The sequence below is a fragment of the Alcanivorax sp. 24 genome (assembly GCF_004360225.1).
GTDB lineage: Bacteria > Pseudomonadota > Gammaproteobacteria > Pseudomonadales > Alcanivoracaceae > Alloalcanivorax > Alloalcanivorax xiamenensis.
Window position 1 is genome coordinate 1 of sequence record NZ_SNUA01000023.1, and the last position, 50,893, is coordinate 50,893.

Here is a 50,893-nt window from a genome sequence, read left to right on the forward strand (position 1 = left end):
GACAGTCCGCCAGAATCACATAACTACCATACAGACCGTCCCCCAGGAGGATATCGCCGGCATTGAAGCCAGGCAGCAACGAACGGAACAGGGTGTGTTCGCTGGCGCCTTTACCCGCGTAAGGCCCTGTAATCCCCCCGAAAAGTAATCGAGGTTTTGAGTAGAGACTTTTACACTGATCGCATTGAGGAGCGACGTATGAAGAAGTCTCGATTTTCCGACAGTCAGATAGTGGCGATTCTGAAGCAGCACGAAGCTGGGGTTCCGGTGGCGGAGTTGTCCCGTGAACACAACGTGAGTACGGCGCTGATCTATCAGTGGCGGTCGAAGTTTGGCGGCATGGACGCGTCGCTGATGAAACGGCTGAAGGAGTTGGAGGCCGAGAACGCCCGTCTGAAGAAGATGTATGCGGAAGAACGGCTCAAAGCCGAGCTGCGCCAGGAGGCCCTGGAGGGAAAGCTGTAAGGCCGTCTCAACGCCGGGAGATGGCCATGAAGGGCGTGGCCAAGCACGGGATCAGTATCCGGCTGGCCTGTGTGGTGTACGGCATTAGCGAAACCTGCTACCGCTACCAGGCGAAGCTCGACGGCGAGAACGCCCTGATTGCGGAGTGGCTGCTCAAGCTCACGCAGGCCCACAAGCGCTGGGGATTCGGGTTATGTTTCCTGTATTTACGTAACGTGAGAGGCTATGCCTGGAACCACAAGCGGGTGTATCGGATCTACCGGGAGCTGGAGCTTAACCTACGGATCAAGCCCCGGCGGCGAATCAAGCGGGGTTATCCCGGCGAATTGACGGTGCCGACGGCGCCGAATCAGGTCTGGTCGATGGATTTCATGGGCGACCAGCTGGTCAGCGGCAAGTCGTTGAGAACATTCAATGTGCTCGACGACTACAATCGCGAAGGGCTCGGTATTGAAGTTGACCTGTCACTGCCTGCACAACGAGTGATACGTGCGCTTGACCAGATCATCGAATGGCGAGGGAAGCCCGCCGCCCTGCGCTGTGATAACGGCCCGGAATATATCTCGCAGGCGCTGGTGGAGTGGGCGAACAGGAGGCGAATTACGCTGATCTATATTCAGCCAGGGAAACCGACTCAGAATGCCTACATTGAGCGGTTCAACCGGACCGCACGGCATGAATGGCTGGATCTGCATGAGTTCACCAGCGTTGCTCATGCTCAGCTGTTAGCGACCCAGTGGCTCTGGCATTACAATAACGAACGACCGAACTCGGCTATTGGTGGCGTGCCGCCAGCCCAACTGTTACAGGCAGGTTGACCCTCTACTCATCCGGTCGATTAAAAATGGGGGGATTACAGCTCCTTCTGCGATCAGTGTAAAAGTCTCTACTCAAAACTTCGATTACTTTTCGGGGGGATTACATTGCGTTTTACCTTTTCGGAAAATCAGGTCCAGATAAACAAAACGCAAGGTCCGGCCCTTAAAGCCCACGGCGTGATAACCTTGGCGGGTTTCCTTCCCTCTGGGTGGCAATGCTCTGGAAATCCAGTCGGTTGCCGTCTTGGGGCGGAGGCTTGCTGTTGGCGCTTCTGGGAGCGGGAATCCCACTTACCGTAACGTGAAAGGTTGGGTCCATGGACGATGAAATCTAAAGCATCTTCGGGGAAACGATCATCCGTTGCCCGCGTGAACCGATTCCTGCCTGCCTTGCTGGTCGTGGTGGCGTTTTTCGTCGGGTTGGCCATTCTCGCTTCTGAGTCTGAACGGCGATGGTTCGTCGGTTTCTACGCGCTGATGAGCGTGCTGAGCTTTTCACTTTATGGCTTGGATAGGCGGGCTTCGGTGCGTGGTGGTTGGCGCACGCCCGAGGCGCGGCTGCATCTGGTCGAGCTGCTGGGGGGCTGGCCCGGTGCTTTGCTGGCGCAGTGGGTGTTCCGCCACAAGACCCGCAAGACGTCGTTCCAGGTGGTGTTCTACCTGGTGGTGGCGGCCAATCTGGGGGCGCTGGGGTGGTTGCTCTTTGTGAATGGCGGGCCGGGTTGGCCGCTGCTTTCCGGGCTGGGGGAAGGCCTCCGGGACGGCCTTTAGCGAGGGGCGTGTTGCGTTGTCAGGTCCGGCCCCGGGCCGTGCGGCCAAGGCGTGCCGGTGGGGTTGGTGACATAGTCCGGGCTTGGCTGATGAACTGAGGGCGCTATGACGGCGAGCACATTGGCATTGTGGAGTTGCGGGCTGTTCTTTCTGGTCGGCCTGCTGACCGGGGTGTGGAAGTACGTTCAGATCAGGGGCAGTGACAAGGCCCGGGCGCATTACTATGTGGACATCGCCCACCGGGCGAGCCTGATGTACGCCTTCGCTTGTCTGGTGCTGGAGCGCTTCGCGGTGCTCAGTGTCTGGCCGGAGTGGGTGAACGTGCTGGCGGTGTTGGCGTCGGTGCTGTTTTTCGCTTTGGCGGTGGGCAGTTATATTCTGCACGGCGCGCTCAAGGACACGCGTAACCAGCTGCAGAAGCCGCACGCCTTCGGCGCCGGGTCCTTGCCGGCGTGGTTGATAAGCGGTTTCATGTGGGTGTTGGTGATCGCCGAGATCGGCGGTTTCCTGGTGCTGTTCGTGGGCTTCGCCGCCGCGCCTTGAGCCCGCCGGTTCGCTGCGGCTCTAGCTCTCGTGCTGGCCGACGTGGGCGCCCATGCTTGCCATTGGGAGGAAGTCTGTGAAGATCGCGCCTATAGACCCAGGGTTACCCGAGGTTGCGACATTGCTGGAGCAATCTGACCGGTATATGGCTGCGTTATACCCAGCGGAGAGCAATCATCTGGAGAGCGTAACGGATCTGAGCCAGCCAAACGTTACCTTGTTTGGGTGCTTTGTCGATGGCGCCCTGGCGGGCTGTAGCGCGGTGAAGTTGCTTGAAGATGAAGAGATGCGTTATGGAGAAATCAAGCGGCTTTTTGTCGCATCGGCCTATCGGCGGCGTGGAATTTCGAATGCTTTGATGGAGAAGGTCGAGCAATATCTTGTTGAGCGTGGTGTCCAAGCAGCCAGGCTTGAGGTGGGCATAAACCAGCCAGAGGCTCTATCGCTTTATCGAAATCGTGGATATGTTAAACGTACTCCGTTTGGCCGCTACGGCCATGACCCACTAAGCGCATTTATGGAGAAAACGCTTCTGCCTGGCCCAGTCACAAGATAGCAGCTTTGAGACAGCTCTTGTCTTCCGCCCATCTCAGAAGAGTATGTCGAGAAGTAAAGGTATGAATTATAACTCGATATGCCTTTTTGAAAATCATTACTGGCGACTTCGGGGTATATGGAGTGAAGTGACCTTGATTTGGGGACTGGAAAAGAAATGGACGAAATTATCATCGCTTGGATGGCTTTCTTGGTCATAGTATCGGTTATTACTGCTGCTAAATTTCTAAGGGATTGGCGCAGAGATGAACCGGAATCGTATCGTCGATGGGGAAGTCCAAATTTATTCTATAACTTCGGCATGTATCTGACAGCAGTTTATGGTTCGGCGCTAGACGGAACGAAGAGCGTTTCCCTTTTGAGGGCGCGACGCAATCTGCGTATAGCGCTTCTGATTCTGTTGGCGTTTTTATTATTCGCATTTTTTGTAACTTAAACCTTCTAGGGAGCAGAGTGAGCTTTCTCGTCATCTGGTGATTAGGGGGGTAGGCCTTGCGTTTTGCCCCTTTAAGGCTAAGGTTGATTGAGTTGGGGAGAAAGCAGGGACTGGTCCGCTTGGCAAAAATCTAATCTAAGCCCCAATAGCTGCGCTGTTTCAGCTACGTGTGACAGGCGTTATCCGCAAAAGGAGAAGGAATGCACAAGGACGAAATAGACCGCCTACGCACAATTGAGTGGAAGGATCTACTGTCCCTCAATCGTCTGGAAATCCTGAACGAGCTGAGTATTTCCCTTCCGTGGCTGGTCGGTTCCTGGGTGGCCGCCTCGTATGAGCAATATCTGATTGCGCTCATCTGTTCGTTCATGTTTTTTCTCACCGGCCTACGGCAGGTCCACAATGCCTATCACTATGCCCTTGGCATTTCGCGTCGCCTGACGGAGTGGGTGATGTTTGGGCTGAGCATCCTTATGCTCGGTTCCATGCACGCGATTCAGATTAATCATCTTCGCCACCATCGCTATTGCATGGAGGAGGAAGATATTGAGGCGATGAGTGCGCGGTTGCCCGGGTGGCAAGCGGTCCTTATCGGTCCGCTTTTCCCGTTGCGTCTGCATCTGAAGGCCATCGAAGTAGGCAGTCGGCGCCAGCGAGGCTGGATACTCGCGGAGCTGGTGGCGAATGTGGCCTGGGTGGGGCTCGTTTTCGGTGCCCTTGAGGTTAAATGGCTGGAGTATCACGTGCTGGCCATGGCCGTAGGGCAGTGTCTTACGGCCTTCTTTGCGGTCTGGACCGTGCATCACGATTGTGAAGCGGAGAAGCTGAAGGCCCGAACCATCCGAGGCAGGCTCAAAGCGCTGCTCACCTACAACATGTTTTTCCATGTTGAGCATCATCTCTTTCCGGCCGTCCCTACTTGCAAGCTCGATATTCTTGCAAGACGTCTGGATACCATGGCGCCGGACTTGGTGGCCAAGAAGGTGTTCTAGGAGCCGATATGTGTCTTCGGGCTGTGCAAGTGGGTTATCAGCCGGCCCCGGGGCTCTGACGAGTTCAAGCGCGGGGGGCACCTGTAATGCTTGTGACAGTTGGCACGTTACACCTGTAAAAAAGATAGCATCTGAGACCGCACGCTCCCTTCTCTTATTCAGATGATCCCGTGACTTCATGCTCCTGACGGCCGACAGCGATGTTGGTGCGTATTTTGCTGGATATCGCTAACAAAAACGTAAGGAGCAGAATAATGAAGGCAGCACGTTTTTATGACCGTGGCGATATCCGCATCGAGGACATACCGGAGCCCGTGGTGGAGCCCGGTACGGTCGGTATCGAGGTGGCATGGTGTGGTATCTGCGGTACGGATTTACATGAGTTCATGGAAGGGCCGATCTTTATTCCTCCCTGTGGCCATCCGCATCCCATCTCCAAGGAGTCAGCCCCTGTTACCATGGGCCATGAGTTTTCTGGTGTGGTGTATGCCGTGGGGGAAGGGGTGAGCGACATCGAAGTCGGTCAGCATGTGGTGGTGGAGCCTTACATCGTGGCGGATGAGGTGCCCACCGGGCCCGGTGATAAGTATCATCTGTCCAAGAATATGAACTTCATCGGCCTGGGTGGCCGTGGTGGTGGCCTGTCCGAGAAAATCGCGGTTAAGCGCCGTTGGGTGCACCCGATCTCCAAGGATATTCCGCTGGACCAGGCTGCCTTGATCGAGCCCCTGTCCGTGGGGCACCACGCATTCACTCGCAGCGGCGCCAAGGCTGGTAATGTGGCGCTGGTCGGCGGCGCCGGGCCTATTGGTTTGCTGCTCTCAGCGATTCTGAAAGCCAAGGGGCTGAGCGTTATCGTCACGGAGCTCAGCAGCGCGCGCAAGAAAAAGGCCTCCGAGTCCGGTGTCGCCGACCATATTCTGGACCCCTCCGAAGTGGATGTGGTCGAGGAAGTGATGAAGATCACCGAGGGCAGAGGCGTGGATGTGGCGTTTGAATGCTCCAGTGTGAACAAAGTCCTGGATACCCTGGTGGCTGCGACTGCTTCCGCCGGCGTAGTGGTGATTGTGTCCATCTGGAGTCATCCGGCCACCGTCAACGTACATAGTGTGGTAATGAAGGAGCTCGACGTGCGTGGGACCATTGCGTACTGCAATGACCACCAGGAAACGATCCGGCTGGTGGAGGAGGGCAGGATCAACCTGGAGCCCTTCATCACCCAGCGTATTCAATTGGATGATCTGGTTTCGAAAGGGTTCGATACCCTGATCCATAACAATGAATCCGCTGTGAAGATCATTGTTCAGCCTCGAATAAGTTGAGCACGCCTGGGTGGGACTGGTCCCACCCGCTACCTGTTCTGGAGTGAAACGGGTTAAACCGGTGGAAAGGAAGGCCAGAACACGGGAACGACCACGGGTGTCCCGTTCAATACGCTTCTGTGCGATCCTGAGTGCCAGGGATGTTGGCGCGGAGGATGCCTATGCGAAGACTCACCGTTGTTTTTCTACTTCTCCCGGTATTGGCGGTGGCCAAGGAAAGCACTTGCTATGGAACCACGTCAAAGGGCAGTCTCGCTGGCGGTGTCAAGCTGCCATTGAGCGGCGGCAATTTTGAGAGTTACAGCGCCATGGCTCACGCAGCGGGACGAACCTATGTCCATTCCGAAGTAAGAGACATCGTGGTATCCGCTTACCAGGACCTGGAAAAGGAACAACCGGAGAAGGTCTACAAGTACGCGGAGACCGGGTTCAAGGAAGGCGGCCGGTTCGAGCCTCATAAGACTCACATGAACGGGTTGTCGGTGGATTTCATGGTTCCGGTGGTGGATTCCGAGGGGCAATCCGTTCATCTTCCGAGCCATCCTCTCAACCGTTTTGGTTATGACATCGAGTTTGATGGCGATAGTGCCTACGAGGGCTTGCGGATCGACTATGAGGCGATGGCCGCTCATATCGTGGCGTTGCACCGGCAAGCGACGTCACGGGGCCACGAGCTGTGGCGGGTTATCTTCGACCCTGAGTTACAGCCGAACCTTTATAAGACCAGGTACGCGGAGTACTTGCGTGGCAACATACAGTTTTCCACCAGGCGGTCCTGGGTGCGTCACGATGAGCATTACCATGTCGACTTTGACCTGCCCTGCAAACAGGTACGTTGAGGCAGACATATGCCAGAATACTCGGATATCTACGTCATCTCCGACAAAAGAGATGAAAAGACAGTGGAAGACTTCCTGAATTGCTTTCTTCCCGACAGAGAAGAAAGTGCTGACGAATATGAAATCCCTCAATTTTCGGAATCCCCTGACGTCGTATATTCGAAGGCCCTGGAGCTGGTGAAGTATTGCGGTGCAAACCAGAGGGCGGAATACGCCGCATACTGGAGAGCGGTAAATCAGGGAAAGCCAGAGCATGCAATGGTGTTCTATCTCAAGGACGGTCACGTGATCTACGGCCTTTCCACGGATGCTGGTGATGAAGCTTTCGCCAATGGACTATTAGCAGAACTGAAGGCGTTCCTTGGGTCAGAGTTCGGCTACATTGGCCATGAAGCATCGCCGAATGCGGCCGATCTGCCGGAATTCATGCGGGAAATGGAGAACCATCAGCGTTGTAATGTCGGGGGCTGATGTTTCCGGTTATCTGCCGCCGGGCTACCTGATCTCGGTCTTAATTGGAAGGAAAGGAACCATGATGGATAACCTGCGTGAAGTCGATGGCGTGCCGATTCGTCCCAAACACAAGGCGACATGCCATTGCGGTTCGGTGGAGCTTGAATTCGATCTCCCCGACGGGCTGGCTGAAGTGCGTAGGTGCGATTGCTCTCTATGTCGGCGAAGGGGGGCGATAGTGGCCTCGGTGCCCCTGTCTGGTATCCGGATAGTGAAAGGCGAGGATGTTCTCAGGCTGTATCAATTCAACACGATGACGGCGAAGCATTATTTTTGTGGTCGTTGCGGGATCTATACGCACCATCAAAGACGCTCCAATCCATCACAGTATGGTTTCAATGTCGCCTGTCTGGAAGGCATTAATCCGTTGAAGATAGAGGGCGTGCCGACGAATGACGGTGTCAATCACCCCGCGGATAGGCAAAGCGCCTGACCCACGCCGGCCACCACTTTGCCCCATTCCGGAAATCGTCTTATCCTGAATCTCGCCTTGCCGCCGCTTCTTTCCTGAGGTGGTGCTACAGTGGCCTCAACCTGATCCATCTGCTCCGCCACGGGGCCCCCGGCTTTACTGCCGGCTGCCCCGTCCGGACATCGGAGACGCACCATGAGCGACACGCTTCCCCCCGCCGACCGTCTGCGCTTCAAGCCGTACAAGGGCCCGGCCGCGGGTTGGGGCGCCCTGCGCGCCGTCACCGACCATTGGTTTGAGAGCAAGCAGCCGTTCAAGAACCTCTATGCCATGGTCAAGACCAACCAAAGCAACGGTTTCGATTGTCCGGGCTGCGCCTGGGGAGAATCCCCCGAAAGCGGCATGATCAAGTTCTGTGAGAACGGCGCCAAGGCGGTTAACTGGGAAGCCACCAGCCGTCGCGTGGATGCCGCCTTTTTCGAGAAGTACAGCGTTACCGAATTGTTGCAACAGGATGACTACTGGCTGGAGTTCCAGGGCCGGATTACCGAGCCGATGGTGTATGACCGGCAAACCGATCACTACAAGCCGATCCGTTGGGACGACGCCTTCGCGTTGATCGCGCGCCATCTCAATGAGCTGGAAAGTCCCCATCAGGCCAGCTTCTATACCTCCGGGCGTGCCAGTAACGAGGCGGCCTATTTGTACCAGTTGTTCGTGCGTACGTTTGGTACCAATAACTTCCCGGATTGCTCGAATATGTGCCACGAGGCCAGCGGTGTGGCCCTGATCGAAAGTATCGGCACCGGCAAGGGCACTGTCACCTTCGCGGATTTCGACAAAGCCGACGCGTTGTTCCTGTTTGGCCAGAACCCGGGCACCAATCATCCGCGCATGCTCGAGCCGATCCGTGATGCGGTGAAACGCGGAGCCCAGGTGGCGGTGTTCAATCCGCTGAAAGAGCGGGGGCTGGAACGGTTCCAGGCGCCTCAGGATCCGTTGGAAATGCTGACTCAGTCCTCATCGCCGCTGAACACCGCTTACTTTCGCCCGGCTCTGGGCGGTGACATGGCGGCGGTGCGCGGCATGGTGAAGTGGTTGCTGCGGTGGGATCGGGAAGCCCTGGCCAGCGGCGGCGAAGCGGTGTTCGATCATGACTTCATCGCCCAACACACCGACGGCATGGAGCAGTACCTGGCGATGGTGGACGCCACCAGCTGGGAACGGATCGAGGCTCAATCAGGGATCAGCCGCGACGTTCTGGAACAGGCCGCGCGCATTCATCGCGACAGTAAAAGGGTGATTATCTGCTGGGCCATGGGCATTACCCAGCATAAGCATTCCGTGGCCACGGTCCAGGAGATCGCCAATCTGCAGTTGTTGCGTGGCCAGTTCGGCGAGGGCGCCGGACTGTGCCCGGTGCGTGGCCATTCCAATGTGCAAGGGGATCGTACCGTGGGCATTGCCGACGAACCGCCGGCGGCCTTGCTCGATGCCCTGGAAGAACGGTTCGGTTTTACACCGCCGCGCGAGCCCGGATACAACGTGATTACCACGCTGCAGGCGATGGTGGCGGGCAAGATCAAGGTGTTTCTGGCGCTGGGCGGCAATTTCGCCCAGGCCACGCCGGATACGGCGCGCACGCATGAGGCCCTGAGGAGCTGCGAACTGACCGTTCAGATCAGTACCAAGCTCAACCGCAGCCATCTGATTTGCGGCCACGAGGCATTGATCCTGCCCTGCCTTGGGCGTACCGACATTGATGAGCAAGCGGACGGCCCGCAGGGCGTCACCGTGGAAGATTCATTCAGCATGGTGCACCTGTCCCATGGACAGCTGCGGCCTTTATCGAAGCAAATGCGGTCCGAGCCGGCGATCATCGCCGGTATCGCCGAAGCCACCCTGGGCAAGACACCGGTGGACTGGAGCGCCCTGGTGGAAAACTACGGCCATATTCGTGATCTGATCCAGGACACCCTTCCCGGTTTTGACGACTTCAACGCGCGGTTGAAGACGCCGGGCGGCTTCTACCTGGGCAATCCCGCCCGCGACCGCCAATGGCACACCGAATCCGGTCGTGCCCAATTGGTCAGCCACGCACTACCGGCCACCCTGGTGGATGCGGAGACGCTGGCTTCTGGCGCCAAACCGGATCTGGTGCTGCAGACGCTACGCTCCCACGATCAGTACAACACCACCATCTACGGCCTGCATGACCGTTACCGGGGCGTGCACGGCGGCCGCAAGGTGGTGTTCGTCAATCGTGCCGACCTCGAACGTTTGGGATTCCAGCATGGCGACAAGGTCGATGTTGTTTCTCTATGGCGTGATGGCGTGGAACGGCGGGTCCGTGATTTCATGCTGCTCGAGTACGATGTCCCCGCCGGCCAGGCCGCCGCCTATTACCCGGAAACCAACCCGCTGGTGCCCATGGACAGCTATGGTGACGGCAGCTTTACACCCACCTCCAAGCTGATCGCCATCCGCCTGGAGAAAAGCAGCGCCCCGAAGCGGATAGCTTGATAGGAGCTGATGACGCGGGAATGTTTATCTTCGCGCCTTCCGTTTCCGCCACCAGATCATCACCCCGGTGACGCTGAGCATGACGATCACCAGGCCGAGGAGGGTTACGGCTATCCGGTAAGGCAGCCCACCCAAAGCGGCGATGTGCAGAGTGGTCAACCAGGAGGTGAGGGTGTCGCCAGAGGCTTCTCCAGTTGGCAGGTAGTGCCCGAGCGGCGCGCCGGTGGTGGCGTCCACGTAGACCCAGGTTTCACCAAAGCGCTGGTTGACGTCACTGCTGGTGCGGGCCATCAGTTTGAGTGTGTTCTTGTCCGGGTGGTAGGCGAAGCGCTCCACCGCCTTGATGGAAAAGCCACGCTCCGCCGCCAGGGTCTCCAATCTTTGCCGGGCGATCAGGAAGCCTTGCTCCCAGCCGATTTGGGGGTGGCGGGAAGGCGTGTCCTGTGTCGGGATGTCCACCAATGGATCTTCCTGGAAAGTCAGAAACAGCCCGGCGGTGGGGCGATAGACCTCCACATGGAGGTTCATGGCCACGCTGCTCCAGGCGAACACCAGCAGCAGAGCCCAGGGCCACAGGCCGCCGGCGCGATGGAGATCGAAGCGGCGTTTATAGGGGCCAGCGCGCCAGCGAATTTTCCACGCCGGGATCCAACGCTTGCAGAAGCGGTGAGGGCGCGGTGGACCGTTACGGCTTTGCCGGGGCGGGAAGGTGAGCCAGGCACCAATGAAGCAGTCCAGGACCCACAGAAGACTGACAATACCGAACGCCCAGGTGCCGATGGTGCCCAATGCCAGGGCGTGATGCAGGCGGTGGATGAATGGCATCAGGTTGGTGGGGCCCGCCGTGATGTCGCCCCACAGCCGTCCCCCCAGTATGTCGCCGCTGTAAGGGTCAACAAATATTTCGTCCATGGGCAGGGCCGCGCCACCGAGCTCTGGGGCAATAAAAAAGCGCATCGGGCCGTGGGCATCCGGCGGCGCCAGCATCATCCAGTTTGCCGCGGCGTCGGGAAAAGCGGCATCGACCTTTTCCCGCAGTATGAATGGCGAGAGCGGCTCACTGTCCGCCGCCGGTGGTTCCACTCGCAGCAGGCCCGGGTTGATCAGCGCATCCAGCGGGTAATACCACACCAGCACAGCGCCGGTCAGGCCGGCGATGATCAGGAAACCCGCCATCACCAGCCCGATGTAGCGGTGCAGTAGCACCAGCCGTTTGCGCATCAGAACAGGTACTTCAGGCGCGCCAGATAAGTGCGGCCCTCTTCACGGATCACGCCGTCGAAGGAGCCGGGGGAGAAGATCTCTTCGTCGGTGACATTGTTGAACAACAGGTCCAGTTGCAAAGCATCGGTGATGGCATAGTAGGCCCCCAGGTCCAGGCGGGTGTAGGCGGGCAGAGAGACGCTGTTGTCCGCGTTGGCGGGGCGTTCGTCCACGTAGGCGACAGTGCCGCCCAGGCTCAGGCCGGTGACGGCGTTGAGGTAGTAGCGGCTTTGCAGGGCGGCGGTGTGCAGGGGCACGTTGACGAAGCGGTTGCCTTCCAGGGTGGCGTCGTCGGTGCGCAGCACTTCGGTGTCGGTGTAGCCGTAGCCGGCGCTCAGGTAGAGGTTGCTGGTGGCGTAGCCGTCCACGGTGAGCTCGGCGCCCTGGGAGCGGGCGCGGCCCTGTGCCACCAGGAAGCCGGCGTTGAGCGGGTCGCTGATGGGCATGTTGTCTTTTTCGATGATGAAGCCGGCTGCGTTGATGTTGAGGCGGCCGGCGTTGACGCGCACGCCCACTTCGTACTGCACGCTTTCTTCCGCGTCCAGGGGTTGGCGGCCAGAGGTGGTGCCTTGCTGTGGCACGAAGGCTTCGTTGCGGCTCACATAGAGTGAGGCGTTGTCGCTGAGGTCATGGACCAGGCCGAACTGAGTGGTCCAGGCGGTTTCACCGAGTTCGGCGCGGGTGATGCTGTTGTTGTCGAGGAAGTCGGTGGTCTTCTGGGACTGTTCCGCGTCGGTGTAGCGCAGGCCGGCGAGCACATGCCATTTTTCCGCCACGGTGATGCGGTCCTGGACGAAGCCAGCCAGGATGCGGTCGGTCTGGGTGAAGCCGCGGTCGCGGGCCAGGGTGCTCAGGTCCATGGGGCCGTAAACGGGTTGGTACAGGTCGATGGGGTCGATCAGGTAAATCTGGGTGGGACGGGTGCTGTCGGATTCCCGGTAGTTGATGCCGGTGATGAAACGGTGTTTGAGCGCGCCGGTGGTGGCTTCTCCGCTGAGGTCCAGGATCACTTCATGGTCGGTTTGCCTGGCGTCGTCGCTGGCGAAGATGATGCGGTTCAGAGTGCGGAAGTCCGCGCCCAGGCCGAAGGGCGCGTATTCGCGCCAGTCGGCGCTGTTGCGGGTATAGGCGTAGCTGAGGCGCGCGTCGATATTATCGGTGAGCGCCCGGGTAAGCCGGGTGTTCAGGTAGATCGAGTCGCGGTCGGTGACGCCGTCTTTCCCGGCGACGTTGAAGTCGTCGCCGTAGTCGCCATTGGGATTGGGCTCGATGGCGCCCTCCGCCGGGGCGCCGCCGGGCAGGGCGGTCCATTCGTTGCGTGAGTAGCTGCCTTCCACCGTCAGGTGGGTGGTGTCGGTGAGGTCCACGGTCACATTGGGTGCCACGAACAGCCGCTCGTACCCCCAATGGTCCATGGAACCGTGGCTGTCCTGGTGCGCCAGGTTGAGGCGGGCACGCACCCGATCATTGAGCGGGCCGGTCACGTCCAGGGTGGTGCGGTGGTAATCGTAGCGTCCGTACTCGGCGCTGACTTCCGCCTGGTAATAGTCCAGCGGCTGCTTGGTCACGACGTTGATGGTGCCGCCCGGTTCCATCTGACCGTACAGTACCGAGGCCGGGCCTTTGAGGACTTCCAGACGCTCCACATTGGCGAGGTCGGTGGGGTGATCGGTTTGCCGGAAGCCCAGGCCGTTGACGGATTGCTCGGCGTTGAAGCCGCGAATCAGAAAATCGTCGGCGAACATGTCGCGGCCGGAGCCGGAGCGGTTGGCGCTGGGGGTGAGACGTACCACGTCGCCCACGGTATCGGCGCCGGCCAGATCGAAGTTTTCCCGGTCGTAGACGTTTACGCTTTGCGGGATGGCCTCGACGGTGTCGTTTCTCAGGCGGCCATAGACGGAGACCGCCTCCAGCGTGTTCTCCTGCCGAGGCAGTCTTTCCAGTTTGTAGCCGTTGGTACCGTGGATCACGGTGACGCCACTGCCGGCGAGCAGAGCACGCAGCGCCTCTTCCGGAGTGTACTCACCGCTGAGCGCGGGAGCCTGTTTGCCTTGAAGCAGTGAGGCGTCGCCGCCGATGGTCAGGCCGGTCTGGCGGGCCAGTTCTATGATGGCCCGATCCAACGGTTGGGCAGGCAGATGGATGGGGACGGGTGGTTGAGCCCGTGCGCTGCCCGGGTGAGTGAGCAGCAAGGGGGCCAGCAAGCCAAGCAGCAGCAGCGCCTTGGGGGATGTCGTTCCGGTCTTCAGGATCATTATTGGCTCCAGCGTTATTTTCGCGGTGTCTCTACTGATGAAGACAAAGCAGGAAGCCAATCGGGCAGTACGAAGTACGATTTTTTATTGTCGCTTCAAGATCACATACCAGGGTGTGAAGCGTTGTACCTTCAGGTTCAGGGCGTCGCTCAGTAGCGCCAGGGCCGCGTCGCTGTCGTCGGCGGGCAGCACGCCGGTAAAGTGGGGAGCACGCTGGCCGGCGGTCAGCGTTTCATCCAGCACCAGCATACCGGCACGGTGGTGACTCAGACGCTCGACCACTTGCGGCAGAGGGGTGTTGTTGAAGACCAGTTGTCCGTCCGCCCAATCCGGCCGATGGGCGGGGGCGGTACTCTGGGCGATCAATCCATCGCGGTTCAGGTCGGCTTGTTGCCCGGAAGCCAGGCGGAGGGGGGCGCCGCCGTTATGGGAGGTCACGGCCACGGTGGATTCCTGCACCGCCACCCGGCTGTAGGTGTCCGCCAGTTTCACCGTGTACTGGGTGCCCAGGGCGGTGGCGCTGATGTCCCGCGTCTCTACCTGGAAAGGCGCATCCTGGCCCTTGGCCACGGTGGCGAGCAGTTCGCCGCGCACCAGTTTCACGGTGCGGGCCCCTTCGGTGTAGTCCAGATCCATGGCGCTGTTGCTGTTAAGCACGATCTGGCTGCCGTCGGGCAGGGGCACGGTGCGGATCTCGCCGGCGGCGGTGCGATAGTCCGCGCCCCAATAAACCCAGGGAAGCTGGGTGCCGGACCAGGCCAGCAGTAGCAGCGAGCCCAGGCCGGTCAATTGACGCCGGCGTTTGCGGCGTCGTTCGAGGGCGGGTTCGGGAGCCTGCCATATTCGCTGGATCTGCTCGAGCACCTGGCGTCGCCGAGGATCCCCCGCCTGCCAGATTTCGCACTCGGCTTGCAGCCGTGCGCGCTCATCGGAGCCGGCCTCCTGCAAGGCCACCACCCATTCGGCGGCTTGCTGGCGGATACGGTTCAAGTCCGACACGGCGGGTCCAGGCTGTCATAGAGCCGGGCGTGGCAATGGGCCAGCGCCCGGGCCAGGTATTGTTTGACGCTGCTTTCGGAGACCGACAGCCGGCGTCCGATCTGCCGGTAACTGAGTCCTTCAAGGCGTGCCATGAGGAAGGCGCGGCGGGGCTTTTCCGGTAACTCGTCGACCAGCAGCTTGACGACACTGACCAGCAGATTCCGGGCCGCCGCGATCTCCGCCGGTCCCCGGATGTCCCGGGTTTCCAGCAAGATGGCGACCTGGCGCAGGGCTTCCTCCTCCACCTGTTTGCGGTGGTGGCGGTTGATCAGCAGGCGGCTGGCAATGACCAGAAGATAAGCACGCGGCTCGCGCAGTGCCTCCAGGGGCTGGTCGCCGAGAATCAGGCGCAGGAAAGTATCATGGCTCAGATCCGCGGCGTCCTGGGGACAGCGCAGGCGACGATGCAGCCAGTGGGTCAGCCAGCCGTGATGCGCCTCATACAAAGCGCTGATCTCGCCTTGGGAGCGAGGAGGCAAGGGCCGTGGGTTAGTGGCTGTCCCGGTCATGAGTTCCGATACTGTGCTTCAGAGTTGAGAGTGATTATCAATTAAAGGCAAAAAGGCTGCAACCGGGCGTGTTTTTGCACCCCCTCGAGCCCGCCAAGACGAACCCCTGCAAAATCAGGATAATGGCGCTCATCCAAGCCCCCGAGCGTCAAACTCCCCAACCCGGATCCCTCCCATGGAAATCAAGGTCAACTTCCTCGACAACCTCCGCCTGGAAGCCAAGTTCGACGACTTCACCGTCGTCACCGATCAGCCGATCCGCTACAAGGGTGACGGTTCGGCACCGAGCCCGTTCGATTACTTCCTGGCGTCGTCGGCACTGTGCGCGGCTTACTTCGTCAAGGTGTACTGCAAGGCGCGAGATATCCCCACCGACAATATCCGATTGTCGCAGAACAACATCGTCGACCCGGAGAACCGCTACAACCAGATCTTCCGTATTCAGGTGGAGCTGCCGGAAGACATTTCCGACAAGGACCGGCAAGGCATTCTGCGCTCCATCGATCGTTGCACGGTGAAGAAGGTGGTACAGACCGGGCCGGAGTTTCAGATAGAGACGGTGGAGAATCTGGACGAGGATGCCCAGGCGTTGTTGATGGCGGGGCTCGATGGTGCGTCGCGCACCTATATCGAGGGCAAGGACCGGCCGCTGGAGGAGACCATCGCCACCATGACCGGGCTCCTCGAAGAGCTGGGCATGAAGATCGAGATCGCTTCCTGGCGGAATATCGTGCCGCATGTTTGGTCTCTGCACATTCGCGATGCGGCGTCGCCGATGTGCTTCACCAACGGCAAGGGCGCCACCAAGGAAAGTGCGTTGTGTTCGGCCCTGGGGGAATTCATCGAACGGCTGAGCTGCAATTTCTTCTACAACGATCAGTTTTTCGGTGAGGAGATTGCCAACAGTGCCTTCGTGCATTACCCGAACGAGCGCTGGTTCCCGCCTGGCCCGGAGGACGAACTGCCCGAAGGCATTCTGGATGAGCGTTGTCTGGCCATTTATGACCCCGAGGGCGAGCTGCGCGGCTCCAATCTGATTGATACCAATTCCGGTAATGTGGAACGGGGCATTTGCTCTCTGCCTTTCGAGCGCCGCTCGGATGGCGAGACGGTCTGGTTTCCCTCCAATCTGATTGAGAATTTGTTTCTCAGTAACGGCATGAGCGCCGGCAATACTCTGCCCGAAGCGCAGGTGCAGTGTCTGTCGGAAATTTTCGAACGGGCGGTAAAAAAACAGATTATCGAGGAGGAGTTGGCTCTGCCGGACGTGCCGCCGGCGGTGTTGGCGAAATATCCGAACCTGGTGGAGGGCGTTGAGGCACTGGAAGCCCAGGGGTTCCCGGTGCTGGTCAAGGACGCTTCCCTGGGCGGCCAATTCCCGGTGGCCTGCGTGGCGTTGATGAACCCGCGCACCGGCGGTGTGTTCGTTTCTTTCGGCGCGCATCCGAGCATGGCGGTGGCCCTGGAGCGCAGTCTGACGGAACTGCTGCAAGGGCGGAGTTTCGAGGGGCTGAACGATTTCCCGCCGCCAACCTTCAACAACCTGGCGGTGACCGAACCCAACAACTATGTGGAACACTTTATCGATTCCAGCGGCGTGGTGTCCTGGCGTTTCTTCAGCGCCAAGGCGGATTATGACTTCCACGAATGGGATTTCTCCGGCACCACGGTGGAAGAAGCGACAAAGCTGTTCGATATCCTGGGGGAGATGGGCAAGGAAGTGTACATGGCGGTCCATGAGGACCTGGGCGCGCCGGTGTGCCGGATTCTGGTCCCCGGTTACTCCGAGGTGTACCCGGTGGACGATCTGATCTGGGACAACACCAACAAAGCCCTGGATTATCGGGAAGATGTCCTCAACCTTCATCGGCTGAGTGACGATCAACTGGCTGACCTGGCCGGGCACTTGGAAGAAAGCCAGATCGACGACTACACCGACATCATTACCCTGATCGGCATCGAGTTCGATGAAAACACCGTCTGGGGGCAACTCACGGTTCTGGAGTTGAAGTTGCTGATCAACCTGGCACTGGGACAGCACGAGGAGGCCCTGGAGCGAGTGGAGGCCTTCCTGCAATACAACGACAATACGGTGGAGCGCAATCTGTTCTACCGAGCAGTTAGTGCCGTGCTGGAGATCACGCTGGACCAGGAGCTGGAATTGGACCACTACCTGGTGAACCTGCGCCGTATGTATGGCGAGGACACCATGAGTACCGTGGTCGGCGCCGTGGAGGGCTCCATCCGCTTCCCGGGATTGACGCCCACCAACATGCAGCTGGAGGGTCTGGACAAGCACCTGCGCTTGATCGAGAGCTACAAAAAACTCCATGCGGCGCGGGCGGCCAGATGGCAGAGCACGCTGTCGAAGGCCACTTGAGTGTTGGGGGGCTAAGGGGAGAATATGCCTTTGGCCCATGAATCGATGCCAGGCTGACGGCATGTCGAACTCCATCGGCGCCATTCGACTAACCTGGACAACAGGTTGTTCGAATCAATGGAGATGACAATGATCAAGCTGTACGGAACACCGCCGACCCGTGCTCTGCGTGTTATCTGGTTGCTCAATGAACTGGGCCTGGAGTACCAGATGCTCCCGGTGGATATTCTGAAGGGTGAGACCCGGGAAGCGGACTTTCTCGCCCTTAACCCCGCCGGCAAAGTCCCTGTTCTGGTGGATGGCGATCTGGTGATCACCGAGTCGTCCGCAATCCAGCTTTACCTCGCCGATAAATACTCCCAGGCCGGTTTTATCCCGGAGGTCGTGGAAGACAGGGCAAAGATGTACCGCTGGATCTTTTTCCTGGCTACCGAAATCGAACAGCCGCTATGGCGCATCGCGCGTCATACCTTCCTGTACCCCAAAGAGAAGCAGCTACCCCAGGATGTGGACTTGGCCAGGCAGGAGTGCCTGGAGATGCTGGCCGTGCTCGAGCAGCATATGAAGACGCATGAGTTCATGGTTGCCGACCGGCTCAGCGTGGCCGACTTTAACACCGCTTACACGCTGGACTGGGCCAACGAAGAGAAGATGCTTAGGGGCTTCCCGGCATTGTCGGCGTATCTGACATCCATGTACTCACGGCCCACGGCTCCTCCGTCCACTTCCGGAGTGGTTAGGGATCCGGCAAGATAAGCTGGTATGGAAATATCAGGTTCGGATGGAGGAAGGGCCCAATAGGGCGAAACAGGAGAGGGCGTTTTAGCAATGGATGGCGGTCTTATAGTGAATGAGGAAGGTATCAAAAGTGCTTTCGCTGCAGACGGTTACACCGTCGTTCCCGGTCTGCTTACCGGACGACATCTGGGGCTGGCGGCGCAGCTATCACGCGGCCTGATCGAGCGGTATCGGGCGGGGGAGCGGCTGGTAACCCGAGACGCGATTAGCGTGGCAGCCGTGACATCACGGCATCCACAGCGCAATCCTGGTGTGAACGCGGCGCGCTGGGAAGCCGAGCCGTTCATTATTGGTGATTTGGTTGCCCGTGATGTGCGGTTCGCTCAAGTCATAGCCTCGCCTTCTCTCTGGAGATGTACCTCCCTTTTACTTGGCTGCTCTTTGCAGGATGTGGTTTTTCATCATTCGAATCTGACACGTAAGCCCGCGGGAATTGGACCTGCCATCGGCTGGCATAGGGATGCAAGTAATACCTATTTTTCCACAACTGACGATAAGACCGTTCGCTTCCTGCTTCCGCTGCAAATTATGTCGGAAGGCAATGGCGGTACGGCTCTGATTCCTGGCTCTCATGAAACCTCTCAGGAATGCTCCTCAACTGATGCGGTCTTCCCGAAGGTGAGCCCTGGAGCTGGTTTGGTACTGCATTCTCAGATACTACATGGGGGCTATCCTAATCGAGGTTCGGAAAATCGGGATGTGATTGTACTTCAGTTCGGAGTCGCTTCTTCCACTTTGGCCTATCAGGAAAATGAGACTTTGTCTTTGTGCCATTATTCGGAGATAAGAAATTTTTGCATCAGAAGATGGAGAAATGATTGCTTTACCGATTACGAGGAAGGATAAGAGTATGATTTTCCCGGCCGGGGGCGTTTGTCTGGCCAAAAGGCGCGTCCGACGCTTCGAGCTTCACTGATGAAACGGCGCACAATGATGGGCCTGGCTTGTTAAGCTGCTTTGAGATGATGTCGAGGGAGCATCGGTATGAAGGCGGTGATGATTTCAGGTTGGGGACGTAACCCTCGCTTGGTGGTCCGGGAGATGCCGGAGCCCGGTGAACCGGGGCCGGATGACGTTCTGGTGCGAGTGCAGGCGGCCTCCGTAAATCCCAAGGACTGGAAGCTCAACTACCACCTCGCCTTGTTGGCGACTCCAGCGCTGAGTCGTCGACTCCCGCCGCTATTTGGCGATGACCTGGCGGGGACGGTGATCGCGACCGGGAGTCATGTGTCCGACTTCGAAGTGGGGGACGCGGTTTATGGCATGGACATGAATCTGCGTACCGCGTCCCTGGCGGAACGAACGCGTATCAGCCAGTTCCGCATCGCCAAGAAGCCAGTCTCCTTGTCGTTTCGTGAGGCGGCGGCGATGCCGCTGGCGGCGCTCACCGCATTGCAAGGGATGCGCAAGGGAGGAATCAAGGCCGGCAGCAAGGTGCTGATCATCGGCGCCTCCGGTGGGGTGGGTACTTTCGCGGTACAGATTGCCAAGGCGCTCGGCGCCCAGGTGGCCGGTGTGTGTAGCGGTAAGAATACGGAACTCGTCCGTAACCTTGGTGCCGATGAGGTGATCGACTATACCCTTGGAGATTACCGTCACGGTAACGGGGCCTTCGATTTGGTCTTTGATGTGGCCGCCAATGAATCCCCTCGCGGTTGTGCTGATCTGATCGCTCCCGGCGGCTGGTTCATTTCCACCGGAGGTCACGCCCGGTCGATGCTGGGGACGCCGATACATCGTATGTTGGGCCGGAATGCGGCGAACATCATGGTAGCTCCCCGGCGCAGGGATCTGGAGACCCTGTCAGCCCTGGTGGATGACGGAAAACTCAGGCCGGTGATCGACAGTGAATTTGATCTTGCCGATATCGAGCAGGCCTACCAGCGTAGTCGCACCGGGCGCTGTCGGGGTAAGGTGGTGGTGGGCGTTGCCGAGGAGGGAGTCGCTCGGAACGCTTGATAAGGAAAGAGCGATGCCGATAAATACAACGAAAAAAGCCATGGACGAAAAAAGCAACTTCTGCCGGGATATTTTTACTGCTCTGGGGTTATCCACCGGCGCAGCGGTTGCCCTGGGACTATCTCGATTCGCATACGGTTTACTGCTGCCGCCGATGCAGGTGGATTTGCAATGGACTTACGTGGAAGCCGGTGCTCTCAATACCGCCAATGGGGCGGGTTATATCGTCGGGGCCCTGGTGGCGGCCTGGCTGGCCCGGCGGTGGGGAACGGCGCGAGCGTTCCTGGCCGGTTTCTCGGTGAGTGTTCTGGTCCTGCTTTTGACGGCAATGACGGCCAGCTTGTCTGCTCTGATCATGTTAAGAACCGTCGGTGGCGTTTCCACGGCGGTTACCTTCATTCTTGGCGCGGGTTTGGTTTCCGCGATCTGTCCGTTGGAAAACCCTCGTCGTCGTGGAGTCCTGGTGGGTGTGTATGTGGCGGGGGTCAGTATCGGCGTTATTCTTGCCGGCGTGGCTTTACCGATCATCCTGCGGGAGGGGGCGCAGCGATGGCCGGAGGGTTGGACCGTGTTGGGCGTGCTCGGCGCCGCCGGCTTGCCCGCCGCCTGGCTGGCTGCCCGCCGGGTGCAGCAACCGGCGGGTGGCACCATGGCATTGCTGAATGCCCGGGAGTGCCGGCGGATCGCGCCGACGTTGATCGGCTACGGTGTTTTCGGGGCGGGTTATGTCGGTTACATGACCTTCATTATGGCGCTGTTGCAAGAACAAGGAGGCAGTAGCGAGCAGATGATCTGGTTCTGGTTCACACTGGGCCAGGTGTCCGCCGTTACCAATCTTCTATGGGGGCGGGTGCTGGGTGCCTTCAATGACGGTCGCGGGCCGGCCCTGGTATTCGCGACGGCCATGCTGGGCACCCTGCCGGTGCTGCTCTATCCGGGGCCGATGGCGATGTTCCTGTCGGCGATCCTGTTCGGCGGCAGTTTCATGGCGGGCCCCACTTCGATCACCATCGTTGCACAGCGTCAGTTGTCGGCCGCGTCCTGGACCGCCGCCATTTCGCTGCTGACGGTAGGGTTCGCGCTTGGCCAGACCATTGGCCCGATCCTGGCCGGTGCCATTTCCGATGTGGCGGGCAGCATTGAAGCCGGCTTTTGGGTGTCTCCGTTACTATTGGCTATTGCCGCCTGTGTGAATCTGTTGCAACGTCCCCCTGTACCGGCGGAGTCTCCGGCGCTTGCCGGTAAGTCCAGTTAGACACCTTTCAGGAGTTGCGAGGATGAAAAGCGCGAGAGTCTTCTGGGACAAGGCGGCGCCTCGTTACGCCCGGAGCCCGGTCAAGGACGAAGAAACCTACCGGAAGAAGCTGTCGATAACCCGGAGCTATCTCCAACGCGATTGGTCGGTGTTGGAGTTTGGCTGTGGTACCGGCAGTACCGCGATCCAACATGCCGCTCATGTGGGCCGGATTCTGGCCACGGATGTTTCTCCCAGAATGCTGGAGATCGCGGAAGGGAAGGTTCGTGAGGCGGGAATTACCAATATCCGCTTTCAGGAGGGCAGCCTGGACAGCCTGAAACTGATACCATCCAGTTTCGATGCGGTGTTGGGGTTGAATATCCTGCATCTGCTGGAGGAAGTGCCAGGTGCCGTCAGCAGGGTTTATGAGGTCCTCAAGCCCGGAGGTGTCTTTGTTTCCAGTACCGCGCTGGTCGCGGAAATGGCGTGGTATTGGCGAGGGACGATTCCCGTGATGCAGCGTCTGGGGTTGGCTCCCCATGTCAGCCCGTTGAGCCAGAAGGGACTGGTGGCACTATTGACCGATGCCGGGTTCTATATCGATCACGAATGGCGGGTGACCAGGGAATCGGTTTTCATTGTCGCCGGGAAGCCGTTGCCGTGAACTACGAAGAATTCAACGCGTTCTGCCGTTCGCTGCCGGCGACCTCCCATGTCGTCCAGTGGGGCGGCTCCCATGTCTGGAAGGTGGGTGGCAAGGTTTTCGCCATTGGCGGGTGGGCAAAGAATGGCAAGCCGGCCTTCACGTTCAAGGCTTCGGATCTTAACTTCCATATTCTGTCCGGGGAGCCGGGGTACCGGCCGGCACCCTATCTGGCCTCCCGCGGGATGAAGTGGATACAGCAGTACGACGCTCCCGATGAGTCGGATGAGGCGCTCCGATACTATATCAAGGAGTCCCACCGGATCGTTGCCTCGGGGCTGACCAGGAAAAAGCAGAGGGAGCTCGGGCTCATCGACTAGGAAAAAGCAGAACCGTTACCGGTTTTGCTGCTCCGACAACCGCTCTTCCAACGTGCCCAGGCGATTCTCCATGGTTCTCAACAGGTCCAACATCTCCTGCCGCTCATCGTGAGCGCGCTGATTTTCCCGCTCTCTTTCTTCCCGAAGTTCCAGATCGTGCACTTCTTGCGTGGCGTTGACGATAATGGCGATGAACAGGTTCAGAACCATGAAGCTGGAGATGAGAATAAAGGGAACGAAGAAGACCCAGGCGTGAGGGAACTGTTCGATGACCGGACGGGCAATGCCCATGGACCAGCTTTCCAGTGTCATGATCTGGAACAAGGTGTAGATGCTGGCTCCGAGCGTGCCGAACCATTCCGGGAAGGCCTCGCCGAACAACTCCGTGCCCATTACGCCGAAAATATAGAACATCATCAGCAACAGCGCCGCGGTCCAGCCGATGCCGGGCAGGGAGTGCATCAAGGACTCCACCAGCATGCGCAATCGTTTGACCGTGGACAGGAGCCGCAATACCCGGAGGATGCGAAGGCTGCGCAGGATGGCCAACTGACCGGAGGTGGGCGCGAGGGAAATGCCGACGATAAGGAAGTCAAAGAGGTTCCAGCCGGAGCGAAAGAAGCGGGGGCCGAACGCAGCCAGCTTGATCACAATCTCCGCCACGAACACCGCAAGGATAATGCTGTTGAGCAGGGCCAGTAACCCGCCGGCGGCTTCTTCCGCGGCGGTGGAAGTCTCCACCCCCAGAACGATGGCATTGAGGAGGATCAGGGCGGTAATCAGGTGCCGTACGGGCGGAGACTCGATCCACTCCCCAAGCCGTGTGCGCCAACCGTTCAGGACCAGCGTTGTCATACTGTATCTCTCCGTTCGCAATTCCCTGGCGCCGCCGAGGCCGCTTCCGGCCGGCGCGTTCGGCGCGCAGTATACATCGTGTGGTTAGTGAGGCCGACAGGGGATCGATTGCTATCATCCATTGCTATCCCCGCCCCAGGGACGCCCCCGGGTACTAATGACCAGGAGAGAAAGAAATAATTCCGTTTTATGTCCTGTCTTTTCGGTGTTATTCAATATGCGATGGTTTACGGTGTGAGCTGTTGGAATGATGTGTTGTAAAGATAAGGCCATCTGAAGGTGAAGTATGAAGAACGCTTATTTAGTGATCGGCATCCTGTGTGCCCTATACACTATCGCTGATCTCCTTGGGGTCTTACCTGTCGATTTATGGATCAGGACTTGGGAATGGCTTTTTGTTCATAACCCACAGCCTCAATACTATAAAATAGTTCCAGATAGCGGACTTCATTATGACCCTTTTATTTCCGGTGTCTTGGCCATGATTTTTATTACCTGCGGCCTTCATGGCAGGAGAAAGGCCTGATCTTATATTGCTGTGTCCCTGTGTCCCGAGGCGGTAACGGTATGGCCTGCGGTGAGCCCCTGGAGGGGTGGGTTGGTTCGGAAAACTGAATTAAAGTCCTTTTGGGTTATGAGAAGGGATCATTTTCTTTGAAGTAAGGGCTCAAACAGGTATGGACAAGAAAGCCAATAAGATTCTGCTTTCCACCTTTTGGAAGAACGGTTGGATTGACAGAAAGGACAGGGTTCTGACAGGGCTGGACGTTGAGTATGCGAAATCAAAGGGGTTGATGTTTGATCCGATTTCGATTTCACATGATGACTGCGTGGCTTCCATTTTCAGATTGGTAAACGAAACCCCTGTGGAGGCGGTGGCCAGAGGGTTTGTCAGTAGCCTGAGTCGTCGCCGTCTGGATTGGCGCTCCGCCCTATCCTCTTATGTGATTGCAAGGAGCATCCCCGGCCATCACTACACTCCTGTCGTCTCCGGAACTCACTATGTGGACGGAAAGCCGGCCGCGCACTCTTATTTTTGCGGTATTTGCGAAGGCTGCCGGTATGGGGTGATAGGGCATGAGTTCTATAAGGAAAGTGATCTTAATGTATTGAATTTCGAGCGGATGAAATGGGGCGGTGTTCGCCATGGTGACATTCTCTACATCCTTTTTGACATGAGGGAGTTTAAGCGGTGTGAGATTCCCGAGCCGACGGCTGATGATGTCGATTGTCTGAACGGCATCCTGAGTGTAATTGAAAGCTCCCAGCCCGATGATTATCCAGGTGCACTTGAGAAGCGGCTGGCCTCGGTTGTAAAGTCCAGCAAGGCGGAGCGGCAGGTTATCATTGAGATTCTGGCAAGCATCGGTGTGTTAAAACCCGGCAGCTACGACCGGCCGGTAAAGGGAAGAAACGACTGGGTGTTTGCCGAGTACTGGCGTGGTGAAGATGGCTATTGCCGTCAGGCGGTAGAAGAGTATTTCGGGCCATATTTATTGCTCTGACGGGGGCAGACGGTCAAACGGCTGATTGGACCACCTCCTGAATTTCTGGCATTACCAAACCAGGTTTCAAAAGGATAACGGTTCCGAAGGGGCGTTGAGAAGTGATAGGGTGAGTTCTTTCCTGCAAGAGTGAAGGATATGGCCAATGAAAAGGATTTTAAGGAAGTTGTTAGGTTTTAAATCAGGCACGAGAAGCCCTGATGAAGCCTCTCCCGCCAGGAAAACCCCGGAAGATCGGGCACCCTGAAGCGGCTGGAGGATTACAACGGTCTCACGGTTCAGGAAGTTCAGGTCGCCGAAGACGACTTTGTCATAGTGCTGATCAGCGAGGCACGGCAGCCTCTGCCTTTGGGAGTCGACCTGTCCAACGGGCGAATGGATCTTCTTGTCGCCACCGTTATAACCGATGACGAGATGGAAGGGTTCATGGGGAACGGTCGGGGTACGCTGCTGGACAAGTTGATCGCCGCGGGAGTGGGGCAAGTCAGCGAGTGGGACGGAAAATCAATCCTGCAGGGATAATGACACGATGCTTGATGAATCAGATATGAACCCGGAGCGCTGGGCCCGACTTATGACGCTGTGGGACTTCGGCGACAATACCGAGACGTATCGCTCCCTGGTGTCTTCCTACTCAGGGAAGGGCCGTTACTACCATTCGCGAGAACATGTTTCCGCTTGTCTTCGACATCTGGATAGATGCGTTTCGGAGATACAGTCCCCCTGTGAAGTAGAATTGGCCTTATGGTTTCATGATGCCATCTATGAGCCGCTTTCAGGAAAGAACGAGAAGAAGAGTGCTGACTGGGCACAATCTTTCGTGCTGGAGAATGGAGCATCCAGAGGTATCGCCGATAGGGTGCACCGTCTCATTATGGTTACCGAGCACAATGCTCCTGCGAAGACGAGTGATGAATCGCTGCTAGTGGATATCGATCTGGCTGTATTGGGCGCGGAACCCGAAACTTACCAGATCTTCGAAGAAGGCGTGCGCAGCGAATACAAGATGGTGCCATGGCCTTTATATAAAAAGAAGAGAGTGGAGGTGCTCAAGGGCTTTCTTGATCGCCCCAGAATCTTTCAGAACGAGCCTTTCCTGACAGAACGCGAGCAGCAAGCCAGAAGGAATCTGGCGGCGGCCATATCGAAACTGGAAGGGTAGCCCAGAGGCGGGCGGATGGTGGATCCAGTAAGGGAGCCTGATGGTGTCGAAGGTGATATTGAAAGGGGGCATCGTGGTGCCTGAGACCGATCTTGAGGCCGTCAAAGCCGAGCTGCCCACTTATATTGACGCCATCATGAGAGAGCCCGGCTGCTTCTTGGTTTGGATAGGTGTGCGCAAATAGGGAGTGTTCCGCAGCCGTTTACGATTCAGGACAAAAAAGGAAACACGCTTTCCGGCAATGGTGAGCTGGGGGACACATACGAGCGGTTTCATGGGCCGGACTGACGGACCGGGGTGGGCGCGTTGGCCTTCTATAAAATGGGGCGCTTGCCTTTGACCGATAGAAGTCTACTCCGCCCCTAAATAGCGGGTCACCACACCACGCCAACCTTCATCGTTTAAAATGCCCAGCAAGGCCTGGTCCAATGGCTCGCGGAGCGGAGACCCATTGGCCACGGCAATGGCGTAACTTTCTTCCCGCGCGAGCTGTGGCAGGACCAGTACCTCGTTTTCCTGGTTCTGGCGCAGCAAGTAACGCATTACCGGAGCGTCATGGACCACCGCATCAACGCGCCCTTGCGCCACGGCTTGCATCGCGTGTGCGATGTTCGGATAAGGCCGATAAGCAATGCCTTGATTGTCGAGCCAGTGAGAGGCACTGGTGCCGTCGACGGTTCCAACTTTAACCCGTGGCAGGTCCGCGACGCTGGAAACCCGGGTTTGCAGTTGATTAACCGTAACGCTGGAGGCAATGGCGGCGGTAAAACCGGATATGGTGATGATGCTGACAAACATCCAGATCAGGCCGATGACCCGGCCGGCCGGAGTGATTGGCGCTTTATCGCCGTAACCCACGGTGGTCATGGTGACCGCCGACCACCAAAAGCCGCTGCCAATGCCTTCACGGATGCTGCCACCGAACTGTTCAGGGTTGCGGTGGCGCTCCAACAGCCAGACCACGACGCCAACTGCCAGCAAGACCAATACCAGCGCGGTAACCGCGGAGAGGAATTTCCAACTGAACAGGCCTTGCAGCGTCGTCAGCCACCCGGAGGGACTGCTGGGCGTGGCGATGCCCAGGCCGGCACGAAACATGGGTTGAGTGAAGTCCAAACGCCGTTCCCGATCGGCGGTCACACTGATGGCCCCGATAGCCACATCGGCCTGGCCTTGCTCCACGGCTTCGAGCATTTCCGACACGCTTGGGTATGGGCGCAACTGGTAGTCCTGCCCCAGTTGACCGGCCAGTTGATGCCATAAATCGACACTGATACCGGTCCAGTGGCCTTCCTCCTGATAGCTGAAGGGCGGAGCCGATTTTACCGCCACGGTGAGTGGTTCGGCATGCGTCAGGCCGCTGATCAGCAGGCACACGACGGCGATCAAAAGAGGTGATGGGTGGGTGCGTTCCTGATATGGCATCCTTTCCTCCCGGTGGATGTCGGCTACGCCCAACAACGGCCACGGGCGCGTATCGTGTTTTTTTGCGTCGGGTTCAGGGTAGCGGTCTCTTCGCCGGCGCACCAGCAGGGCGGGAGAGGCGCGACGCAAAGTTCGGATGGGAAGGTCGATCTTGTTTTAGAGAGTCGAGGAAAAATGGGCTTTTCTGGTTATAGTGATGATTGCAAAAGAATCTGAACCGCTGTTACTCGCGGAGTTGTTGCTGCTCCGTTCGGGGGGTATTTGATAGGGGGACATGCTTGAGCGGAAAAGTGAAAGAGAGGTGAAACATGATCGCCTATACCATGGTTGGCATCCGGGATCTGGATAGAGCGAGTGACTTCTATACCCCGTTGTTCCAGGAAATGGGGTTTAAGGTGTGCTGGCGGGACGAAGATTGCGTCTCCTATGGTGTCGTTGATGATTTGTCGGTCCCCCGGTTCTTTGTCGGCTACCCATTTGATGGCGAGGCGGCCTCGGTTGGCAATGGCACCATGACGGCGTTCCAGCTCCCGGAGCCCCGGAAAGTAGACCGGCTCTATGACATCGCTATGCGTCAGGGTGGGAGTGATGAAGGCAAGCCGGGATATCGACCTCGGTACGGAGAGGGGTTCTATGCCGCTTACGTGCGGGATCCGGATGGCAACAAGCTGGCTTTTATTGTCTATGACGGCTAATCGGCTTGAGCACTACCTTCCGTCTGGAAAACGCCGTTGACACGGGAGGAGATTTGGCAGAATCAGGCAAGGGGGATGTCTTGCCGTTCTCCAGGGTTTATGTTGGCATGCTACACGTCAACCCACTTTGGTTAATCGTGAGAGCAGTCCAATGACCGACGACACCTATACGCCTCCGAAAGTCTGGCAATGGGAACCCGGCAACGGCGGCAAGTTCGCCAACATCAACCGGCCCATCGCCGGTGCCACCCATGACAAAGAACTACCGGTGGGCAAGCACCCATTGCAACTCTACTCCCTGGCCACGCCCAATGGCGTCAAGGTCACGGTGATGCTGGAGGAGTTGCTGGCCCTGGGGCATACGGGGGCGGAGTATGACGCCTGGCTGATCAATATCGGTGAAGGCGATCAATTCGGCAGCGGCTTCGTGGAAATCAATCCGAATTCCAAGATTCCCGCCATGGTGGATCACAGCGTGGACCCGCCGCGGCGTGTTTTTGAAACCGCCTCCATTGTCCTGTATTTGGCGGAGAAATTCGGCGCTCTGATACCCAAGGAGCAGGGGGGCCGCACCGAGTGTATGAACTGGCTGTTCTGGCAGCAGGGCGCGGCGCCTTTCCTGGGCGGTGGTTTCGGCCATTTTTATGCCTATGCCCCGGAGAAGTATCGCTACCCCATCGATCGCTACACCATGGAAGTGAAACGCCAACTCGACGTGTTGGATCGCCACCTGGCGGAGAACACTTATCTGGCCGGTGATGAATATTCCATCGCGGATGTGGCCACCTGGCCCTGGTACGGACAACTGGTATTGGGACGTTTGTACGATGCGGCCGAATTCCTGGACGTCGGGTCGTACAAAAACGTGGCCCGTTGGGCCCAGCAAATCGACGCCCGTCCGGCGGTGAGCCGTGGCCGCATGGTGAACCGGACTTTCGGTAAACCGGAAACCCAGCTCCGTGAGCGCCACGATGCCAGCGATTTCGACACCCGCACCCAGGACAAAATTGAGGCGCCCTGAGGTCGATTGCAAAGAGCGTTGGGGGCATGAAACAACGAAAGGCATTGCTCCAGCGAATTGCGGCGGTCATTACCAATAAAATGAACGGCGCAACCCTGCGTGTGGCCGTGGACGGTGCGGACGGGGCGGGGAAGAGCACCTTCGCGGATGAGTTATGGCGGATGTTGCGCGCGGATGAAATCAGGGTAATCCGCGCATCCGTCGATGGCTTCCATAACCCGGAGGTCGTTCGTTACCGCAGGGGACGCTATTCTCCGGAAGGTTTTTATTACGATTCCTATGATTACGAGGCCCTGAAGACGCTTCTTCTGGAACCATTGGCGCCCTCGGGAAGCGGGATCTACGTGACGGCTGCGTTCAACCATGGGATGGATCGGCCGGTGGTTGTGTCCCCGCGGAAGGCGAGTCGGGGAGACGTGCTTCTCTTTGATGGTATTTTCCTGCAGCGGCCGGAGTTGAGCGGATACTGGGATTTTTCCATCTATCTGGATATTCGCAGTGATACTTCCGTGTCCCGTTTGCAGCAACGGGATGGAGGCCCCGGTACCTCGGATCACCCTCTGAATCGCCGCTACCGGGATGGGCAGGTCATTTACCGGCAGCGATGTCATCCCATGGAAAAGGCGCATATCATCGTGGACAACAATGAACCGACAAGGCCGTTTATCATTAAGTGGAATCAAGGTTCACTGAATTGAAAAAGTAATCCATGACCCTGGTAAGGTGAAAAAACACATCTTCACGTCCTGCGGCGTGGCTAACCTCTCCGGAGGAGCGAACCAATATGCCTCTTTCAGTGGATACTCTGAGCGAAATACGAACCTTGCTACGCGGGTTTGATGAGCGCGATGACATCATTGGGATCCTGTGTGAAGAGATGTATGAGCCCGGGGAGCTGAATGAACAGGAGGTGCAATGGGACGGCACCTTCGTCCATCGCATCTTCATTCCCGATATGGGTTGGAAGCGTCGATAAACTCGCCCGTTACTGCCATTTGCTTTCGATGAGGGTGCCCCGTCCCACGGTCTTGGTCACCGGGGTTTTGGCGGCGATCTCCAGCAGCCGTTGACGTTGCTCGTCGGTCAGCTCCCTGCTGCAGGAAAGTGTCCGGTCGATGAACTCATTACCGTCCTCGTCGCGATGAAAATGCAGGTAGACGCTGATCTCCCCCAATTCCCAGCCCTTGCGGTCGGCGTACATACGCAGGGTGATGGAAGTGCAGGCACCAAGACTGGAAAGCAGCAACTCGTAGGGATTGGGGCCGCTGTCCTCGCCGCCCAGATCGGAGCCTTCATCGGCTTGAAAACGATGGTGACGGGCGTGGATATGCTGCTGGTAATGAGTGTCGCTGTATACCGATACCTTGGCCATTGCGGTCTCCATGACGGTGAGAAACAGAATGCCTACTGTGCCACAGCCGCGCCGGGATCGGGAATGCCCCTCTTTGGAGAGAGGGGCGGCGCGGTCAGGGTGGATAGAGCGGAGACGCGGGTAAGCGGATAACGCGGATAAGTAAATGGAAGCGCGCTGCGTCAGACCGCGTGGGCGGCCAGGTCATCGTCGATCTGGCGTGCCTTGATGGCCGCGGGGCGCTCCATCAGATTGGCGCAGTAGCGTTCGAACACCGGCCGCTTTTCGATGGTGCCAACAGCCATCTCGTAACCCAGATAAGCGCCAGCGAGCAGATCGGCGGCGGTGAATTGCTCCCCAACCAAATAATCCCTCCAGCGTAATTCGTTTTCCAACGTATTGAGTACCCGGTCCAGGGTGCCGTAGCCAGCGGTGACCGCTTTCTTGGCATCGTCGCCGACCTCGAAACCCAGCACATGGTTGGTGCAGGCCGCGTCAAACGGGCCCGCGATAAAAAACAGCCAACGATAGTAAGCGCCTCGTTCCCGGCTGGTCACAGCCGGAGCCAGTCCGGCTTGTGGGAAGGCATCGGCCAGATAGGTGCAAATCGCCGAGACCTCGGTGATCACGGTGTCGCCATGCACCAGCGCGGGGACTTTCCCCATCGGGTTGATCGCCAGATAGTCCGCGTCTCTCATCCCCAAACCGAATGACAAAACATGGGTCCGGTAGGGCTGGTTCACTTCTTCAAGCATCCAGCGCGCCACTCGGGCCCGAGACATGGGATTGGTGTAGAAAACCAGATCCTGACTCATGCAATCCTCTCCGTGTCATTGTTGATTGGAGAGCGAGTGTATCGGGGGCTCCTGTCAGATAATGGCAGCAGTGCCCCGTGGTTGGCATGAGCCGTCAGCCCTTCTTCGCCACCTTCTCCAGCGCCAGCAGGGTGTCCATATAACTGACGAAATGGTTCAGATAGTCCGGTGACAGGCCGCGCAGGGTTTCCACACTGCGGGTGACCAGGCGGTGTGCGTTTAGCGGGCCGGCGTCGCCGGGGGACTGGGCAATGGCGTGGTCAATGCGTTTCTGAGTATGCAGGCGGGCGCGGGTGGCGCGCAGTTGACGCAGAGCCTTGAGCTCCCGCTGCGATGTCAGGGGGCGGACATTGCGACGGCCTTTGCCGGCGGTCTTCTGGAACAGGTTGGGATGAGCCCTGAGCAACGCATCCAAAGGGGTGTTGTCGGGGCCTTCGTCCTCGATATCGCTGTCGTGCAGCGCTTCCAGTAACGCCACCAGCGGTGAGGGCGAACGTCGTGTCTGTTGCTCGGCGAGGCGCTGGAAGGCGCGCAGGTCACCCCTTTCGAAGAGATGATCCAACTGGGCCCGTGTGGCGTCATCGACGGCGTGGTAAGGCAAGGTGGCGCGCTGGGCCCGGGCCTTGTCCCTGGCTTCCTCGAAGCGCGCCTGATAGTCCGTCAGCGCCTGCTGTAATTTTTCCCGCTGCGCCGGTGACGGCGCCCGATGGCTCCCGGCCAGGCGTTGGGCCAGGGTGTCCAGATAACGGAAGCGCACCGGGTCGTAGCGGTCGGCGTGGTCGTCACGCAGCCGGGCAAGGCGCTGCAGCGGTGTGAGTGTCCCGGTGACGTCACTCACCGTTCTCGGCCTGGTTGTCCTGGCGCGGTACGGTGGTGATCTCCACCCGGCGATTCTTGGCGCGGGACGCTTCGCCCTGGTTCGGAACCACCGGCTGATTGTCACCGAAAGCAGCGGCGAAGATGCGGTCCGCCGGCATGCCCTGGGCGATCAGCGTGCGGGTAACGGTGAGCGCACGTTGTGCGGAAAGTCCCCAGTTATCCTGATAACGCGGATTCCCCTTCTGAATCGCCAGATCGTCGGTGAAGCCGCTCACCATCAGCAATTCATTATGCTCGCTGAGATAAGCGCGTAGCGGTTCCACCAGGCTGCTCAGCAGCTTCTCGCCCTCGGGTTGCAAGACATCGGAGTTGAGCGCGAACAAGACACTGCCGCTGATACCGATGCGGCCGTTGTGGAAGGTGATACGGCCGCTTGAAAGCGGATCCCGCAGCGCGTCCTCCAGCGCGATACGGCGCTGCTCCTCGACCTGGCGGCGGGCTTTTTCCTGTTGCAGGGACTGGCTCAATTCCAATTGGATACCGATCACCCACACGGTGATCAGCACGAAGATGCCCACCAGCGCCGCCATCAGATCGGAGAAGATGGCCCATACCGGCGTGGCCTGGGCCTGACGGTCGTGCAGCTCATCCATCAGCCGGCTCCGTTGCCGTTGGTGGCCGACTGCTGGCGCACCGCGCCAAGCGCTTCCAGCACATCCTTCTGCGAGGTCATGCTCAGGTCGATGACTTCCCGCGCCTGTTCCACGTAATAAGCCAGCTGTTCATCACTGCGCGTGGTGGCTTGTTCCAGGGCGGCCTCCACCTTTTGCAGATGATCCACGAGCTTGTCGTTGGCGTCGCTGAACAGCTGCACGGCGACGGAGAAGGCTTCGCTCAGACTGGCCACTTCATGGGCGCCGCCGGTAACGTCGGAGGCCACTTCATCCAGTTTGCGGCTTTGCTCTTCCACTTGCCGGGAGAAGGTGTCGCTGACGCTCTTGAGAACGTCGCCGGAATCACGGATCAGGCTTTCCACCGCCTCGCGCTGGGCGCTGGCGCCGTCACGCTGGGCCGCCAGCAGGGTTTCCAGCTCCGCCATGATGCGCCGGCGCTCCTCCAGCATATCGTTATCGCGCTCGCTGCTTCGGGACATTTCCTCGCGCAGTTGGCTGATCACCTCGGCGGCGGCCTTGGGCGTTTCCGAAGCGGTTTCGATGAGACGCGTCATGGGGGCTTCCAGGGCCGCGCCCAGGTCACCGAGATGGCGGGTGACCGTGGTTTCCAGTTCCGCCAGTCGCGCGGTGGCGGTTTCGCCACGTTGCGCTTCTTCGTTACGCAGCGTGGACAGGGCCTGGCCAGTGTCCGTTACCAGTTTCTCCAGGCCTTCACGCTGCTGTGCAATCAGGGTCTCGGCGGCGTTCTGGAATTGCTCATTGTGGCTTTGCAGAGCCTGGATGATGTTGTCAATCAGGCCGGCGGCGGAGCGCTGCTGCTGATCCAGGCCATGACGCCACTGTTCGGCGGTTTGTTCGGTGGTGGCCTGGAAGCGCTCGGCCAGTGTCGCCAGTTGCTGTTCGCCGGTGCTTTGCAGCTGCTGGTGGTGTTCGCGAGTCTGTTCCAGCAGCGTGTTGCTATGCCGGTGGAAGGTATCGTTGTGGTCCTTCAGAGCGGCGCCGAGGCTATCCGACAATTGGGTGTTGGCGTGTTGCTGTTCACTCAGGCCATCGCGCCATTGCTCCGCGGCACGCTCGGTGGTGGTCTGGAAGTGCTCCGCCAGGGCGGTCAGTTGCGCCTCACTGGCCTGCTGTAACTGTTGATGATGATCGCGGGCCTGGACCAGCAGGAGCTCGCTTTGTTCGCGGAAGCGCTCGCCGTGGGCTTGCAGTGCGTCGGCGACCTGTTCGGCCAGTTGGCGGCTCTGTTGCCGCTGCTCGCCGAGACCGGTTTGCCAGGCCTGGGCGGCGTGCTCGGTGGTGGCCTGGAAGTGCTCGGCCAGCTCCGACAGCTGCGCCTTGCCGGTTTCACGCAGTTGCTGATGATGCTCCCGGGTTTGCGCCAGCAGTTCGCTGCTGTGCTGCTCGAAGCGGCTGTTGTGGGCCTGGAGCGCGGCGTCGATGTCGGCGGCCAGTTTGCCGGTGCTTTGTTGTTGTTCGGCGAGCCCTTGTTGCCAGTGCCGGGCGGCTTGTTCGGTGGTGGCTTGGAAGCGTTCCGCCAGGGTGCCGAGCTGACGCTCGCTGATCTCGCTCAGGGTCTGATGGGTGCTCTCCGCCTGTTGTCCCAGACGGGCCATGGCCGCTTCCACGATCGGGCGGGTGCTCTCCGCGGCGATGCGGCCACTGTCCGCCAGGCTTTGCTTCAGGGTGTCGCTGACCGAGTGGGCCAGCTGCTGATAGTGGCCGCTGACGTTGTCATGGAATTGCTGCTGGTTCCGCGTCAGCGCGCCGCTGACCTGCTCGCTCATGTGTTCCATGCGTTCGGCCAGATGGCCGAGTTGGGCAACCACTTCGGGGAAAGCGGCGGACTGCTCTCGCAACGCCTGGTAAGTATCGCGTTGTTGCTGGCCGATTGAGAACGCGCGCAGATCCGTGGCGATATGAGTGTCCAGCTCACGGCCGGTCAGAATCCGGTCCCGGCGGCTCAGGGCGGCGGCCAGACCGAGCATGGCGGAACTGGCGACACCGGCGATGGAAGTACCGAACGCCAGGCTCATGCCGCTGATGGGAGCGGCCAGGGCGTTACGGATAGCGTGCAGTTCGCTGCCGCCTTCCAGCGCGGTAACGGCACCGCGCAAGGTCACGATCATACCAATGAAGGTGCCGAGCAGGCCGAGCATGACCAGCAAACCGGAGAGATAAGGCGTCAGCATCGGACCGGGCAGAGCGACCGGTTCACCTTCCACCCGGCGGCGCACCGCGTTGCGCAGGGAATCGGGCAGGCCAGCGATCCACTGGCCGAGACAGTCCGGGCTGTTCGGCAATTGCTCCAGACCGTGGCGCAATTGAGCGGTGGCGCGGCGGAATTGCCGCAGCTCCAGAAAGCCCAGGCCGTACACCAGTGCGATCAGCAGGATGGCGGTTAGCGCCACCAGGTCGGTACCGAGAAAGCCCAGGCCCACCCAGATCACCGTGATGGCGCCCAGGATGAAGGTCAGCGCGAAAAGAAAACGTGTCATTGCGGGAGTGGTTCCTCGTGATTCAATGCGTCCAGCAGGCCTTGCACCGGTTCCAAACGGGTTTCCAGTTCCGCCAGCAGCAGCGTCTGCATTTCCTGGTGAAACTGATGTAACCAGCCCCCGGGTGTCACCCAGGCGTCGATCGGATCGGGCTGGTCTGCCGAGTGTTGATTGCGGTGCGCCCGCCAAAGGGAGCGAAAGCGTTTGCCCAGTACCATCGGTATGGCGCCGAAGCAGTAGCGGCCATAGCTGGCCAGGGTGTTGTCGAACACCGTGTCGAGCACGGCGAGCTGGGCGAGTGTGTGATTCTGGGCGGCAAAACCGTCGCGCAGACGTTGCCGCAGATACTGAATGGCGGTGATCAGTTGTCTCTGGTGGGACAGGTAAAAACGTTCATAGGGCTTGAACACCGGTGGCGTCTCGGTGATCCGCGGCAAGCGCAGCTTCACCTTGGCGTCACCGGGCTCGAAACTCAGGGTGATGCCGTTGATGAGCGTGTCACGGGTTTGGGCGAAGTCGGCCCGGAGCCGCTCCGCCAGCCCTTCTTTGGGGTGGAATGGCCCCATGGGCTGGTACTTATAGGCGGCGTCCAGTGCGATGGTGTCGGACAGATCGAACAGCCGGCCCATACGTTCCGCGAAGCAGGTGTGGGCATCGAGGCCGGCGCCATTGCCCAGCGCGGCCACCAGCTGTACCAGTCTGGCGCTGGGAGGGGCCGGTTGCGCTTTTTTTTGCGTCCTGTTCGTGCTGTTGCTCATGGGCCGCCGTGGCTAGGAAAAAGGTATGACCATGCCGTCGCCTGACGCGACGGGAAACCGCCCATTCTAATCAACTGCGGCGGCCCCACCAATCCTGCGGATGCCTGAGTCGGTTGGCGGGTCAGCCGGGATCGTTGGCGGCGGGCATGGTGACCACGCCCCGGGCCAGAAGAGCGTCGATGGCGGTGTCGGCGAAGCCGGCCTCCCGTAGCACGTCCCGGCTGTCGCCGCCGAGGCGCGGCGCCGGCCGGTCCGGCCGCGTCGGAGCATCAATGAAGCGTAACGGGTGGCGGGTGGCGAGCAGCTTCCCTTCGCTGGGGTGATCCACCTGTTGAAAGAAATCCACTGCCCGCAAATGCGGGTCGGCGAGCAAGTCTTCCAGTGTGTTTACCGGGCCGCAGGGAATATCCCGCTCCTTCAGCGCGGTCAGCCAGTACTCGTTGCCATGGGATGGCATGCACTCGGCGACGACCTGATACAGCTCGCCAATGCGCTCGCTGCGACGGGCCGGGTGCATGACCCATTCCGCCCGGCCCAGATCATCCCGACCCACCAGGCCGAGAAACCGTTGCCAGTGGCGGGAGGTGTAGGGCAGCACCGCGATGTAGCCGTCGGCGGTTTGATAGGGGCGCCGATAGGGGGTCATCAAGCGGTCGTAGCGCAGCGAGCCCCGCGGTGGCTCGAAGACATGGCCGGCAAGGTGTTCGGCCAGCAGGAAAGAAACCAGGCTTTCAAACATCGGTGCTTCCACCGCACCGCCCTGGCCAGTGCGTTCCCGCTGCAACAGAGCCGCGGCGATGCCGACAGTGGCGTACAGGCCGGCCACCTTGTCCGCCAGGACTGTTGGTGCGAAGGCGGGCGGGGAGTCGGGGGTGTGATTCAGCGAAGCCAGTCCGCTGATCGCCTGCATGATGTCGTCGTAGGCAGGGTCGTCGGCGTAAGGGCCGTCGCCACCGAATCCCACCGCGGCGCAATACACCAGGCGTGGGTTGAGAGGGCCGAGGGTGTCATGGTCGATGCCCAGTTTTCTGGCGGCGGCGGGGCGGATGTTGTGCAACAGCACATCCGCCTGGGCCACCAACCGGTGCAGTGTGGCCTGTCCCTGATCGGTTTTCAGGTCCAGGACCAGGGACCGTTTATTGCGATTCAGATTGAGAAAGCCGGCGCCCATGCCCGGGTGCCGGGCCGGTGCGGCGGCGCGGAAAATATCCCCCTCCGGGGATTCCACCTTGATCACTTCGGCGCCCAGGTCGGCAAGAAGCTGGGAAGCGAAAGGCCCCAACACCACGGTGCTCAGATCCAGCACCGTTATCCCTTTAAGCAACTCGAACATGGTATTTCCTCACTGCATTGCCGATGTTCGGGAGGCGCCTTCCCCGTCATCGGCGGAATGATTTTTTTATTCAGTCTTGCATGGTGGTGTTTATTCGTGCAACGCTATTTTGAATCAATGGTTCACAGGGTGAACCTTTGCTGAAGGCAAACCCTGTTCAAGCAGAGCGAGGCGCATGGGATACGCACCGGTATCGGCGGTCCTGAAGGGACTGAAAGTGTTGGAGGTGGTGAATCGTCTGGGGCCGGCGAGTCTCCGTGACATCACCGAGGCCACCGGCTTGCCCAAGGCGTCCACTCTGAGACTTCTGGATACCCTGCAGCACGCCGGTTATGTCTCGGTAATGAACGATAGCCGCCGCTATATCGTCACCGCCAGGGTCTTGTCCCTGTCCAATAATTTCCATCCGGACGACGCGCTTCTCGCGGCCGCCGTTCCGGTATTGAAAGCGCTGCGTGATAAAACCGGCTGGCCGTCGGACCTGGGCATTTATCAGCACGGCAAGATGGTGATCGCGGATACCAACCGGCAACCCGGTGCGTTTTCGATGAACCGTTCGGTGGGGTCACGGGTTTCCATGACCACCACTTCGCTGGGCAAAGTCTACATGGCGTTCTGTCCGGAGCCGGAACGGGAAGAAATTTTTCTTCACTTGTCACGGCTTGATGACCCGGATGAGAACAGCGCTCTCAGAGGCGAAGCCGTCGAGCGTCTGATAAAGAAAATTCGCAAGCAGGGTTATGCCACCAGCGATCAGGAACAAGGCAAGAGCATACGGGCGGTGTCGGTGCCGGTGATGCTTGGTGACCGGGTGGCGTGTTCGTTCAACGTCATTGTGCCGGCTCAGGTGATGTCGATGGCGCAGGTGGTAACCGACTACGTGCCGCTGATCAGCGCCGCGGCCCGGGAGATAGAACAGCGTATTCAGGGATAGGCCGGTTCCATCCGGTCATTGCCATGGCGAAGGAGAGGTAACGTGATCGAGGCCCTGCCGTTTCAGGTCCGGCCGAATCAAAATAATGCAGAATAGAGGTGACGTAATGAAAATAATAACGTCGATTATGCGAAAACAGGTCCCGCTCTGGGGCTTGATGCTGACTCTGCTGTCCGCGCCCTGGGCCCAGGCGCGGGACATGACCCTGGCGGATTCTTTTCCATTGGACCACTACTTGTCCAAGGAAGGCACGGTGTACTGGATGAACCGGGTCACCGAACTGACCGGAGGTGATCTCGCGTTCCAGCATTATCCGGCGGAACAGATCGCCAAGGCTTCTGAGATCATGCGCCGGGTCCAGGACGGGGTGGTGGATGTGGGGTATGTGGGCATCGGTTATGTCAGTGATCGCATGCCCTTGAATGGCGCCACCATGTTGCCCGGTGTGGTCCGTGATTCAACCCGAGCAAGCCAGGCGTACTGGTCTGAACTGAAAGACCCGGACAGTGTTTATCGCAAGGAATTCGAAAAGAATGGTCTGGTCCCGGTGTTCGCGGTACTGCTGCCACCCTACCAGGTGGTACTGAACAAGCCGGCCATAGACTCGACCAGTGACTTCAAGGGATTGAATTTGCGTTCCTCCGGCAGTCTGGACCTGGCGGTGCAGGCATTGGGAGCGTCACCGGTCTCCATGGCGGCGCCGGATATCTATCTGGCTTTGCAGCGGGGAACGCTGGACGGCACGCTGTTGCCGGTGACGAGTATCACTCCCTATCGGGTCGATGAGGTGACCTCCAGCGTATCCACCAATGGTGCCTTCGGCAGTTTCGCCATCACCGTCGCCATGAATGCCGAGCGCTACGAGGCACTTGATGATGCTCGGAAACATGCCATTCGGCAGGCCGGGGACGAGACCGTCCGGCATTTGAGCGAGTACGAGGCGGAGGCGGTCAGTCAGCTTCTGACGCAATTCAAGGACCAGGGTATCCAGGTTTACGCCTTTTCCGATCCCACCCTGAAAACCATCGAGCAGCGTCTTGACGGTGTCCGCGAGCAATGGGCCAGACGTATGGAGAAACGCGGTCTGGATGGCCAGCAAGCGTTGCAGGCCATGGAGCATGCTCTCGAACAGACTGGCCGGTGACGCCGATGTCCGGTTCTCTCAAATTGCTGGAGCGGGGACTGGCGGTTATTGCCGTGGGCGCGGTACTGGCGATGATGTTGCTGGTCAGTCTGGATGTGATCGCGCGCTACCTGTTCAAAGCACCACTGACCTTCCAGTACAGCCTGACCGAGGATTACCTGATGGTCATCATGGTGGCACTGGCGTTGCCATGGGCGGAACGGCGAGGCGCCTTCATTCGCTTGACGCCGTTTCATCGTCTCATGAGCCCTGGGGTACGCCGCGGCTTGTACGCGCTCAATAATCTGATAATCGCTCTGATGCTGTTGGCGATGACCTGGTATGCCGGTGAGCGGGTATGGGTTGACTGGTGGGAACAGCGGGTGATCTTCGGTGTGATCGACTGGCCGGTATGGCTGTCCCACGTCTGGGTCCCGATAGGAACCCTGGTTCTCTCCCTGAGACTGTTCACCAACGCCTGCCTGTATCTTCTGGGAAAAGCGGAAGTGCCATCGCCGCCATCCCTGGACGAGATGGGTGAAGGCGAGGAGGCGTTGCGATGATCATCATGATCGGAGTCGGTTTGCTCATCGTGCTGCTATTGATGGAAATGCCGATCGCCTTCGCCATGATGGTGGCGGCCACGGTGGGGTTGTGGCTGGTGGGCGGAGAGCTGATGGTGCACAGCTACCTGGCGGATGCATTTCATAACGTCACCGCTTCCTACACCATGCTGACCATTCCCATGTTCGTTTTGATGGCTCAGTACATGGCCCAGAGTGGCATGGCCAGGGATATTATTGCCTGCAGCGACACCTGGTTGCGGCGCTTCAACGGTGGTTTGGGCATGGCCTGTGTGTTCGCGAGCGCCTTCATGGCGGCGATCATTGGCTCCAGCACCGCCTCCTGCGCCACCATGTCCTCGGCGGCCTTTCCATCCATGCGTGAGAGCGGTTACGACCGCCGTATCTCGGTGGGCATAATCGCCATCGCCGGCACTCTGGCGATTATGATCCCGCCGAGCATCGTGCTGATTATTTACGGCATCCTGACACAGCAATCCGTGGGCAAGTTACTGATCGCGGGTCTTGTGCCGGGCCTGCTCACCGCCGCCGGCTACATCCTCACCATCTGGGGCTTGAGTAAACGGCGTCCGGATCTGGTACCCAGGCCAACCGCCTTCAATATGCGCGAGGCGATGGGGGCGTTACGTCCGGTCTGGCCCGCCATGCTGCTGATGGTGGTGACTATTGGCGGCTTGTACAGCGGTCTGGCCACGCCAACGGAAATCGGCGCTGTGGGCTCGCTGGCGGCCTTGGTGATCGTGCTGCTGATGCGGCGTATCGACAAACGGCGTTTCGCCAGCGCCATGACCGAAACACTGGGCACCACGGTGATGATCATCACGATCATCATCGGAGCCATGATGTTCGGCTACTTTCTCACCCTGACGCAGGCGACCCAATCCCTCATTGCCATGATTAACGACGCCAACCTGTCACCCTGGGCGGTGCTGTTGACCCTGGTGGTGATCTATCTGGTGCTGGGCATGCTCATGGATCAGATGGCGATTCTGGTGTTGACCGTGCCGGTGACCTTCGCGCTGATCACCCAGTTGGGCTTCGATGGCATCTGGTATGGCATCGTCATAACGAAGACCGTGGAGATTGGTCTGGTGACGCCGCCGCTCGGACTCAATGTGTTTATCACCTCCGGTATTACCCGGGTGCCGGTGGGTGAGTGCTTCCGGGGGGTGGCGCCCTTCGTTCTGGTGGATTTGCTGATTCTCGGACTGCTCCTGGCGTTTCCGGAAATCAGCTTGTTCCTGCCCGGCCTGATGAAATAGTGAATGACATAGGAAACCGTGATGAATTTTGATCTTCCCGAAGAGTTGGTGACACTGCGCGACGCGGTCACCGACGTGTGTGAAAAGCACCTGGTTCCCGGCATCAAGGAGTTCGAGCAGCGGCAGGAATTTGCTTACCCGCTGATCCGGGAGATGGGCAAGGCCGGTCTGTTCGGCGCGCCGTTCCCGGAAGAGCTGGGCGGTAGCGCCGCTGGTTTCCTGGCGGTGTCGGTGATCGCCGAGGAAATTTCCCGGTTGGCGCCGGAGTTTGGTTACGCCATGAACATGCAGTCAATGACTTGCCCTTACACTATCTACAATTGGGGCACGGAAGAGCAGGCGCGGCGGTTCGTGCCGGGGTTGATTGCCGGCGAGCAGATCGGCATGTTCGCCTTGTCCGAAGAAGGCAGCGGCTCTGATCCGGCGGGTTCCATGCGCACCGTGGCCAGACGTGATGGTGACGTGTATCGCCTGAATGGCTCGAAGATGTGGATCACTTTTTCTCATGCCACGGATGTGGGGGTTTTGTTCGCCAAAACCGACCCACACGCCGATCCGATGCATACTGGCATCACCGCTTTCATCGTGCAGCCGAAGCAATTCGAAGGCTACAGCGCGCAACCGATTGAATTGCCCGGCCTGTCCAAATCACTGCGCAGCTGTACCGTATTCCTTGATGACTTCGTGGTGCCGGTGGAGAACCGGCTTGGTGAAGAGGGGCAGGGATTCCGTATCGCCATGAATGCTCTCGAGTACGGCCGTTTGACTGTCAGTGGACGATTGACCGGCCTGGCGCAATCCGCCCTGGAAGTGGCGCGGAACTACGCCAATGAGCGCATCATTGGCGGCAAACCGATCGCCCGCTTTCAATTGATCCAGGAACGCATCGCCGATGCCACGGTGGCAGTGGAGGCGGCGCGATTGATGTCGCATCGGGTGGGCTGGACCATGGACCAGGGGCGGGTATCGACCCGGGTGGCGTCCCGTGCCAAGTATTTTGCTACCCAGGCGGCGCGGCTCGCCGGTGACGTGGCCAGGGAAGTGCTGGGCGGTAATGCTCTGACGGCGGAGTATCCGGTCAACAAGATCAATGCCTATATCGACATGCTCACTGTCGGCGAGGGCTCCGAGAACGTGCAGCGAGTTCTGATTGGAGAGGATTCCCTGGGGATCAAGGATGCTACCCGGCATGCCATGCGCAACCGCTTCGTGGGAATGTTGTAGCGCCGGTGGCGTGGAAGGCCGCGGCGGGAGCTAGCAAGGAAAGCTCCCGCCGCGGCTTCGTGGTTCCGTTCTATGGGCCGCAATGGACCTTAACGTGTTGTCTCAGAACGGCAGAGCTTTCTGAATCAGACCGGCGATATCGCCTTGTCCTTGTTTCTGGAAATACTGCAGGATCAGCGGGATAAACTGCACCAGGGTATCCTTGTCCAGTCCCAGCTTTTGCATGCCGCCGGCGATTTGCGTCAGACCCGCCAGCTTGTCACTGCCCATGCTGGAAAGCAGCCCACCGGCCATGCCGAGCAGAGAGTCGCCGCCGCTTTCCGGGGCTTGCGACATCATTCCTTCCAGTTTGGGTTCGGCGCCGAGAATACGGCCGAAGTCGGTGCCGGAAAGATTGTCCTTTACCAGTTTCATCAGCAGGCCGGTGCCGCCCTCGGCTTGCTGGCCACTGACCCCGAGGGTGGACACGAGTTGGTTGATCAGGTCCATGGCCTTGTCTCCTTGCCGGTATTTACTTGGGAATACGGATTTTCTGACCCGGGTAGATCAGGTCGGGGTCCTTGATCACTTCACGGTTGGCTTCGAAGATGGCGGTATATTTGTTGCCGTCGCCGTAAAACTGGCTGGCCACCTTCCACAAGGTGTCGCCTTTCTGAATTTCGTAGTACTCCACTTCTTCCACTGCTGCTTCCGCCGGCAGGGTCAGGGCGTCGCCTTCCACTTTCTCCACGTTTTCCACGTTACCGGCCAGCAGTACGGTTTTTTCCTTGGCGGCCTGATTTTCGCAATCACCGCTGAGTGTGGCGCAGCCGTCGGCGAACTTCACCTCCAGGTTCGACACACCGGGATTGTCCTCCAGAATGTGTGCTTTGATTTTTTCGGCCGCGTCCGTGTCATCGCTACCGAACAGTTTCTTACCGATGTTTTTCGCAAAGCTGAACAGATCCATGTTGCATTCCTCATACATTAAGGTGGGTCAGGCTCGGGGCCAGGGCTTGATTATTTCCCTATTGGCACGGCAAACACCATGCCAGATGATCTTTTCTTACCGTAATTCAACACTATTTTGTGATTGTCTCGTGACGGCGCTTCGCGTCATGCAACTATTGGATTATGTTTGGCGGATCGGTGGGCCCTGAATCGGGAGGGGCTGATGCCGGAGGCAGGGACAATGACTTCCGCCAGGGACAGCGAGGCGCTGGAGGATGCGATCAGAGGCCGCGGTGCCTTTCGCCGCTTCAAGTCCCTGGTCTTTGATCTTGGCCTGGAGGATGAATGGCATCGGTTCAGGGGCGGGGCGTTGGAGGCGATGTTGGCGGACTGGATGGATTCGGAGAGGATCGAGTACGACGATTAGCCCGGGGTTGATCCCGCTTCCGCGGATAACGACAATCCTGTTTTCCATAGCGATCCCGTGAGATTGGCACCGTTGCGTCTATTCTGTTCTTTCATGGTTCTCGTGTTGCTCAGTGCCGGTGCCGCGGGCGACACCGTCTGGCTGAAAAATGGCGACCGGCTTACCGGCGAGATCGTGCTGATGGACAGCACCAAACTGCTGTTGGAGACCCCCTACGCCGGTGCGGTGCCGATAGATCGGGAGATGATCAGCACGCTGCAAAGTGACCATGGGTTGCTGGTGAAGTGGCCTGGGGGCAACGGTGAGGTCAGCAAGACGGTGGCGGCGGGGCAGCCAGGGCGGATCGTCGTCAGCAATGGCGAGGAAACCTCCGTGGAGTTGACCAGTGTCACCCGGATGTTGCGTCCCAAACCCTTGCTGCAGGACCTGGAGTGGACCGGCGACCTGGAGTTCGATATCAATTACGAGCGGGCCGAGCGGGACACCGATGACTTCGATCTGGCCCTGAACAATCAAGCCCGACACGGGCCCTGGCGGCATAACCTGCAGGCCGACTACAACCGCAAGTTCCGTGACGATGTGCGTATTGAGCAGGACTGGAGCGCCAAGTACGCGCTGGACCGCTTCATCACTCAGAGCCGTTTCTGGCAGACCCGCTACGAGTATCAGCGTGATTGGTTCGAGAACGTACGCCGACGACGTGCCCTCGGCACCGGGCCGGGGTACCAGTTCTGGGACAATGAGTTGGGTGCCTTTTCCCTGGCCTGGCTGCTCAGCTACAACCAGTTCTCCTACGCGGAAAGGAGCGACAAGGATTTCTATGCCTTGAGCATGCAGTGGGATTACACCCGCTATCTGGTGGGCAAGACCTTCGAGCTGTTCAGCCGGGGCAGCGTCGGCAAGGCCCTGAGCGGCGTGGAGGGCTATTCCGTGGATGCGGAATTCGGCGTGCGATACCGGCTCACGGACTGGGCCTCACTGAGCATGAAAGTGGAAACCGATCTGGTGAAGGATTTCTCCGAGGACCTGGATGAAACCGATTACAGTCTTGGGCTGGGCATCGGATGGTGAGGTGGCGCCGACGGTCTAGGGCCAATTCCATGGCGGGGTATCCAACAGCCCCTGGCCTCTGATCCGGGTTTCCCCAAGCTCTTTCTCCAGTTCCACGCCATGGCAATCCGGTTCCTGATTCAATGCCGCCACCAGGCGGCTGGCGTGGCTGATCACCCACACCTGGCCGTGGCGGCTGGCGCGGGCAATCAATCGCGCCAGGGCGGGCAACAGATCCGGATGCAGGCTGTTTTCCGGTTCGTTCAGAACCATCAGTGAGGGTGGTCGTGGTGTCAGTAAGGCCGCGATCAAAAGCAGATAACGCAGGGTGCCATCGGACAGCTCCGCGGCTGTCAACGGACGCAGCAGGCCGTACTGATGGAAGGCGATCTTGAGCCGGCCATCGTTCAGGGGAACGATGGCCAGGCGCGCTCCGGGAAACGCGTCCTCGATGGCGCTGTCGAGCGCTTCGGCATCGCCGATTTCCCGGATGGTTTGCAGGGCCGCGGCCAGATCGCGGCCGTCGTGATGCAGCACGGAGGTGCGGGTGCCGAGCTGAACCTGCCGGGCGGGGGCGTCCTGATCGGTGCGAAAGTGGTCGTAGAAGCGCCAGCCGCGAATTCGCTCGCGCAAAGTGACCACCTCCGGTGTGGAGCGGGCGTCGGCCACCTGGCTGAACAGGCTGTCGAAGCTGTTGAGGTGCTCACTGATAACCTGCCAGTGGCCTTCGCTCCGGGTCTTCACCAGCGGGCCGCCGCGATCCACCAGCACCGTGGCCGGACGATAGCCGGAGCCGGCCCAGATCAGCTCCCGCTTGATCTCCGGGTCCAGATTGAAAGCGGTGGTGACATCCGGTTTCGGCAGACCCAGCTCGATCAGATAGCCATAGTCCTCATCGTTGAATCCGAGGCGCAGGCGGCGGCTATGCTGGCGAGGCCCGCCCTGCACCGGCACCGAGCCGTTGCGCATGCCTTTGGTGAGGGTCTCTGGTCCGGCCCAGAACGTGGACTCCAGCCCGCCTTCGGCGGCCAGGGCGGCGATGACGTCGTCACGTGCGGTGGCGGCCAGCAACCGCAGGGCCCGGTACAAATTGGATTTGCCGCTGCCGTTGGCGCCGGTGACCACATTCAGGGGGGCCAGCGGCACGGTCAGATTCAGAACGGAACGATAGTTGCCAATGGCCAGCGTGGTCAGCATGCCGGGGGTTCCCTGGTGGCGAAGAGAGGCCAGTAAAAAGGAATCCCGATAGTGTTTCAAGGCGGTGAACACGGCCTTCCTCATCACCCTCGCCGTGCTATGCTGGCGCCCATGAAAGCCGTCATCATTATTGTGAGTGCCCTGCTGGGGGCGATGCCGTTACCGGTCGTGGCCCAGCCCTCGACGGAGTCCGCCTTCGTGACGGCCTTGGTCGATGCCGCCATGGCGCGAACCCGGGTATCCGTCACCTATGACGGCGGTTATCGCCGCATTGATTATCCCAACGGGGACGTGCCCGACAATATTGGCGTTTGCACGGATGTGGTGATTCGCTCTTATCGCAAGGTCGGGGTGGATCTGCAGCGTCTGGTGCACGAGGACATGAGACAAGCCTTCGATGCCTATCCTAAGCACTGGGGATTGCGCCGCCCCGACACCAATATCGATCATCGGCGCGTGCCCAATCTGCAAACGTTCTTTGAGCGTCAGGGGGCGGCGCTGCCGGTTTCCGACCGGGCCGACGCTTACCGTCCCGGAGACCTGGTCACCTGGATGCTGCCCGGTAATCTCCCGCACATTGGGGTGGTCGCCAATCAACGTTCCACCGATAGCGGCCGTCCCTTGATCATTCACAACATCGGACGCGGGCCGGAATTGGAGGATCTGCTGTTCTCTTATCCCATCACCGGGCACTACCGTTATGTCCGGCTTCCCAGCCGGGAGGCATCGCATGGTGATGCCCACTGATATGTTGTCTCAGCGGCCCCGCCGCCGCTCAATGGCGACCTGAATCAACGGCATCCGGTCATTGCCGAAGTACATGTCATCGCCGTCGATAAAAATAGTAGGTGAACCGAAGCCGCCCCGTCGTATGACGGCCTCCGTGTTCTCGCGCAGCTGGTCCTTGATCCCGGGTTCCTGGATGCCGGCGAAGAAAGCGTCCCGGTCCACGCCCAGCTGTTCCAGAATCGGGATCAACTGGTCGTCCTGGGCGATGTCCTTGCCATCGCGCCAATAGCTCTGGAACACCGCCCGGGCAAAGGGCACCAGCTTGCCCTGAGGGGCGAGCCAGAGGCAGCCGCGCATGGCCTTGACGCTGTTCACCGGAAATACCTCCGGCCAATTGATTTCCAGCCCCTGATAGCGCGCCCAGTCCCGCAGATCCTTGCGCATATAGCTCGCTTTCTGCGGTACCGGTTTTTCTCGCGAAGCGTACACGGAGGGGTTGATGGTATTGAAGATGCCGCCCACCAGGATGGGTTTCCATTCGATGCTGGTGCCGGTGTCGTTGGCGACGTTTTGAATACTCTCGAAGCCCAGATAAGTCCAGGGGCTGGAGCAGTCGAAGTAAAACTCGATCATGGCGAAATCCTTGTGGTGTTATTCGCTGGTCACGGTTTGGTTCTGGCCGAACAGGACCCGTTTGGCGTCGTCGGACATGGTGCTCTGGCGCAGCGCCTTGCCCACAGCGAGGCCTTTTTGCAGCGCTTCGCGGCCCCGCAACCGCGAGAACCAGCGCGCTACGTTGGGGAAGTCGTCCAGTGTGATGCCCTGGGCTTTGTGGGTCATCACCCAGGGAAAGATAGCCATGTCGGCGATGGAATAGTCGCCGGCCACGCAGGGGACGTCAGTAAGGGCCTGATCCAGGACGCCGTAGAGGCGCCGGGCCTCGCGGCCGTAGCGGTCAATGGCGTAGGGTTCCTTCTCCGGTGCGTATAACAGGAAATGCCCGTTTTGACCCAGCATCGGCCCCAAGCCGCCCATTTGCCACATCAGCCACTGTTTGACCCGGTAGCGTCCACGCAGGTCCACGGGCAGGAAGCAGCCGCTCTTCTCGGCCAGATACTCCAGGATGGCTCCGCTTTCGAAAAGGGAAACCGGCTCGCCGCCATCCTCCGGCGCATGATCCACCAGTGCCGGCATCCGGCCATTGGGGCTGAGGGAGAGGAACGCCGGATCGAATTGCTCTCCCTTGCCGATATTGACCGGCACGATGCGGTAAGGCAGTCCGCACTCCTCCAGCATGATGGTGATTTTCCAGCCATTGGGGGTGGGCCAGTAGTACAGATCAAGCACAAGCGTCTCCCGGAGTTATTGTCGTGGTTATGGGCGGTATACCGCCGGGTCCAGACCAATCTAAAACATTCCCACCGGTTTCGCGAAAGCAACGGGCTGAAGGAGGGGCGCCATGGGAGGGGCGGGTTGACGGAGTAGAATGATCGTTCTACTCTCTTCGCCATGACCACTCCTTCACGACAATCAACCAAACAGCGTCCGGCAACAGTGCGAGCGAAGCTGCTCGCCGTCACCGAGCGACTGATCTATACCGGCGGCATTCACGCCACCGGCATGGATCGCATCGTGCGTGAATCCGGTGTGGCGAGGAAAAGCATTTACCGCTACTTCCCCACCAAGGAAGCGCTGGTGGCGGAGGCGCTGCGTGAGCGGGATGAACGCTGGATGAACTGGTTCGTCTCGGCATGCGAAACAGCACCGCCGGGGCCGCCACGCTTGCGGGCGATCTTCGAAGCGCTGGCGGACTGGTTTTCCCAGGACGACTTCAATGGTTGCGCTTTCATCAACGCCGCTGGCGAAGTCGCCGCCGGACCTGTTCATGACGTGGCCCGGGCCCACAAGCGCCGGCTGCGAGACTATCTTTGTTCGGTGCTGGCGGAGTGCGGTGTAACGGACGCGGCGACGGCGGCCGCGGACCTTCTGATTTTGGTCGACGGCGCGATCATCAGTGCCCGCGTCGGAGGGGATTCCCGCGCGGCACAGCGGGCCGCACGCATGGCGCATCAGCTGGTGCGGGATCAAAACGTGTCATCAACCACTGGAGATTCATTATGACGTCCGCTTCACGCCCTCCGTTGCCTCCTTTTACCCGTGAAAGCGCCATCGAAAAGGTGCGTTTGGCGGAAGACGGTTGGAATAGCCGTGACGCTGGTAAAGTGGCGCGGGCCTACAGTTTGAATACCAACTGGCGGAACCGGGCCGAGTTCGTGCGCGGTCGGGGCCAGGCGCGAGCCTTTCTTGAACGCAAATGGGACAAGGAGCTGGAATACCGCCTGATCAAGGAGTTATGGGCGTTCTCGGAGAATCGCATCGCCGTGCGTTATGCCTACGAATGGCGGGATGATTCCGGCAACTGGTTCAGATCCTACGGCAATGAGAACTGGGAATTCGACGATGATGGTCTGATGTGCCATCGATACTCCAGTATCAACGATCTGCCGATTGGCGAGCAGGAACGCAAGTTTCACTGGCCGTTGGGGCGTCGTCCCGATGACCACCCCGGCCTGTCGGATCTGGGGCTTTAACCGACCGCTCAGGGCAGATTGAGTTGCCAGGATACGCCGAAGCGGTCGACTACCCAGGCAAAGCGGGTGCTGAATCCATAGTTATCCAGCGGCATCATGACCTCGCCTTGCTCGGACAGATTCTCATAAAGCGAGGTCAGTTCGTCTTCGCCATCGCAATCGATAAAGAAGGAGAACGAAGGCGTGAAATCGAAATCGTGGGGGATCGGAGAGTCAATACAGCGGACAACCTGCTGTCCCAGACGAAACATCGCCTGGTAAACGCGTCCGGCCGCCTCCGGCTGTGTCTCGTCATAGTGTGACAGACTGATGATCTCGCTGTCCTCGATCAGAGAGACATAAAAGCGCAACGCCGCTTCGGCATTGCCCTGGAACATCAAAAAAGGGGTGATTGCCCGTGCCATGGCGTGCTCCGATTAGAAAGGCAACAATCAGGGTATCAGTCTAGGGCCTGTTCACGCTATTTGCATCCCGCCTGCTGGATGCAAATAGCATGAACAGGCTCTCATCAGTAGGTGTCCCCTTTTACTGACGGAACATCGCTTCCTCCCGATTGTTGACACCGGCTGGGTGGCTGTTAAAAAGGGGGGAGGGAAACAGTCTGTTTCTCGATGATGGAATAACAGAATAACTAAAGGATGAGAACCATGGATTTCAGTGATGAGCAGGACCCCTATACCCGCGACGATTTCAAAGCCGAAGTCGAAGAGGCCATTACTCGTCTGGAAAAAGCCAATGACGTGGCGCAGGAAGCAGTGAGCTTCCATCTGGCCCGCGCTTCCGGTTTGTTCTTCAGCCGTTTTGGCACCATGGATGAGTTCATGATGGCTTCGGAAGACGTGAAGATGGGTTATATCGAAGAGCTGAATGAGCGGGAGGACGAATACGCGGAAACGGACCGCTTTGCGTCCTACGCTTTTGCCCTGTTCAAAATGTGGGTGGGAACGGTGATCGAATGCGACCGGGAATTAATGGTTCTTTTCGTGGAACGACTGGGGCCGTTCATGAATCGGGGCGAGAAACTCATCCTCGAATTGCTGGATGAGGAGGAGAATGAGAAGACGCATTAGTTCCCGGTTGCCCGCTGGCCGGGCGGCTCCCCAAGCCTGCTTGTGGGCCTTGCAGCAATGAATTCGGAGATTGCTACAAGGCCGCTGTGGGAGATTCTATGGTGCCCTGCAATGCTTAAAAGAGCTTTGCGGGGCAATATTCTTGTTGCTGCTTCATCAGGGCGAAGGCGGTGCGGGCGATCTTCCGGGCCAGGATGACCAAGGCTT

The 50,893-nt window shown here is 59.1% G+C and carries 54 protein-coding genes; 35 read left to right on the forward strand and 19 right to left on the reverse strand.

Annotation, left to right across the window (positions count from 1 at the left end):
• Window positions 1–198 precede the first annotated feature (198 nt).
• The 11 genes from E0L37_RS20200 to E0L37_RS20250 all read left to right on the forward strand — a co-directional run bounded on the left by E0L37_RS20200 (window position 199) and on the right by E0L37_RS20250 (window position 10,189).
• A protein-coding gene (locus E0L37_RS20200; protein WP_133493448.1) for an IS3 family transposase occupies window positions 199–1,283 on the forward strand; the annotation gives its coding sequence in 2 pieces (ribosomal slippage) (window positions 199–460 and window positions 460–1,283; 1,086 coding nt in all).
• A 369-nt stretch (window positions 1,284–1,652) separates the two neighbouring features.
• Window positions 1,653–2,054, forward strand: a complete 402-nt coding sequence (locus tag E0L37_RS20205; protein ID WP_240687523.1) for a DUF1294 domain-containing protein — start codon at window positions 1,653–1,655, stop codon at window positions 2,052–2,054.
• Window positions 2,055–2,159: 105 nt separating this feature from the next.
• Complete coding sequence (locus E0L37_RS20210; protein ID WP_133493449.1) at window positions 2,160–2,597, forward strand: hypothetical protein; 438 nt, start codon at window positions 2,160–2,162, stop codon at window positions 2,595–2,597.
• 76 nt (window positions 2,598–2,673) lie between these two features.
• On the forward strand, window positions 2,674–3,153 hold the full coding sequence (locus tag E0L37_RS20215) for a GNAT family N-acetyltransferase (protein ID WP_133493450.1): 480 nt from the start codon (window positions 2,674–2,676) through the stop codon (window positions 3,151–3,153).
• 156 nt (window positions 3,154–3,309) lie between these two features.
• Window positions 3,310–3,588, forward strand: a complete 279-nt coding sequence (locus tag E0L37_RS20220) for a hypothetical protein (protein ID WP_133493451.1) — start codon at window positions 3,310–3,312, stop codon at window positions 3,586–3,588.
• Window positions 3,589–3,788: 200 nt separating this feature from the next.
• Complete coding sequence (locus tag E0L37_RS20225) at window positions 3,789–4,580, forward strand: fatty acid desaturase (protein WP_133493452.1); 792 nt, start codon at window positions 3,789–3,791, stop codon at window positions 4,578–4,580.
• Between the two features lie 254 nt (window positions 4,581–4,834).
• A complete protein-coding gene (locus E0L37_RS20230; RefSeq protein ID WP_133493453.1) occupies window positions 4,835–5,902 on the forward strand; it encodes a 2,3-butanediol dehydrogenase in 1,068 nt (355 codons plus the stop codon).
• Window positions 5,903–6,063: 161 nt separating this feature from the next.
• Window positions 6,064–6,741, forward strand: a complete 678-nt coding sequence (locus E0L37_RS20235) for a penicillin-insensitive murein endopeptidase (protein WP_240687524.1) — start codon at window positions 6,064–6,066, stop codon at window positions 6,739–6,741.
• A gap of 9 nt (window positions 6,742–6,750) precedes the next feature.
• Window positions 6,751–7,212 (forward strand): hypothetical protein, encoded by a 462-nt coding sequence (locus E0L37_RS20240; RefSeq protein ID WP_133493455.1) that lies wholly within the window; start codon window positions 6,751–6,753, stop codon window positions 7,210–7,212.
• Between the two features lie 61 nt (window positions 7,213–7,273).
• Window positions 7,274–7,687, forward strand: coding sequence for a GFA family protein (locus E0L37_RS20245; RefSeq protein WP_133493456.1), 414 nt, complete (start codon window positions 7,274–7,276; stop codon window positions 7,685–7,687).
• A 174-nt stretch (window positions 7,688–7,861) separates the two neighbouring features.
• Window positions 7,862–10,189 (forward strand): FdhF/YdeP family oxidoreductase, encoded by a 2,328-nt coding sequence (locus E0L37_RS20250; protein WP_133493457.1) that lies wholly within the window; start codon window positions 7,862–7,864, stop codon window positions 10,187–10,189.
• A 24-nt stretch (window positions 10,190–10,213) separates the two neighbouring features.
• Here the strand turns inward: E0L37_RS20250 and E0L37_RS20255 are convergent, their stop codons facing one another.
• The 4 genes from E0L37_RS20255 to E0L37_RS20270 form a co-directional block, all read right to left on the reverse strand.
• The gene (locus E0L37_RS20255; protein WP_133493458.1) at window positions 10,214–11,410 is read right to left on the reverse strand and encodes a PepSY domain-containing protein; all 1,197 of its coding nucleotides are present in this window, start codon (window positions 11,408–11,410) and stop codon (window positions 10,214–10,216) included.
• Entirely contained in the window at window positions 11,410–13,707 is a 2,298-nt protein-coding gene (locus E0L37_RS20260; RefSeq protein ID WP_133493459.1) for a TonB-dependent receptor, read from the reverse strand. The genes E0L37_RS20255 and E0L37_RS20260 overlap by 1 nt, the downstream gene beginning before the upstream one ends.
• A gap of 84 nt (window positions 13,708–13,791) precedes the next feature.
• A complete protein-coding gene (locus tag E0L37_RS20265; RefSeq protein ID WP_133493460.1) occupies window positions 13,792–14,706 on the reverse strand; it encodes a FecR domain-containing protein in 915 nt (304 codons plus the stop codon).
• Window positions 14,694–15,257 carry a sigma-70 family RNA polymerase sigma factor gene (locus E0L37_RS20270; RefSeq protein ID WP_166643108.1) on the reverse strand — a complete coding sequence of 188 codons (564 nt, stop codon included), beginning with the start codon at window positions 15,255–15,257 and terminating at the stop codon, window positions 14,694–14,696. The genes E0L37_RS20265 and E0L37_RS20270 overlap by 13 nt, the downstream gene beginning before the upstream one ends.
• Before the next feature lie 175 nt (window positions 15,258–15,432).
• On the opposite strand from E0L37_RS20270, the gene E0L37_RS20275 reads away from it, so the two are divergent.
• From E0L37_RS20275 to E0L37_RS20305, 7 genes are all read left to right on the forward strand, one after another.
• The gene (locus E0L37_RS20275; protein WP_133493461.1) at window positions 15,433–17,637 is read left to right on the forward strand and encodes an OsmC domain/YcaO domain-containing protein; all 2,205 of its coding nucleotides are present in this window, start codon (window positions 15,433–15,435) and stop codon (window positions 17,635–17,637) included.
• Window positions 17,638–17,766: 129 nt separating this feature from the next.
• Entirely contained in the window at window positions 17,767–18,393 is a 627-nt protein-coding gene (locus E0L37_RS20280) for a glutathione S-transferase family protein (protein WP_133493462.1), read from the forward strand.
• A 72-nt stretch (window positions 18,394–18,465) separates the two neighbouring features.
• Window positions 18,466–19,281 carry a phytanoyl-CoA dioxygenase family protein gene (locus E0L37_RS20285; RefSeq protein ID WP_133493463.1) on the forward strand — a complete coding sequence of 272 codons (816 nt, stop codon included), beginning with the start codon at window positions 18,466–18,468 and terminating at the stop codon, window positions 19,279–19,281.
• A 138-nt stretch (window positions 19,282–19,419) separates the two neighbouring features.
• On the forward strand, window positions 19,420–20,394 hold the full coding sequence (locus tag E0L37_RS20290; protein WP_133493464.1) for an NAD(P)-dependent alcohol dehydrogenase: 975 nt from the start codon (window positions 19,420–19,422) through the stop codon (window positions 20,392–20,394).
• A 13-nt stretch (window positions 20,395–20,407) separates the two neighbouring features.
• A complete protein-coding gene (locus tag E0L37_RS20295; protein ID WP_133493465.1) occupies window positions 20,408–21,649 on the forward strand; it encodes a YbfB/YjiJ family MFS transporter in 1,242 nt (413 codons plus the stop codon).
• Between the two features lie 22 nt (window positions 21,650–21,671).
• Window positions 21,672–22,295 (forward strand): class I SAM-dependent methyltransferase, encoded by a 624-nt coding sequence (locus tag E0L37_RS20300; protein WP_133493466.1) that lies wholly within the window; start codon window positions 21,672–21,674, stop codon window positions 22,293–22,295.
• Window positions 22,292–22,654: an MmcQ/YjbR family DNA-binding protein gene (locus E0L37_RS20305; RefSeq protein WP_133493467.1), complete on the forward strand. Its 363-nt coding sequence runs from the start codon at window positions 22,292–22,294 to the stop codon at window positions 22,652–22,654. Before E0L37_RS20300 ends, E0L37_RS20305 begins: the two co-directional genes overlap by 4 nt.
• 15 nt (window positions 22,655–22,669) lie before the next feature.
• Here E0L37_RS20305 and E0L37_RS20310 read toward each other — a convergent pair whose 3' ends face one another.
• Window positions 22,670–23,509 (reverse strand): ion transporter, encoded by an 840-nt coding sequence (locus E0L37_RS20310; RefSeq protein ID WP_133493468.1) that lies wholly within the window; start codon window positions 23,507–23,509, stop codon window positions 22,670–22,672.
• Window positions 23,510–24,186: 677 nt separating this feature from the next.
• Here E0L37_RS20310 and E0L37_RS20315 point away from each other — a divergent pair.
• Together E0L37_RS20315 and E0L37_RS20325 are read left to right on the forward strand one after the other, a co-directional pair.
• Window positions 24,187–25,014, forward strand: a complete 828-nt coding sequence (locus E0L37_RS20315) for a hypothetical protein (protein WP_133493469.1) — start codon at window positions 24,187–24,189, stop codon at window positions 25,012–25,014.
• A gap of 529 nt (window positions 25,015–25,543) precedes the next feature.
• Window positions 25,544–26,176 (forward strand): N-methyl-D-aspartate receptor NMDAR2C subunit, encoded by a 633-nt coding sequence (locus tag E0L37_RS20325; protein WP_133493470.1) that lies wholly within the window; start codon window positions 25,544–25,546, stop codon window positions 26,174–26,176.
• Window positions 26,177–26,527: 351 nt separating this feature from the next.
• Here the strand turns inward: E0L37_RS20325 and E0L37_RS20330 are convergent, their stop codons facing one another.
• Window positions 26,528–27,601: a transporter substrate-binding domain-containing protein gene (locus E0L37_RS20330; protein ID WP_133493471.1), complete on the reverse strand. Its 1,074-nt coding sequence runs from the start codon at window positions 27,599–27,601 to the stop codon at window positions 26,528–26,530.
• A 308-nt stretch (window positions 27,602–27,909) separates the two neighbouring features.
• Between E0L37_RS20330 and E0L37_RS20335 the strand changes: the two genes are divergently transcribed.
• The 4 genes from E0L37_RS20335 (at window position 27,910) to E0L37_RS20350 (ending at window position 30,293) form a co-directional block, all read left to right on the forward strand.
• Window positions 27,910–28,296, forward strand: a complete 387-nt coding sequence (locus E0L37_RS20335; protein ID WP_133493472.1) for a VOC family protein — start codon at window positions 27,910–27,912, stop codon at window positions 28,294–28,296.
• Window positions 28,297–28,447: 151 nt separating this feature from the next.
• Complete coding sequence (gene yghU / locus E0L37_RS20340; RefSeq protein ID WP_133493473.1) at window positions 28,448–29,317, forward strand: glutathione-dependent disulfide-bond oxidoreductase; 870 nt, start codon at window positions 28,448–28,450, stop codon at window positions 29,315–29,317.
• Between the two features lie 26 nt (window positions 29,318–29,343).
• On the forward strand, window positions 29,344–30,015 hold the full coding sequence (locus E0L37_RS20345; protein ID WP_205655664.1) for a hypothetical protein: 672 nt from the start codon (window positions 29,344–29,346) through the stop codon (window positions 30,013–30,015).
• An 86-nt stretch (window positions 30,016–30,101) separates the two neighbouring features.
• Window positions 30,102–30,293: a hypothetical protein gene (locus tag E0L37_RS20350; protein WP_133493474.1), complete on the forward strand. Its 192-nt coding sequence runs from the start codon at window positions 30,102–30,104 to the stop codon at window positions 30,291–30,293.
• A gap of 9 nt (window positions 30,294–30,302) precedes the next feature.
• Here E0L37_RS20350 and E0L37_RS20355 read toward each other — a convergent pair whose 3' ends face one another.
• The 7 genes from E0L37_RS20355 to E0L37_RS20385 form a co-directional block, all read right to left on the reverse strand.
• Entirely contained in the window at window positions 30,303–30,689 is a 387-nt protein-coding gene (locus tag E0L37_RS20355; protein ID WP_133493475.1) for an OsmC family protein, read from the reverse strand.
• A gap of 161 nt (window positions 30,690–30,850) precedes the next feature.
• A complete protein-coding gene (locus tag E0L37_RS20360) occupies window positions 30,851–31,483 on the reverse strand; it encodes a glutathione S-transferase family protein (protein WP_133493476.1) in 633 nt (210 codons plus the stop codon).
• A gap of 94 nt (window positions 31,484–31,577) precedes the next feature.
• Window positions 31,578–32,321, reverse strand: a complete 744-nt coding sequence (locus tag E0L37_RS20365; RefSeq protein ID WP_159660639.1) for a DUF2894 domain-containing protein — start codon at window positions 32,319–32,321, stop codon at window positions 31,578–31,580.
• Window positions 32,314–32,955, reverse strand: a complete 642-nt coding sequence (locus E0L37_RS20370) for an OmpA family protein (protein WP_133493478.1) — start codon at window positions 32,953–32,955, stop codon at window positions 32,314–32,316. The genes E0L37_RS20365 and E0L37_RS20370 overlap by 8 nt, the downstream gene beginning before the upstream one ends.
• Window positions 32,955–35,474 carry a DUF802 domain-containing protein gene (locus E0L37_RS20375; protein WP_240687525.1) on the reverse strand — a complete coding sequence of 840 codons (2,520 nt, stop codon included), beginning with the start codon at window positions 35,472–35,474 and terminating at the stop codon, window positions 32,955–32,957. Before E0L37_RS20375 ends, E0L37_RS20370 begins: the two co-directional genes overlap by 1 nt.
• Complete coding sequence (locus tag E0L37_RS20380; RefSeq protein WP_133493479.1) at window positions 35,471–36,232, reverse strand: DUF3348 domain-containing protein; 762 nt, start codon at window positions 36,230–36,232, stop codon at window positions 35,471–35,473. Before E0L37_RS20380 ends, E0L37_RS20375 begins: the two co-directional genes overlap by 4 nt.
• A gap of 121 nt (window positions 36,233–36,353) precedes the next feature.
• Window positions 36,354–37,565 carry a CaiB/BaiF CoA-transferase family protein gene (locus tag E0L37_RS20385; protein ID WP_133493480.1) on the reverse strand — a complete coding sequence of 404 codons (1,212 nt, stop codon included), beginning with the start codon at window positions 37,563–37,565 and terminating at the stop codon, window positions 36,354–36,356.
• Window positions 37,566–37,740: 175 nt separating this feature from the next.
• On the opposite strand from E0L37_RS20385, the gene E0L37_RS20390 reads away from it, so the two are divergent.
• From E0L37_RS20390 to E0L37_RS20410, 5 genes are all read left to right on the forward strand, one after another.
• Entirely contained in the window at window positions 37,741–38,499 is a 759-nt protein-coding gene (locus E0L37_RS20390; RefSeq protein WP_133493481.1) for an IclR family transcriptional regulator C-terminal domain-containing protein, read from the forward strand.
• Between the two features lie 106 nt (window positions 38,500–38,605).
• A complete protein-coding gene (gene dctP / locus E0L37_RS20395; RefSeq protein ID WP_159660643.1) occupies window positions 38,606–39,643 on the forward strand; it encodes a TRAP transporter substrate-binding protein DctP in 1,038 nt (345 codons plus the stop codon).
• 5 nt (window positions 39,644–39,648) lie between these two features.
• Window positions 39,649–40,185 (forward strand): TRAP transporter small permease, encoded by a 537-nt coding sequence (locus tag E0L37_RS20400; RefSeq protein ID WP_166643109.1) that lies wholly within the window; start codon window positions 39,649–39,651, stop codon window positions 40,183–40,185.
• Entirely contained in the window at window positions 40,182–41,468 is a 1,287-nt protein-coding gene (locus E0L37_RS20405) for a TRAP transporter large permease (RefSeq protein WP_133493484.1), read from the forward strand. Before E0L37_RS20400 ends, E0L37_RS20405 begins: the two co-directional genes overlap by 4 nt.
• Before the next feature lie 21 nt (window positions 41,469–41,489).
• Complete coding sequence (locus E0L37_RS20410) at window positions 41,490–42,692, forward strand: acyl-CoA dehydrogenase family protein (RefSeq protein WP_133493485.1); 1,203 nt, start codon at window positions 41,490–41,492, stop codon at window positions 42,690–42,692.
• A gap of 102 nt (window positions 42,693–42,794) precedes the next feature.
• On the opposite strand, the gene E0L37_RS20415 is transcribed toward E0L37_RS20410, so the two are convergent.
• Window positions 42,795–43,181 carry a DUF2780 domain-containing protein gene (locus E0L37_RS20415; RefSeq protein WP_133493486.1) on the reverse strand — a complete coding sequence of 129 codons (387 nt, stop codon included), beginning with the start codon at window positions 43,179–43,181 and terminating at the stop codon, window positions 42,795–42,797.
• A 22-nt stretch (window positions 43,182–43,203) separates the two neighbouring features.
• Entirely contained in the window at window positions 43,204–43,641 is a 438-nt protein-coding gene (gene lysM / locus E0L37_RS20420) for a peptidoglycan-binding protein LysM (RefSeq protein ID WP_022996968.1), read from the reverse strand.
• Window positions 43,642–43,863: 222 nt separating this feature from the next.
• Between lysM and E0L37_RS20425 the strand changes: the two genes are divergently transcribed.
• A complete protein-coding gene (locus tag E0L37_RS20425) occupies window positions 43,864–44,049 on the forward strand; it encodes a hypothetical protein (protein ID WP_133493487.1) in 186 nt (61 codons plus the stop codon).
• A gap of 93 nt (window positions 44,050–44,142) precedes the next feature.
• Window positions 44,143–45,120: a DUF481 domain-containing protein gene (locus E0L37_RS20430; RefSeq protein ID WP_133493488.1), complete on the forward strand. Its 978-nt coding sequence runs from the start codon at window positions 44,143–44,145 to the stop codon at window positions 45,118–45,120.
• Between the two features lie 15 nt (window positions 45,121–45,135).
• Here the strand turns inward: E0L37_RS20430 and E0L37_RS20435 are convergent, their stop codons facing one another.
• Window positions 45,136–46,296, reverse strand: coding sequence for an AAA family ATPase (locus E0L37_RS20435; RefSeq protein ID WP_133493498.1), 1,161 nt, complete (start codon window positions 46,294–46,296; stop codon window positions 45,136–45,138).
• Between the two features lie 111 nt (window positions 46,297–46,407).
• Between E0L37_RS20435 and E0L37_RS20440 the strand changes: the two genes are divergently transcribed.
• Complete coding sequence (locus E0L37_RS20440) at window positions 46,408–47,043, forward strand: DUF1287 domain-containing protein (protein ID WP_240687526.1); 636 nt, start codon at window positions 46,408–46,410, stop codon at window positions 47,041–47,043.
• A gap of 9 nt (window positions 47,044–47,052) precedes the next feature.
• Here E0L37_RS20440 and E0L37_RS20445 read toward each other — a convergent pair whose 3' ends face one another.
• Both E0L37_RS20445 and E0L37_RS20450 read right to left on the reverse strand, forming a co-directional pair.
• Complete coding sequence (locus tag E0L37_RS20445) at window positions 47,053–47,658, reverse strand: 2-hydroxychromene-2-carboxylate isomerase (protein ID WP_133493489.1); 606 nt, start codon at window positions 47,656–47,658, stop codon at window positions 47,053–47,055.
• Between the two features lie 18 nt (window positions 47,659–47,676).
• Window positions 47,677–48,372, reverse strand: a complete 696-nt coding sequence (locus E0L37_RS20450) for a glutathione S-transferase N-terminal domain-containing protein (RefSeq protein ID WP_133493490.1) — start codon at window positions 48,370–48,372, stop codon at window positions 47,677–47,679.
• 207 nt (window positions 48,373–48,579) lie between these two features.
• On the opposite strand from E0L37_RS20450, the gene E0L37_RS20455 reads away from it, so the two are divergent.
• Window positions 48,580–49,146 carry a TetR/AcrR family transcriptional regulator gene (locus tag E0L37_RS20455; protein WP_240687527.1) on the forward strand — a complete coding sequence of 189 codons (567 nt, stop codon included), beginning with the start codon at window positions 48,580–48,582 and terminating at the stop codon, window positions 49,144–49,146.
• The gene (locus E0L37_RS20460; RefSeq protein WP_133493492.1) at window positions 49,143–49,616 is read left to right on the forward strand and encodes a nuclear transport factor 2 family protein; all 474 of its coding nucleotides are present in this window, start codon (window positions 49,143–49,145) and stop codon (window positions 49,614–49,616) included. Before E0L37_RS20455 ends, E0L37_RS20460 begins: the two co-directional genes overlap by 4 nt.
• Window positions 49,617–49,624: 8 nt before the next feature.
• On the opposite strand, the gene E0L37_RS20465 is transcribed toward E0L37_RS20460, so the two are convergent.
• Window positions 49,625–50,020 (reverse strand): VOC family protein, encoded by a 396-nt coding sequence (locus tag E0L37_RS20465; RefSeq protein ID WP_133493493.1) that lies wholly within the window; start codon window positions 50,018–50,020, stop codon window positions 49,625–49,627.
• Window positions 50,021–50,263: 243 nt separating this feature from the next.
• Between E0L37_RS20465 and E0L37_RS20470 the strand changes: the two genes are divergently transcribed.
• Complete coding sequence (locus E0L37_RS20470) at window positions 50,264–50,686, forward strand: hypothetical protein (RefSeq protein ID WP_133493494.1); 423 nt, start codon at window positions 50,264–50,266, stop codon at window positions 50,684–50,686.
• The last annotated feature ends 207 nt before the right edge of the window (window positions 50,687–50,893 follow it).

Excerpts from the sequence above, each read along its gene's own strand:
- E0L37_RS20310 (WP_133493468.1), bottom strand. The coding sequence starts at position 23,509 with ATGACAACGCTGGTCCTGAACGGTTGGCGCACACGGCTTGGGGAGTGG.
- E0L37_RS20355 (WP_133493475.1), bottom strand. The coding sequence starts at position 30,689 with ATGGCCAAGGTATCGGTATACAGCGACACTCATTACCAGCAGCATATC.
- E0L37_RS20315 (WP_133493469.1), top strand. The coding sequence starts at position 24,187 with ATGGACAAGAAAGCCAATAAGATTCTGCTTTCCACCTTTTGGAAGAAC.
- E0L37_RS20210 (WP_133493449.1), top strand. The coding sequence starts at position 2,160 with ATGACGGCGAGCACATTGGCATTGTGGAGTTGCGGGCTGTTCTTTCTG.
- E0L37_RS20400 (WP_166643109.1), top strand. The coding sequence starts at position 39,649 with ATGTCCGGTTCTCTCAAATTGCTGGAGCGGGGACTGGCGGTTATTGCC.
- E0L37_RS20430 (WP_133493488.1), top strand. The coding sequence starts at position 44,143 with ATGGTTCTCGTGTTGCTCAGTGCCGGTGCCGCGGGCGACACCGTCTGG.
- E0L37_RS20260 (WP_133493459.1), bottom strand. The coding sequence starts at position 13,707 with ATGATCCTGAAGACCGGAACGACATCCCCCAAGGCGCTGCTGCTGCTT.
- E0L37_RS20425 (WP_133493487.1), top strand. The coding sequence starts at position 43,864 with ATGACTTCCGCCAGGGACAGCGAGGCGCTGGAGGATGCGATCAGAGGC.
- E0L37_RS20460 (WP_133493492.1), top strand. The coding sequence starts at position 49,143 with ATGACGTCCGCTTCACGCCCTCCGTTGCCTCCTTTTACCCGTGAAAGC.
- E0L37_RS20290 (WP_133493464.1), top strand. The coding sequence starts at position 19,420 with ATGAAGGCGGTGATGATTTCAGGTTGGGGACGTAACCCTCGCTTGGTG.
- E0L37_RS20440 (WP_240687526.1), top strand. The coding sequence starts at position 46,408 with ATGAAAGCCGTCATCATTATTGTGAGTGCCCTGCTGGGGGCGATGCCG.
- E0L37_RS20280 (WP_133493462.1), top strand. The coding sequence starts at position 17,767 with ATGATCAAGCTGTACGGAACACCGCCGACCCGTGCTCTGCGTGTTATC.
- E0L37_RS20415 (WP_133493486.1), bottom strand. The coding sequence starts at position 43,181 with ATGGACCTGATCAACCAACTCGTGTCCACCCTCGGGGTCAGTGGCCAG.
- E0L37_RS20445 (WP_133493489.1), bottom strand. The coding sequence starts at position 47,658 with ATGATCGAGTTTTACTTCGACTGCTCCAGCCCCTGGACTTATCTGGGC.
- E0L37_RS20325 (WP_133493470.1), top strand. The coding sequence starts at position 25,544 with ATGCTTGATGAATCAGATATGAACCCGGAGCGCTGGGCCCGACTTATG.
- E0L37_RS20225 (WP_133493452.1), top strand. The coding sequence starts at position 3,789 with ATGCACAAGGACGAAATAGACCGCCTACGCACAATTGAGTGGAAGGAT.
- E0L37_RS20285 (WP_133493463.1), top strand. The coding sequence starts at position 18,466 with ATGGATGGCGGTCTTATAGTGAATGAGGAAGGTATCAAAAGTGCTTTC.
- E0L37_RS20385 (WP_133493480.1), bottom strand. The coding sequence starts at position 37,565 with ATGTTCGAGTTGCTTAAAGGGATAACGGTGCTGGATCTGAGCACCGTG.
- E0L37_RS20255 (WP_133493458.1), bottom strand. The coding sequence starts at position 11,410 with ATGCGCAAACGGCTGGTGCTACTGCACCGCTACATCGGGCTGGTGATG.
- E0L37_RS20435 (WP_133493498.1), bottom strand. The coding sequence starts at position 46,296 with ATGCTGACCACGCTGGCCATTGGCAACTATCGTTCCGTTCTGAATCTG.
- E0L37_RS20245 (WP_133493456.1), top strand. The coding sequence starts at position 7,274 with ATGATGGATAACCTGCGTGAAGTCGATGGCGTGCCGATTCGTCCCAAA.
- E0L37_RS20370 (WP_133493478.1), bottom strand. The coding sequence starts at position 32,955 with ATGGATGAGCTGCACGACCGTCAGGCCCAGGCCACGCCGGTATGGGCC.
- E0L37_RS20275 (WP_133493461.1), top strand. The coding sequence starts at position 15,433 with ATGGAAATCAAGGTCAACTTCCTCGACAACCTCCGCCTGGAAGCCAAG.
- yghU (WP_133493473.1), top strand. The coding sequence starts at position 28,448 with ATGACCGACGACACCTATACGCCTCCGAAAGTCTGGCAATGGGAACCC.
- E0L37_RS20270 (WP_166643108.1), bottom strand. The coding sequence starts at position 15,257 with ATGACCGGGACAGCCACTAACCCACGGCCCTTGCCTCCTCGCTCCCAA.
- E0L37_RS20350 (WP_133493474.1), top strand. The coding sequence starts at position 30,102 with ATGCCTCTTTCAGTGGATACTCTGAGCGAAATACGAACCTTGCTACGC.
- E0L37_RS20240 (WP_133493455.1), top strand. The coding sequence starts at position 6,751 with ATGCCAGAATACTCGGATATCTACGTCATCTCCGACAAAAGAGATGAA.
- E0L37_RS20220 (WP_133493451.1), top strand. The coding sequence starts at position 3,310 with ATGGACGAAATTATCATCGCTTGGATGGCTTTCTTGGTCATAGTATCG.
- E0L37_RS20360 (WP_133493476.1), bottom strand. The coding sequence starts at position 31,483 with ATGAGTCAGGATCTGGTTTTCTACACCAATCCCATGTCTCGGGCCCGA.
- lysM (WP_022996968.1), bottom strand. The coding sequence starts at position 43,641 with ATGGATCTGTTCAGCTTTGCGAAAAACATCGGTAAGAAACTGTTCGGT.
- E0L37_RS20330 (WP_133493471.1), bottom strand. The coding sequence starts at position 27,601 with ATGCCATATCAGGAACGCACCCACCCATCACCTCTTTTGATCGCCGTC.
- E0L37_RS20465 (WP_133493493.1), bottom strand. The coding sequence starts at position 50,020 with ATGGCACGGGCAATCACCCCTTTTTTGATGTTCCAGGGCAATGCCGAA.
- E0L37_RS20235 (WP_240687524.1), top strand. The coding sequence starts at position 6,064 with ATGCGAAGACTCACCGTTGTTTTTCTACTTCTCCCGGTATTGGCGGTG.
- E0L37_RS20380 (WP_133493479.1), bottom strand. The coding sequence starts at position 36,232 with ATGAGCAACAGCACGAACAGGACGCAAAAAAAAGCGCAACCGGCCCCT.
- E0L37_RS20470 (WP_133493494.1), top strand. The coding sequence starts at position 50,264 with ATGGATTTCAGTGATGAGCAGGACCCCTATACCCGCGACGATTTCAAA.
- E0L37_RS20345 (WP_205655664.1), top strand. The coding sequence starts at position 29,344 with ATGAAACAACGAAAGGCATTGCTCCAGCGAATTGCGGCGGTCATTACC.
- E0L37_RS20410 (WP_133493485.1), top strand. The coding sequence starts at position 41,490 with ATGAATTTTGATCTTCCCGAAGAGTTGGTGACACTGCGCGACGCGGTC.
- E0L37_RS20405 (WP_133493484.1), top strand. The coding sequence starts at position 40,182 with ATGATCATCATGATCGGAGTCGGTTTGCTCATCGTGCTGCTATTGATG.
- dctP (WP_159660643.1), top strand. The coding sequence starts at position 38,606 with ATGAAAATAATAACGTCGATTATGCGAAAACAGGTCCCGCTCTGGGGC.
- E0L37_RS20335 (WP_133493472.1), top strand. The coding sequence starts at position 27,910 with ATGATCGCCTATACCATGGTTGGCATCCGGGATCTGGATAGAGCGAGT.
- E0L37_RS20375 (WP_240687525.1), bottom strand. The coding sequence starts at position 35,474 with ATGACACGTTTTCTTTTCGCGCTGACCTTCATCCTGGGCGCCATCACG.
- E0L37_RS20295 (WP_133493465.1), top strand. The coding sequence starts at position 20,408 with ATGCCGATAAATACAACGAAAAAAGCCATGGACGAAAAAAGCAACTTC.
- E0L37_RS20230 (WP_133493453.1), top strand. The coding sequence starts at position 4,835 with ATGAAGGCAGCACGTTTTTATGACCGTGGCGATATCCGCATCGAGGAC.
- E0L37_RS20250 (WP_133493457.1), top strand. The coding sequence starts at position 7,862 with ATGAGCGACACGCTTCCCCCCGCCGACCGTCTGCGCTTCAAGCCGTAC.
- E0L37_RS20300 (WP_133493466.1), top strand. The coding sequence starts at position 21,672 with ATGAAAAGCGCGAGAGTCTTCTGGGACAAGGCGGCGCCTCGTTACGCC.
- E0L37_RS20390 (WP_133493481.1), top strand. The coding sequence starts at position 37,741 with ATGGGATACGCACCGGTATCGGCGGTCCTGAAGGGACTGAAAGTGTTG.